This window comes from Myxococcus sp. CA051A (assembly GCF_013336705.1).
Classification (GTDB): Bacteria; Myxococcota; Myxococcia; order Myxococcales; family Myxococcaceae; genus Myxococcus; species Myxococcus llanfairpwllgwyngyllgogerychwyrndrobwllllantysiliogogogochensis.
Genome location: NZ_JABUMS010000022.1, coordinates 1 through 57,671, shown reverse-complemented (window position 1 = coordinate 57,671; position 57,671 = coordinate 1). Strand labels below are relative to the sequence as shown.

43 protein-coding genes are annotated in these 57,671 nt (G+C 67.3%); 24 read left to right on the top strand and 19 right to left on the bottom strand.

Annotated elements, in window-relative coordinates; translation table 11 throughout:
• Nucleotides 1-31: 31 nt before the first annotated feature.
• On the bottom strand, nucleotides 32-427 hold the full coding sequence (locus tag HUA74_RS39590) for a hypothetical protein (protein WP_174458687.1): 396 nt from the start codon (nucleotides 425-427) through the stop codon (nucleotides 32-34).
• Nucleotides 428-701: 274 nt separating this feature from the next.
• On the opposite strand from HUA74_RS39590, the gene HUA74_RS39585 reads away from it, so the two are divergent.
• The 4 genes from HUA74_RS39585 to HUA74_RS39570 all read left to right on the top strand — a co-directional run bounded on the left by HUA74_RS39585 (nucleotide 702) and on the right by HUA74_RS39570 (nucleotide 3,733).
• Entirely contained in the window at nucleotides 702-1,331 is a 630-nt protein-coding gene (locus HUA74_RS39585) for a DUF2306 domain-containing protein (RefSeq protein WP_254625461.1), read from the top strand.
• 206 nt (nucleotides 1,332-1,537) lie between these two features.
• Nucleotides 1,538-1,867, top strand: coding sequence for a PadR family transcriptional regulator (locus HUA74_RS39580; RefSeq protein ID WP_174458722.1), 330 nt, complete (start codon nucleotides 1,538-1,540; stop codon nucleotides 1,865-1,867).
• A 1-nt stretch (nucleotide 1,868) separates the two neighbouring features.
• On the top strand, nucleotides 1,869-2,228 hold the full coding sequence (locus HUA74_RS39575) for a DUF1048 domain-containing protein (protein ID WP_141642113.1): 360 nt from the start codon (nucleotides 1,869-1,871) through the stop codon (nucleotides 2,226-2,228).
• Between the two features lie 251 nt (nucleotides 2,229-2,479).
• Nucleotides 2,480-3,733 (top strand): serine hydrolase, encoded by a 1,254-nt coding sequence (locus tag HUA74_RS39570; protein ID WP_174458721.1) that lies wholly within the window; start codon nucleotides 2,480-2,482, stop codon nucleotides 3,731-3,733.
• Between the two features lie 133 nt (nucleotides 3,734-3,866).
• On the opposite strand, the gene ppk2 is transcribed toward HUA74_RS39570, so the two are convergent.
• The 3 genes from ppk2 to HUA74_RS39555 form a co-directional block, all read right to left on the bottom strand.
• Complete coding sequence (ppk2, locus tag HUA74_RS39565; RefSeq protein WP_217440897.1) at nucleotides 3,867-4,640, bottom strand: polyphosphate kinase 2; 774 nt, start codon at nucleotides 4,638-4,640, stop codon at nucleotides 3,867-3,869.
• Nucleotides 4,641-4,781: 141 nt separating this feature from the next.
• Nucleotides 4,782-5,999, bottom strand: a complete 1,218-nt coding sequence (locus HUA74_RS39560; protein WP_174458719.1) for an acetate/propionate family kinase — start codon at nucleotides 5,997-5,999, stop codon at nucleotides 4,782-4,784.
• 9 nt (nucleotides 6,000-6,008) lie between these two features.
• Nucleotides 6,009-8,456 carry a phosphoketolase gene (locus HUA74_RS39555; RefSeq protein ID WP_217443688.1) on the bottom strand — a complete coding sequence of 816 codons (2,448 nt, stop codon included), beginning with the start codon at nucleotides 8,454-8,456 and terminating at the stop codon, nucleotides 6,009-6,011.
• 333 nt (nucleotides 8,457-8,789) lie between these two features.
• On the opposite strand from HUA74_RS39555, the gene HUA74_RS39550 reads away from it, so the two are divergent.
• The 7 genes from HUA74_RS39550 to HUA74_RS39520 all read left to right on the top strand — a co-directional run bounded on the left by HUA74_RS39550 (nucleotide 8,790) and on the right by HUA74_RS39520 (nucleotide 21,743).
• The gene (locus HUA74_RS39550) at nucleotides 8,790-10,337 is read left to right on the top strand and encodes a Cof-type HAD-IIB family hydrolase (RefSeq protein ID WP_174458718.1); all 1,548 of its coding nucleotides are present in this window, start codon (nucleotides 8,790-8,792) and stop codon (nucleotides 10,335-10,337) included.
• A gap of 100 nt (nucleotides 10,338-10,437) precedes the next feature.
• Nucleotides 10,438-12,069, top strand: coding sequence for an efflux transporter outer membrane subunit (locus tag HUA74_RS39545; protein WP_371817382.1), 1,632 nt, complete (start codon nucleotides 10,438-10,440; stop codon nucleotides 12,067-12,069).
• Nucleotides 12,070-12,079: 10 nt separating this feature from the next.
• The gene (locus HUA74_RS39540; RefSeq protein WP_174458716.1) at nucleotides 12,080-13,093 is read left to right on the top strand and encodes an HlyD family secretion protein; all 1,014 of its coding nucleotides are present in this window, start codon (nucleotides 12,080-12,082) and stop codon (nucleotides 13,091-13,093) included.
• A 25-nt stretch (nucleotides 13,094-13,118) separates the two neighbouring features.
• Nucleotides 13,119-15,914 (top strand): ribosome-associated ATPase/putative transporter RbbA, encoded by a 2,796-nt coding sequence (rbbA, locus tag HUA74_RS39535; protein ID WP_174458715.1) that lies wholly within the window; start codon nucleotides 13,119-13,121, stop codon nucleotides 15,912-15,914.
• Between the two features lie 2 nt (nucleotides 15,915-15,916).
• On the top strand, nucleotides 15,917-17,041 hold the full coding sequence (locus HUA74_RS39530) for an ABC transporter permease (protein WP_174458714.1): 1,125 nt from the start codon (nucleotides 15,917-15,919) through the stop codon (nucleotides 17,039-17,041).
• Nucleotides 17,042-17,364: 323 nt separating this feature from the next.
• Nucleotides 17,365-21,396 (top strand): PPC domain-containing protein, encoded by a 4,032-nt coding sequence (locus HUA74_RS39525; protein WP_174458713.1) that lies wholly within the window; start codon nucleotides 17,365-17,367, stop codon nucleotides 21,394-21,396.
• A 98-nt stretch (nucleotides 21,397-21,494) separates the two neighbouring features.
• On the top strand, nucleotides 21,495-21,743 hold the full coding sequence (locus HUA74_RS39520) for a hypothetical protein (protein WP_174458712.1): 249 nt from the start codon (nucleotides 21,495-21,497) through the stop codon (nucleotides 21,741-21,743).
• 515 nt (nucleotides 21,744-22,258) lie between these two features.
• On the opposite strand, the gene HUA74_RS39515 is transcribed toward HUA74_RS39520, so the two are convergent.
• Nucleotides 22,259-23,128: an aldo/keto reductase family oxidoreductase gene (locus HUA74_RS39515; RefSeq protein ID WP_174458711.1), complete on the bottom strand. Its 870-nt coding sequence runs from the start codon at nucleotides 23,126-23,128 to the stop codon at nucleotides 22,259-22,261.
• Nucleotides 23,129-23,176: 48 nt separating this feature from the next.
• Between HUA74_RS39515 and HUA74_RS39510 the strand changes: the two genes are divergently transcribed.
• Complete coding sequence (locus HUA74_RS39510) at nucleotides 23,177-24,106, top strand: LysR family transcriptional regulator (RefSeq protein ID WP_246137109.1); 930 nt, start codon at nucleotides 23,177-23,179, stop codon at nucleotides 24,104-24,106.
• A gap of 61 nt (nucleotides 24,107-24,167) precedes the next feature.
• The gene (locus HUA74_RS39505) at nucleotides 24,168-24,746 is read left to right on the top strand and encodes a DapH/DapD/GlmU-related protein (RefSeq protein WP_174458710.1); all 579 of its coding nucleotides are present in this window, start codon (nucleotides 24,168-24,170) and stop codon (nucleotides 24,744-24,746) included.
• Nucleotides 24,747-24,843: 97 nt separating this feature from the next.
• On the opposite strand, the gene HUA74_RS39500 is transcribed toward HUA74_RS39505, so the two are convergent.
• From HUA74_RS39500 to HUA74_RS39485, 4 genes are all read right to left on the bottom strand, one after another.
• Nucleotides 24,844-25,101, bottom strand: a complete 258-nt coding sequence (locus HUA74_RS39500) for a hypothetical protein (RefSeq protein WP_174458709.1) — start codon at nucleotides 25,099-25,101, stop codon at nucleotides 24,844-24,846.
• A gap of 183 nt (nucleotides 25,102-25,284) precedes the next feature.
• Complete coding sequence (locus HUA74_RS39495) at nucleotides 25,285-26,391, bottom strand: acyltransferase (RefSeq protein ID WP_174458781.1); 1,107 nt, start codon at nucleotides 26,389-26,391, stop codon at nucleotides 25,285-25,287.
• 602 nt (nucleotides 26,392-26,993) lie between these two features.
• Entirely contained in the window at nucleotides 26,994-27,476 is a 483-nt protein-coding gene (locus HUA74_RS39490) for a GNAT family N-acetyltransferase (protein ID WP_174458708.1), read from the bottom strand.
• 141 nt (nucleotides 27,477-27,617) lie between these two features.
• On the bottom strand, nucleotides 27,618-27,977 hold the full coding sequence (locus tag HUA74_RS39485) for a YciI family protein (RefSeq protein ID WP_174458707.1): 360 nt from the start codon (nucleotides 27,975-27,977) through the stop codon (nucleotides 27,618-27,620).
• A gap of 449 nt (nucleotides 27,978-28,426) precedes the next feature.
• Here HUA74_RS39485 and HUA74_RS39480 point away from each other — a divergent pair, with 449 nt between their 5' ends.
• A complete protein-coding gene (locus HUA74_RS39480; RefSeq protein ID WP_174458706.1) occupies nucleotides 28,427-30,691 on the top strand; it encodes a hypothetical protein in 2,265 nt (754 codons plus the stop codon).
• A gap of 250 nt (nucleotides 30,692-30,941) precedes the next feature.
• Here HUA74_RS39480 and HUA74_RS39475 read toward each other — a convergent pair whose 3' ends face one another.
• Both HUA74_RS39475 and HUA74_RS39470 read right to left on the bottom strand, forming a co-directional pair.
• A complete protein-coding gene (locus HUA74_RS39475; protein ID WP_174458705.1) occupies nucleotides 30,942-31,901 on the bottom strand; it encodes a hypothetical protein in 960 nt (319 codons plus the stop codon).
• 231 nt (nucleotides 31,902-32,132) lie between these two features.
• Entirely contained in the window at nucleotides 32,133-34,496 is a 2,364-nt protein-coding gene (locus tag HUA74_RS39470; RefSeq protein ID WP_371817381.1) for a tandem-95 repeat protein, read from the bottom strand.
• Between the two features lie 350 nt (nucleotides 34,497-34,846).
• Between HUA74_RS39470 and HUA74_RS39465 the strand changes: the two genes are divergently transcribed.
• Together HUA74_RS39465 and HUA74_RS39460 are read left to right on the top strand one after the other, a co-directional pair.
• Nucleotides 34,847-36,019: a serine hydrolase gene (locus HUA74_RS39465; RefSeq protein ID WP_174458703.1), complete on the top strand. Its 1,173-nt coding sequence runs from the start codon at nucleotides 34,847-34,849 to the stop codon at nucleotides 36,017-36,019.
• Between the two features lie 228 nt (nucleotides 36,020-36,247).
• Nucleotides 36,248-37,870, top strand: coding sequence for a DUF4082 domain-containing protein (locus HUA74_RS39460; RefSeq protein ID WP_174458702.1), 1,623 nt, complete (start codon nucleotides 36,248-36,250; stop codon nucleotides 37,868-37,870).
• Between the two features lie 31 nt (nucleotides 37,871-37,901).
• On the opposite strand, the gene HUA74_RS39455 is transcribed toward HUA74_RS39460, so the two are convergent.
• The 5 genes from HUA74_RS39455 to HUA74_RS46180 form a co-directional block, all read right to left on the bottom strand.
• Nucleotides 37,902-39,182 (bottom strand): hypothetical protein, encoded by a 1,281-nt coding sequence (locus HUA74_RS39455; RefSeq protein ID WP_174458701.1) that lies wholly within the window; start codon nucleotides 39,180-39,182, stop codon nucleotides 37,902-37,904.
• Nucleotides 39,182-40,726, bottom strand: a complete 1,545-nt coding sequence (locus HUA74_RS39450; protein ID WP_174458700.1) for a caspase family protein — start codon at nucleotides 40,724-40,726, stop codon at nucleotides 39,182-39,184. Before HUA74_RS39450 ends, HUA74_RS39455 begins: the two co-directional genes overlap by 1 nt.
• Nucleotides 40,723-41,427, bottom strand: coding sequence for a DUF4384 domain-containing protein (locus HUA74_RS39445; RefSeq protein ID WP_174458699.1), 705 nt, complete (start codon nucleotides 41,425-41,427; stop codon nucleotides 40,723-40,725). Before HUA74_RS39445 ends, HUA74_RS39450 begins: the two co-directional genes overlap by 4 nt.
• Nucleotides 41,424-41,909 carry an RNA polymerase sigma factor gene (locus tag HUA74_RS39440; protein WP_174458698.1) on the bottom strand — a complete coding sequence of 162 codons (486 nt, stop codon included), beginning with the start codon at nucleotides 41,907-41,909 and terminating at the stop codon, nucleotides 41,424-41,426. The genes HUA74_RS39445 and HUA74_RS39440 overlap by 4 nt, the downstream gene beginning before the upstream one ends.
• A 325-nt stretch (nucleotides 41,910-42,234) precedes the next feature.
• Nucleotides 42,235-42,732: a hypothetical protein gene (locus tag HUA74_RS46180; protein WP_254614836.1), complete on the bottom strand. Its 498-nt coding sequence runs from the start codon at nucleotides 42,730-42,732 to the stop codon at nucleotides 42,235-42,237.
• Between the two features lie 237 nt (nucleotides 42,733-42,969).
• On the opposite strand from HUA74_RS46180, the gene HUA74_RS39430 reads away from it, so the two are divergent.
• From HUA74_RS39430 to HUA74_RS39415, 4 genes are all read left to right on the top strand, one after another.
• Nucleotides 42,970-43,998: a hypothetical protein gene (locus HUA74_RS39430; RefSeq protein ID WP_174458697.1), complete on the top strand. Its 1,029-nt coding sequence runs from the start codon at nucleotides 42,970-42,972 to the stop codon at nucleotides 43,996-43,998.
• 205 nt (nucleotides 43,999-44,203) lie between these two features.
• Nucleotides 44,204-46,408, top strand: a complete 2,205-nt coding sequence (locus HUA74_RS39425) for a di-heme oxidoredictase family protein (protein ID WP_174458696.1) — start codon at nucleotides 44,204-44,206, stop codon at nucleotides 46,406-46,408.
• 34 nt (nucleotides 46,409-46,442) lie between these two features.
• Nucleotides 46,443-47,096 carry a glutathione S-transferase family protein gene (locus tag HUA74_RS39420; protein WP_174458695.1) on the top strand — a complete coding sequence of 218 codons (654 nt, stop codon included), beginning with the start codon at nucleotides 46,443-46,445 and terminating at the stop codon, nucleotides 47,094-47,096.
• A gap of 322 nt (nucleotides 47,097-47,418) precedes the next feature.
• Entirely contained in the window at nucleotides 47,419-48,846 is a 1,428-nt protein-coding gene (locus HUA74_RS39415; protein WP_174458694.1) for a tetratricopeptide repeat protein, read from the top strand.
• A 27-nt stretch (nucleotides 48,847-48,873) separates the two neighbouring features.
• Here HUA74_RS39415 and HUA74_RS39410 read toward each other — a convergent pair whose 3' ends face one another.
• Nucleotides 48,874-50,481 carry a DUF1552 domain-containing protein gene (locus HUA74_RS39410; protein WP_174458693.1) on the bottom strand — a complete coding sequence of 536 codons (1,608 nt, stop codon included), beginning with the start codon at nucleotides 50,479-50,481 and terminating at the stop codon, nucleotides 48,874-48,876.
• Entirely contained in the window at nucleotides 50,478-52,043 is a 1,566-nt protein-coding gene (locus HUA74_RS39405; protein WP_254625460.1) for a DUF1592 domain-containing protein, read from the bottom strand. Before HUA74_RS39405 ends, HUA74_RS39410 begins: the two co-directional genes overlap by 4 nt.
• Nucleotides 52,044-52,339: 296 nt before the next feature.
• On the opposite strand from HUA74_RS39405, the gene HUA74_RS39400 reads away from it, so the two are divergent.
• Genes HUA74_RS39400 through HUA74_RS39385 form a run of 4 tightly spaced genes read left to right on the top strand, consistent with a single transcriptional unit; the run spans nucleotide 52,340 to nucleotide 55,442 of the window.
• Entirely contained in the window at nucleotides 52,340-53,263 is a 924-nt protein-coding gene (locus HUA74_RS39400) for a hypothetical protein (RefSeq protein ID WP_174458691.1), read from the top strand.
• Nucleotides 53,264-53,312: 49 nt separating this feature from the next.
• Nucleotides 53,313-53,873, top strand: coding sequence for an RNA polymerase sigma factor (locus HUA74_RS39395; protein WP_174458690.1), 561 nt, complete (start codon nucleotides 53,313-53,315; stop codon nucleotides 53,871-53,873).
• Nucleotides 53,874-53,922: 49 nt separating this feature from the next.
• A complete protein-coding gene (locus HUA74_RS39390) occupies nucleotides 53,923-54,894 on the top strand; it encodes a FecR domain-containing protein (RefSeq protein WP_254625459.1) in 972 nt (323 codons plus the stop codon).
• On the top strand, nucleotides 54,891-55,442 hold the full coding sequence (locus HUA74_RS39385) for a hypothetical protein (protein WP_174458689.1): 552 nt from the start codon (nucleotides 54,891-54,893) through the stop codon (nucleotides 55,440-55,442). The genes HUA74_RS39390 and HUA74_RS39385 overlap by 4 nt, the downstream gene beginning before the upstream one ends.
• Nucleotides 55,443-56,068: 626 nt before the next feature.
• Here HUA74_RS39385 and HUA74_RS39380 read toward each other — a convergent pair.
• Complete coding sequence (locus HUA74_RS39380) at nucleotides 56,069-57,517, bottom strand: FAD-binding protein (protein WP_174458688.1); 1,449 nt, start codon at nucleotides 57,515-57,517, stop codon at nucleotides 56,069-56,071.
• Between the last annotated feature and the right edge of the window lie 154 nt (nucleotides 57,518-57,671).

Here is a 57,671-nt window from a genome sequence, read left to right as displayed (position 1 = left end):
GGCCTCTTCCCTGTTTATCGGTCTGATGCTTTCAGCGGGCGCGTACGGTGCAGGAGGTCTTGATGTAGTCCACATCATCGTAATAGGCACAGGAGAAGTACACATCGAGCCGGGCGGTCGCGGTGCAGTCCTGGCGCCCGGTCTGGGCGGTGAGGTCTGTGTCCAGGTTCACGCAGTCGCAGCCCTTGCAGCTCTCCTTCTTGTTCAGACACATGTGGGTCGTCTCAGCGGTGACGATGGTCGCGCAGTATTGAGTGGCGCGCTTGCAACTGGTGTCGCCACACTCCAGGGTCTCTGGGAATGACTGGGTGTCATCGTCCCCATCGTCTTGGTTCGAGCCGCCACAGCCCACCACCAGCATGGAGAGAAGCACCAGGTACCGCGTCGTCGCCTTCATGTCGTCGCCCCGAGGAGTCATGGGGGGCATGAACGCCCCCTCCTGACGGGAAGAGACAGGCCGGGCGACACCGTTGCATGAAAACGACCGTGCCCCTCCCGGCGAGAGGTGCCAGAGGGGCATACCAAGGGCGTAGGTGGAACCGGGGGCCAAGGAAAAGCCCAGCAACTCCTTGAGGTTGCGGGGCTTGCCAGGTTGCCCCGACGGGATTCGAACCGGAGGAGCCGGTCCGAGGAGCACGGCACGGGGGTTCTGGTGTTTCATCTCCCGCGCCGTGCCTCCCCACTCCGAACCCCGAGCCTCCATGATGGCAAGCAAGGCATGCTGGGTCCTCTTCGCCGCCCTCTGTCTGGCTGTGGGCCTCTATCCCGGCAGCTACTTCCTCGCGGCCTCGAACTTCGGAATCCTTGGCTTGAAGAGCAGCGCGCTCCTGGCCGACCCCGTCTGGAACGCGGCCTTCTACACGCACATCGCCCTGGGAGGACTCGCGCTGGCCATCGGCTGGGCCCAGTTCGTCGAAAGACTGCGACTCAATCGCCCAGGCGCACACCGGCTCCTTGGAAAGCTCTACGTCGGAGCGGTCCTCCTGAGCGGGCTCTCCGGGGTCTACGTCGGCTTCTTCGCCACGGGTGGCGTCATCGCCGCGTCGGGCTTCGTCAGCCTGGGCCTCGTCTGGCTCTATACGACGGTCTCCGCCTATCGACTCATCAAGAGCCGGCGCATCGAGGAACACCGGCTCATGATGACCTACAGCTATGCCGCCTGCTTCGGGGCGGTCACGCTGAGGCTCTGGATGCCCATCCTGCTTCCCACCCTGGGCGACTTCATGTCGGCCTACAGAACCGTCGCCTGGCTCTGCTGGGTCCCCAACCTCGGCGTGGCCTACCTCATCTCGCGCAGACGGCTCCAGGCGCGCGAACTCGTGGCTTCGTGAAGTGACCTCCGTTCAGACGGTGCGCGGCGGGCGACGACGCAGCAGGTCGAAACTGGCAAGGCCATCCATCTGAAGCTTGAGCTTCATGAGCGGGCCCTCGCATGAAGGCGTGGGGCGACCGGTCAGGAAGGTGGGCTTGCGTTCCCGCTATTCTGTGGTACTAAGTACTGGTAGTCAGTACCACTGAGTAGTTCGAGGAGCGGTTCGTGGGCAAGCAGATGACGGAGATGCTCAAGGGCACGCTGGAGGGCATCGTCCTGGCAATCCTGTCCGCGCGGGCGGCGTACGGGTACGAAATCACGGTGCGGTTGCGGGAGATGGGCTTCTCCGACATCGCCGAGGGCACCGTCTATGCGCTGCTCGTCCGGTTCGAGCTGCGCGGCCTGGTGGACGTGGAGAAGGTCCCGTCCGAGAAGGGGCCGCCGCGGAAGGTGTATTCACTCAACGAGCAGGGACAGGCCTACCTCGAGGAGTTCTGGCGGACGTGGAGCTTCCTCACCGAACGGCTCGAACAACTCCATAAAGGAGGCGGATGACATGTTCATCTCAATGCTTATCTCGAAGGTGATCGGCGACAAAAGGCAATGGCGACAGTACAAGGCGCGCGCGAAGCAACTTCCCCCGAGCTATCGCACGGCGGTCGAAGCCCTGGAGCGCTACCTGATGTACTTTGGAACGGGGGGTGACGGGACCGCGATTTATGTGGACCTCGTCGACCTGTTTGAACAGAGCGCGGCGAACCGGACTCCCGTCCGCCAGATTGTCGGGGAAGACCCCGTGGAGTTCATCGAGACCTTCGTCCTGAACTATCCAAGGGGACAGTGGATTGTCCGGGAGCGGGAACGGCTGACCGACGCCATCGCGCGCGCCGCGGAAGAAGAGGCGAAGGGCGCTTGATGGCAATACAGCACGTCATCCACGTGCTGCGTTTGTAACGATTTCCTCGCCGCTGCCAGCGCACCCGCGCCGAGCGAGAAGGCCGTCGAGCCCGTGCTCGGACAGGCATTGGCGTCATCACGACTCACCGCGCGCTCGAAACACAAGCAGCAACGGATTTGCGACGTCAGCTCGCGAAGCACGACTCCATGCGTCGTGTCGCGGCGCTGCGCAAGCAATGCGTTTCAGACCCTCTCGAAAGGAAGTGCGTCATGTTGGACACGACAAGCGGAACCGTAGTGCAGGGGCACGTCGAGGATGGCTGGGGGAAAGTGGCTGATGTCTTCCGGGCGAACTTCGAGGGGACCCCTGGCGAGGTCGGTGCGGCATGCTGCGTCTACGTGGACGGCCGTCCCGTCGTCGACCTGTGGGGCGGCCTCGCCGAGCGCGAGGCGAAGCGTCCGTGGAACAGGGACACCATCTCGTTGGTCGCATCCACGACCAAGGGGGCTACGGCGATCTGCGCCCATCTGCTGGCACAGCGCGGCGAGCTCGATCTGGACGCTCCGGTGGTCAAGTACTGGCCGGAGTTCGGCGCCGCCGGCAAGGAGCATATCCCGGTGCGCTGGCTGCTCTCACACCAGGCCGGTCTGCCGGTCGTCGATGGTCCGCTGACGTTCGAGGACGCCTGCGCCTGGCATCCGGTCATCCGGGCGCTCGAGGCGCAGAAGCCGGAGTGGCCTCCGGGCACCGAGCACGTCTACCACGGCATGACCTTCGGGTTCCTGGTCGGGGAGGTCGTGCGGAGGATCACCGGCAAGTCGCTCGGCACCTTCTTCGCGGACGAGGTCGCCGCCCCGCTCGGGCTGAGCGCGTGGATTGGGCTGCCCGAGGCGCAAGAGGGAAGGGTGGCGCGGGTCGAGTACGCCGCTCCGTTCACGATGGAGGAGTTGACCGCCGGGATGATCGAGACCACCGGCCTCGATAGAGACACGGTCATCGCCTGGATGAGCGCAGTGTGGGGGCCGGGCTCCGTGCAAGAACGGGCTGGGCAGCTCGGCGGCGCTTTCGACCACACCAGCGGCTACATGAACACGCGTGCCTTCCGCGCTGCTGAGTTCCCGTTCGGGAACATGTTCTCGGACGCTCACTCGCTGGCGCGGATGTATGCGGCCACGGTGAGCGAGGTCGACGGCGTGCGGCTGCTGACTCCGGCGACGGTCGAGAAGATGACTGTCGTCCACACCGACAAGACGAAGATGAACGGGCTGCCGCCAGGACTGGACGTCCCGGCCAACCGCTCCTTCTACATGTCGCTCGGGTTCTGGCGGGCCTGCCCGCCGATGCCCCTTGTCGGGCCCGGGTCGTTCGGCCACCCCGGTTCCGGTGGCTCGGTGGGCTTCGCCGACCCTGATGCGGGTGTCGGCTTCGGCTACGTCATGAACCACTGGTCATTCCGGATAGGCGAGCCGCGAGCGTCGAACCTGGCCGCGGCGGTCACGGCCTGCCTCGGGTCTCGACGTTGAAGCGCTGCTCGACCCGCTAGGACATAGAGCAGGTCATGACCGACGCGGAATGACCTACGACGACTGCCCGATGGCCGGGGTCGGCATCAGCAGCGGGTCATCGCCCATCGGGTGCGGTACATCTGGGTCTTGCTCAGAAGTGTTCCGGGATGAAGTTCCTGCCCTGGAGCGTAGCCTCGTCGTCATAGCTCCCTTGAAGGGTGCGCTTGGGCAATCTCACCTTGGGGCGCTTCACCCTCTTGTGAGGAATCTGCTCCAGCAGGAAGCGGATGCAGTTGAGCCGTGCCTTCTTCTTGTCGTCAGACCGTAGGATGTGCCACGGCGCATACGAGAGGTCCGTGACCTCGAACATCTTGTCGCGCGCATGGGAGTAGTCGTACCAGCGTTTCCACGACTTGAGGTCCATGGGGCTCAGCTTCCACTGTCGGAGCGGGTCTTCGATCCGCGCCTCGAAGCGCCGCTGCTGTTCCTCCATGCCGACCTCGAGCCAGATCTTCACCAGGACGATTCCGCTGTCGACCATGTACTTCTCGAAGACGGGGCACCCCTCAAGGAAGCGCTCGTGCTCCTCGGTGGTGCAGAAGCCCATCACGAACTCGACTCCGGCCCGATTGTACCAACTGCGATCGAAGATGATGATCTCCCCTGCCGCGGGGAAATGAGACACATACCGCTGGAGGTACATCTGCGTCTTCTCCCGGCTCGAGGGCGTGGGGAGGGCCACCACCCGGAAGACGCGGGGACTCACCCGCTCGGTGATGGCGCGAATCGTGCCACCCTTGCCCGCGGCATCCCGCCCCTCGAAGACCACGACGACGCGCAGCCCCTCCTGTTTGACCCAATCCTGAAGCAGGCAGAGCCGGGTCTGGAGCTTTTGCAGCTCCTTCTCATAGGCCTTGCGCTTCATGGGCTCCATTCGAGTCGTATGTGCCATGACATCATGATTGTGAGTCCGTGCGACGCGTGCAATGGCAGTCATTCGCGGGCGGGGCAGCCAGCCGTGCGCCGCCAAGGCCGCGGCTTCACCATTCCACCCTCGTCAACGCGGCTACCGACGTGCCGAGCCCAGCACCCGCCGGGTGTGGAGGGCGATCATCGCCTCCTCATTCGTGGGAATGACCCAGGCGGATACACGGCTCCCTGGCCTGGTGATGCAGGGCCCACCGCGAGCATTCGCCTCATCATCGAGCTCCAGGCCGAGCCAGCGCGCATCGCGACAGGCCCGTGCGCGAATCGGCGCGGCATTCTCGCCAATGCCGCCCGTGAAGACCATGGCGTCGAGCCCGTGCAGTGCCGCCGCGAGCGACCCGAGCTCGCGATTGATACGGTAGACGAACAGCTCCAGCGCCTCCGCCGCGCTGGCACTGGAGCGGCCGAGCAGGTCTCGCATGTCGCTGGACTCGCCGGAGACGCCCAGCAAGCCGGATTGCTCGTAGAGAAGCCGCTCCAGGGCGCTCGCGTCCATGCCGTGCTGCTTCATCAGGTAGAGCAGGACTCCGGGATCAATCGCGCCGCAGCGGGTGCCCATCATGAGGCCATCCAATGGGGTGAGGCTCATGGTCGTCGCCACGCTTCGCCCTCCGAGCAGGGCGCACATGCTCGCGCCATTGCCGAGGTGCGCGACGACCGTGCGCCCGGCCGCGGCCTGGGGGGCCACGCTCGGGAGCGTGGAGGCGATGTATTCGTAGGAGAGCCCATGAAACCCGTATCGGCGAACTCCCTCTTCGGTATGACGGCGGGGCAGGGCAAAGGACTGGGCCACTGGAGGCTGGGTCCGGTGAAACGCGGTATCGAAGCATGCGACCTGCGCCACCGATGGCGCCGTCCCCGTGACGGCCTTGATTGCCTCCACGCAGTGGGGCTGGTGCAACGGCGCGAGCGGAATGAGCGTTTCCAGGGCTGCCAGCGTCGCGGCGTCAATGAGCGCAGGCCCGAAGAAATGCGAACCGCCATGAACCACACGATGGCCCACGGCCGTGACGTGACGCCCCCCGAGTACACCCCCTCGCCCCCAGGCGAACAGATGGTCGAGGGCGCCCTCGTAGCCGAGCTGCGTTCCTGGGGCCCAGTCCTCCTCGCCGATGATGGAGCCGCCCGCGCGCGCGAGGAACCGAGGCTGCGTCGACAATGCCTCGAACGCCCCCCGCAGCAGGAGGCGGGGCGGGTCCTCATCGAGGAAGAGCGAGAACTTCAGGCTCGACGAGCCGGCGTTGAGCACCAGCAGTGCGCCCTCCGCGTCTCCTGCTTCAAAGGCTCGTCGCTCCATCCGGGAACCTCAGTCCTGCCAGGTCCAATTGGCGATCTCAGGACGATCCCTGCCATGCTCGTGCGCGTAGGCCGTATTGTCGACGATCGCGGTCCTCATCTCCTCCTTCAGGTGCCCCGCCTTCGCGCTCAGCTTCGGCACGCGGTCGATGACGTCGATGACCAGATGGAAACGAGATGTCTCGTTCAGCATCGCCAGTTCGAACGGCGTGTTGATGTTGCCTCTCTCCTTGTAGCCGTGAACGTGAAGGTTCTCCTGATTCTTGAAGCGATAGGCGAGCTTGTGGATGAGGGACGCATACCCGTGGAAGCTGAAGATGATGGGCTTGTCCGGTGTGAAGAGTCCCTCGAGTTCTCGCTCGGTCGACCCGTGCGGATGGTCCGCCGCCGACTGGAGCTTGAACAGGTCGACGACGTTGATGAACCGCAGCTTCAAGTCCGGCACGCGCTGGCGCAGGATGGCGGTGGCGGCCAGCGCCTCCTGCGTGGCGACGTCGCCGCAGCTAGCCATGACGACGTCCGGCTCCATGTCGGCGTCCGTGCTGGCCCTCCGCCAGATGCCCAGGCCCTTGGCGCAATGGGCGATGGCCTCCTCCATGGTGGTGAACTGCAGGTGCTTCTGCTTGTCGGCGACGATGACGTTGATGCAGTCGGTGCTGCGCAGACACTGGTCCGCCACCACCAGCAACGTGTTGGCGTCCGGAGGCAGATAGATGCGTGTGACTGATGCGGACTTGTTGGTCACCAGGTCGATGAACCCCGGGTCCTGATGTGAGAACCCGTTGTGGTCCTGGCGCCATACAGTCGAAGACAGCAGGATGTTCTCCGAGGCGACGGGCGCCCTCCACCTCACGTGGTTCTTGCTGACGTCCAACCACTTGGCGTGCTGGTTGAACATGGAATCGATGACGTGGGCGAACGCCTCGTACGTGTGGAAGAGGCCGTGGCGTCCCGTGAGCAGATACCCCTCGAGCCAGCCGAGCAACGTGTGCTCCGACAGCATCTCCATGACACGGCCGTCACGCGCGAGCTCGCCGCCGTCGGCGTCCTCTGGCAACAGGTCGGCCATCCAGGTCTTCTTGCTCGCCTCGTAGAGGGCCTGGAGCCGGTTCGACGCCGTCTCGTCCGGACCGAAGACGCGGAAGTTCGTCGGGTTGCCTCGCATCACGTCGCGCAGGAACTCGCCCAGGGGCTTCGTGTTCTCATGCAACGACGTGCCCCGCGACTCCACCTTCACCGCATAGTCACGGAAGTCGGGGAGCTTGAGGTCCTTGCGAAGCACACCGCCATTGGCGTGTGGGTTCGCGCCCATTCGCCGGGGCCCCTTGGGTGAGAGTGCCTGGAGCTCTGGAATCAGGGTTCCGCGCGCATCAAACAGCTCCTCGGGCCGGTAGCTGCGCATCCAATCCTCGAGGACCTTCAAGTGCGCCGGGTTCTGCCGCGCGTCGGAGAATGGGACCTGGTGTGAGCGCCAGGACCCTTCCAGCTTGTGCCCGCCGAGCTCCTTCGGGCCGGTCCATCCCTTGGGCGCGCGCAGGATGATCATGGGCCAGCGTGGACGTGTCGGGGTGTTCGACCGCCGTGCCGCTCTTTGAGCGTCTCGAATCTCCTCGACGGCGTGCTCCAGGGTCTCCGCCATCTTCTGGTGCATCCGGGTCGGGTCGCTGCCTTCGACGAAATAGGGCTTGTAGCCGTAGCCCACGAACAGGGCCTCGAGCTCTTCCCGGCTGATGCGGGCGAGGATGGTCGGGTTGGCGATCTTGTACCCGTTGAGGTTCAGGATCGGCAGCACGGCGCCGTCGCGCACGGGATTGAGGAACTTGTTCGAGTGCCAGGCCGTCGCGAGGGGGCCCGTCTCTGCTTCACCGTCACCCACGACGCAGGCGACGACGAGGTCGGGATTGTCGAAGGCCATGCCGTATGCGTGAGAGAGGCTGTAGCCAAGCTCGCCGCCTTCATGGATGGACCCTGGCGTCTCCGGAGTGACGTGGCTGCCGATGGCACCCGGGAAGGAGAATTGCTTGAAGAACCTCCGCATCCCCTCCTCGTTCATGCTCTTGTCCGGGTACACCTCGGAGTAGGTCCCCTCGAGATACGTCGGCCCGAGCACGCCAGGGGCGCCATGGCCCGGCCCGGCCACGAAGAGCACGTCCAGGTCGTGTTTGACGATGAGCCGGTTCAGATGGACCCATGCGAACGAGAGCGCGGGGCTTGCTCCCCAATGGCCGAGGAGTCGATGTTTCACGTCCTCCGGCACCAGGGGCCTCCGCAGCAGCGGGTTGTCCTGGAGGTAGATCATCCCCACCGAGAGGTAGTTGCACGCACGCCAGTACGCGTTCATCAACTCCACCTCGCTGGCGGCGAGTGGGCCATCCCTGGACTGCTCCCTGGCGGCTGCTCCCCTGGCGGACAACGGCATCTGCGTCCCCGCCCCCTTGGTCGTCACTGGATGTGCCATGACACGTCACTCCTCAATGCAGAAATGCAGAATCTGATCTCAGGTCTGGTTTGCCTTGATGTCGGCTGGCGGCACCGCTGTCCGGGCGGTGCCCGCTTCGCCTTTGACGTCACTTCGAGAACTCCCCTCGGTCCGAAGTAGCCTGAGCGCGCCCCGAGGCACCAGCAATCGGCGGGTCACCGGTCGGCAATGGGCCGGCCCGCAGAGCCACCGAGGAGGGGAGAGCCGGAGAGCTACCCGCGAGGCAGCGGATGTGCCGCGGGACTACCTTCTTCTGGTGGCCCCCCCTGCCCGCGGTTGCGTCGGGGAGCGGGTCGAGCACGGGAGACGGCCATGGCGATCAGGTTGCTCATCGCGGACATCGACGGAACGATGGTGACACAGGACAAGGTCCTCACCGAGCGGACCCGCGAGGCTGTCGCCCGACTGCGTTCCAGGGGCATCCAGTTCACCGTCACGAGCGGACGGCCGCCGCGTGGGATGGCGGAGGTGGTCGCGGCACTGAAGCTCACCGCCCCCCTGGCTGCCTTCAACGGCGGTGTGTACGTCCAGCCCGACCTGACGACCACGTTGGCGCAGCGAACGCTTCCCCTCGCCGTCGCCAGGCAGGCCATCGACCACCTGTTGCGAGCGGGCCTCGATGTCTGGGTGTATCAAGGCGCCGATTGGTTCCTCCGCGATGCCGAGGCGTTCCGCGTGGCGCGCGAGAGGAACAACCTCGGGTTCGACCCGACCGTCGTCCAGGACCTGTCCGCCGTGCTCGACGAGCCCATCAAGATCGTCGGAGTGAGTGAGGACCGGGCACGCGTCGAGCGCTGCGAGGCGGAGCTCGCCGGTCGACTGGGCACCGAGGCGTCCGCCATGCGCTCGACGCCCTATTACCTCGACGTCACGCACCCCGAAGCGAACAAGGGCATGGTCGTACGCGAGGCCGCACGCATTCTCCAGCTTCCCCTGGACCAGATCGCGGCCATCGGCGACATGCCCAATGACCTCCCCATGCTGAAGGCCGCCGGGCTTGGCATCGCCATGGGCAACGCCAGCGACGACGTCCGACGCTCCGCACGCCACGTGACTCGCACCAACGACGAGGAGGGCTTCGCCCATGCGGTCGAGACCTTCATCCTGGGCCAGCCGCCCCTCGCACGGACGCGGCTGGGGCTGCCTCCCCGCGCGCGCGCCTGCCTCTTCGGCCTCGATGATGTCCTCACCCAGACCGCGAGCCTCCAGGCGAGGGCCTGGAAGAACCTGTGTGACTACTACCTGCGGAGACGGGCGCGAGCGTCGGGGCAACCCTTCATCCCCTTCGACCTGATCCGCGACTACAGCCGTCACTTCGACGGCATGTTGCCCCTGGATGGCATCCGCGCGTTCCTCGCCGCTCGTGACATCGAGCTGCCGGAGAATACGGTGCGCGCGCTGACCGACCGTCATGGCGAGCTCCTGGTCGAGATGCTCCAGCACGAGCACGTGGAACCGTATGAGGGCGCGGTCCGCTACGTCCAGGCGGCGCGCGCTGACCGCCTGCGGCTCGCGGTCGTCTCCGAACTCGGGCACTCCACCGAGGTGCTCCAGTCCTCCGGCCTCGCGGACCTCTTCGATGCGCGGGTCGAGGGCACGCCGCCCGGCGATGTCTATCTCACGGCGGTCCAGGCCCTCGGTGTCGGCTCCGGGGAAGTGGTTGTCTTCGCGGACGCACCCGCGGGCGTCTCAGCGGCGCGTGCGGGCCATTTCGGCTATGTCGTAGGCGTCGACCGCCGGGGGCGGGCCGCCGAGCTTCGCCGCTGCGGCGCGGACATCGTCGTGACGGACCCAGCCGCCCTCCTCGAGCAAGACGGCTCCGACGGCACGCCACCTGGGAAACCGACCGCGGGCGTCTGAGGACACCGGGTCAACCATTCCCGCCGCGCCGAAGATGGACCGGTGTCGCGACAACGACACCCACATCGCGCTCAAGTCCCGCTCACGCTTGCCCTGGACCATGGCGATTCTTCCTCGTCACGGGGTGCTCGGAATGCGGGAATTGGGCAGTACCAGACAGGGGGTACCCCGAGGGCTTTCACCCATGGGCAGCGCGTTACCGCTGCTCTGCGTCCTTTCGGCGCTCTCCGGCTGCTCGGTGGGCCCCGAATTCACGAGGCCTGTCGCCGCGGTTCCTCAAGAGTGGAACACCCAAGGCGAACCGCGAATCACGACGCAGCCCGTGGTTGACGCCGAGTGGTGGAAGGCGTTCGGCGATCCGACACTCGATCGCCTGGTCGAGCAGGCCTACCAGCAGAACTTGCCGCTGCAGGTCGCGGGGCTGCGCATCGTGGAAGCCCGCGCCCAGTTGGGCATCCTCACGGGCCAGCAGTATCCACAGGTGCAGGTGGCCACCGGCAACGTCACCGGGGTGGGGCTCAGCGAGAACGCGGCCAATCTCTCCAGGCTCGGGTTCGACCGCGACTTCCTGAACTATGCCGTGGGTTTCGACGCCCTCTGGGAGCTGGATTTCTGGGGAAAGTACCGGCGGGGCGTGGAGTCGGGAACCGCGGGCCTGCTCGCATCGGCCGCGGACTACCAATCCGCCATCGTCGCGCTCACCGCGGAGGTCGCGCGGACGTATGTCTCGATTCGCACCTTCGAGGTGCTCATGGCTCAGGCCGAGCAGAACATCAGGATTCAGGAGGAAGGGCTGAACATCGCCCAGTCGCGCTTCAGCAACGGCGCGACCTCGGAGCTGGACGTGGTCCAGGCGGCGACGCTGTTGGAGAGCACCCGGGCCTCCCTCCCTCAGCTGGAGATTGGGTTGGAACAGTCCTTCAATGCCTTGAGCGCGCTCCTGGGCCGGCCCCCGGGGGCCCTGGAGGCGTTGCTGGTGGGGCCCAAGCAGATTCCGGTGGCGCCCGCGACGGTGGCTGTCGGCATGCCGGCGGAGATTCTGCGGCGGCGTCCGGACGTCCGCAGCGCGGAGCTGTCCGCCGCCGCGCAGTGCTCCCGCATCGGCATCGCCAAGGCGGAACTCTATCCGAGCTTCACGCTCGTGGGCTCCGTCGGGCTCGAGGCGAGCAGCGCCGGCGGCACCTTCGGCAACCTCGCCTCCATCCACAGCCTGGCCTACAGCTTCGGCCCGCGCATCGTCTGGCCCTTCCTCAACTATGGCCGCCTGAAGAACGGGGTGCGTGTCCAGGATGCGCGGTTCCAGCAACTGCTCATCAACTATCAGAACACGGTGCTCAAGGCGGCCCAGGAGGTCACGGACGCCCTGGTGGGCTTCGTTCAGTCTCATAAAGCCCTGGCATTCGAGGAGGCCGCCGTGAAGGCGGCCCAGCGGTCGGTGGAGCTCTCCATGGTGCAGTACCGGGAAGGCGCCGTGGACTTCCAGCGCGTGCTGGACGCGCAACGCTCGCTCCTCGTGCAGCAGAACAACCGGGCCCAGGCGAGCTCCGCCATCGCCACGAATCTGGTCTCCCTCTACAAGGCGCTGGGCGGAGGCTGGGAGGTGCGACAGGGGGTGCCGGTGGTCCCCGAGCGCGTCCGGAGCGAAATGGAGAAGCGGACCGACTGGGGCAACGTGGTGTCCACGCCCCGGAAGCCCGAGGTCTCGGAGAACCCTCCCCAGGGGAAGCAATAGAAAGCCCGCCATGCCCAAGACTGTCCCGAAGGGAAAGGCCAAGTGGATCATCGGGCTGGTCGCCATTGCGATCGCCGCATTCATTGGCTTCCGATATTGGAAGGGAAAGAAATCCGAGCTGCCGGAAGGGATTGTCTCGGGCAACGGACGCATCGAGGCGAAGCTCGTCGACGTCGCCGCCAAGGAGCCCCTTCGGGTGGGGCAGATCCGCGTGAACGAGGGTGACCTCGTCAGGCCGGGCCAGGTGCTGGTGCAGTTGGACACCTCCACGCTGGAGGCCAACCTCGCGGAGGCCAACGCGAACATCGCCGCCACGGAAGAACACCTGGCGGTGGCCAAGGCGGGCATCGTCAAGCAGCGGAGTGAAATCGAGCTCGCCACCATCGAGGTCGAGCGCGCGAGGCGGCTGGTGAAGGATGGCGCTGGCTCGCAGCGAGACCTGGACGTCCGCGAGAGCAAGCTGGAGACGACCCGGGCTGGTTTGTTGGAAGCGGAGGCCATGCTGAAGACCTCCATGGATGAGATTGAAGTCGCGCGCGCCAACGCGGCGACGATTCAGACGCGCATCACCGACGCGACGCTCACGTCTCCGGTGACGGGAAGAGTCCTCTATCGCCTCGCCGAGCCGGGCGAGGTGCTCGCGCCCGGAGGACCGGCGCTGACCCTGGTCAACCTGGAAGACGTCTATATGGAGATCTTCCTCCCCGCCAACGAGGCCGCCCGCGTGAAGATCGGCTCCGAGGCGCGCATCCAGGTCGACACCGAGCCCGAACGTGCCGTCGCCGGGTATGTCAGCTTCGTGTCCCCGGAGGCGCAGTTCACGCCCAAGCAGGTGGAGACGAAGAGCGAGCGGGAGAAGCTGATGTTCCGGGTGAAGATTCAAATCCCCAAGGAGCTGGCCGCCCGCTATGTCGAGCGCATCAAGACGGGAATTCGCGGCGTCGGTTACGTCAAGCTGACTCCTTCCGCATCGTGGCCGGCCCCACTGCAGAAGGTCATCGGGGCAGGCGCCGTCATTCCCTAGCCAGGCGACCGGTGAGGGCTCCGCCATGAACTCATCCGCGTCGCCAGATTCGCCGGGCGGGCTCTCGAGCGGCCCCGTCGTCTCGCTCCAGGACGTGACACACCGCTACGGCAAGGTCGTCGCGCTCGACGGCATCTCGCTCGACTTTCCCTCCGGCATCATGGTGGGCATCATCGGGCCCGATGGCGTGGGCAAGTCGACGCTGATGGCCCTGGTCGCCGGCTCCAAGAAGCTGCAGGAGGGGAGGGTGACGGTGCTGGGCGGCGACATCGCCGACGCCCGGCACCGCCGCGAGGTGGGGCCGCGCATCGCCTACATGCCTCAGGGGCTGGGCAAGAACCTCTACCTGGAGCTCAGCGTCTACGACAACGTCGACTTCATGGCCCGGCTCTTCGGCCTGTCACCGGAGGAGCGCAAGGTCCGTGTCCCGCAGCTCCTGGCGGCGACGGGGCTGGGAAAGTTCGCGGCGCGCCCGGCCGGCAAGCTCTCCGGCGGCATGAAGCAGAAGGTGGGGCTCTGCGGCGCGCTGGTGCATGACCCGGACCTGCTCATCCTCGACGAGCCCACCACCGGCGTCGACCCGCTCTCCCGACGGCAGTTCTGGAAGCTCATCGACGAGATTCGCGCCGGGCGCTCGGGGATGAGCGTCATCATCTCCACGGCCTACATGGACGAGGCACAGCAGTGGGACTGGCTCGTCGCCATGGACGAGGGCCGCGTGCTGGCGACCGGGACGCCCGCGGAGCTGATGGAGCGCTCGGGCACGAGCAACCTCGAGCAGTGCTTCATCGCGCTGCTGCCCGAGGAGAAGCGCAAGGGCCACGTGGTGCTCACCATCCCGCCCCGGCCTCCGGGCAACGCGGAGCTGGCCATCGAGGCGCACGGGCTCACGCGGCGCTTCGGCACCTTCACCGCCGTCGACCACGTCACGTTGTCGATTGAGCGCGGAGAGATTTTCGGCTTCCTGGGCTCCAACGGCTGCGGCAAGTCCACCACCATGAAGATGCTGACCGGGCTGCTGCCTCCCACGGAAGGGACGGCGAAGCTCTTCGGCGGCTCCGTCGAGGCCGGGAGCATGGAGGTGCGCAAGCGTCTTGGCTACATGACGCAGGCCTTCTCGCTCTATGGCGAGCTCACCGTGCAGCAGAACCTGGTCCTGCATGCCCGCCTCTATCACCTGCCACCAGAGCAGGCGAAGGCGCGCATCCAGGAACTCGTCGAGCGCTTCGACCTCGGCGCGCACGTGGATTCGCTGGCCGAGGCGCTGCCGATGGGGTTGCGCCAGCGGCTCTCGCTGGCGGTCGCCGTCCTGCACGGGCCGCAGATCCTCATCCTGGACGAGCCCACGTCGGGTGTGGACCCGGTCGCCCGGGACAGCTTCTGGGAGCTGCTCATCGACCTCTCGCGGAAGCAGGGCGTCACCATCTTCGTGACGACGCACTTCATGAACGAGGGGATGCGCTGCGACCGCATCTCGCTCATGAACGCGGGGAGGGTGCTGGCGTGTGACACGCCCCAGAAGCTCATCGAGGCCCAGAAGGCCGACAGCCTGGAGACGGCCTTCATCGCCTACATGGAGGACGCCATCGCCGACGCGGCCCGCGCCGAAGGCAAGGGCGCGGCCGCGGCCCCCGCTCCCGAGGCGCCCGCGCCCGCGCCCCCTCCGGCCCCATCCAAGCAGAGCGCCTTCCAACTGGGGCTCGGCCGGCTGCTTGCGTACGCCCACAACGAGGCGGTGCAGATTCGCCGCGACCGTATCCGCCTGGCCTTTGCCTTCATCGGCTCGGCGCTGTTGATGCTCGTCTTCGGCTTCGGCATCACCACCGACGTCGAGAACATCCGCTTCGCCGCGCTGGACCTCGACCAGTCGACTGAAAGCCGTGCGTACCTGGAGCAGTTCTCGGGGGCGAAGCCCTATTTCACGCCGACTCCGCCCGCCGAATCCGCGGACGAGGCCCTGCGGCGGCTGCAATCGGATGACATCTCGGTGTTGCTGGAGATACCGCCCGACTTCAGCCGGGACCTCCGCCGGGGCTCCGGGCCCGAGGTCCTGGCCCAGGTGGATGGCGCCATGACCTTCCGCGGCGACACCGTCCAGCAATACGTCCAGGGAGTGCACAACCGGCTGCTGGTGGACCCCGCGAGCGGTCTCAATCCCGCGGGGCCCCCGAAGTACACGGCCAACATCGAAGAGCGCTTCATGTACAACCCGACGTTCAAGAGCATCTACTCCATCGTTCCGAGCGTCCCGGCGCTTCTGCTGCTGCTGATACCCGCCATCCTCATGACGGTCAGCATCGTGCGCGAGAAGGAGCTGGGGTCGATCATCAACTTCTACGTCACGCCCACCGGGCGGCTGGAGTACCTGCTCGGCAAGCAGTTGCCCTACGTCGTCATCGGCATGGCCAACTTCCTCATCCTCACCGCCCTGACACTGGTGGTCTTCCGCGTGCCCATCAAGGGCAGCTTCCTGATGCTGATGCTCTGCACGCTGTTCTACGTCATGGCGACGACAGGCCTCGGGATGGTGACCTCGACGTTCACCAACAGCCAGGTCGCGGCCGTCTTCGTCACGGCCATCCTGACCATTGTTCCGACCATCCAGTTCTCCGGCCTGCTGCAGCCCGTCTCCACGCTGCAGGGCGGCGCGGGCGTCATCGGGTCCATCTGGCCGGCGACCTATTACATGCACGCCAGCCTGGGCGCCTACACGAAGGGACTGGGAGCCGGCCTCATGCTGCGCGACGTCCTCTTCCTGGCCGCCTGCATCCCCGTCCTCCTGGCCATCAGCTTCATCGGCCTGCGGAAGCAGGAGAAATAGGGATGAACTCGCTGCTCAACATCCTGTGGCTCGGGCTCAAGGAGATTCGCAGCCTGCTGAGCGACGCGGTGATGGTCATCTTCGTCATCTATGCATTCACCCTGGCCATCTATGTCCAGGCGACGGGCACCTCGAGCGAGGTGAACAACGCCTCGATTGCCTTCGTGGATGAAGACGGCTCATTGCTGTCCAAGGAGCTGTTCAACGCCTTCTATCCCCCCCGCTTCATGTTGCCCGAGCTCATCTCCGCCGACGACATCCAGCCGGCCATGGACCGGGGCCGGTTCCTGTTCGTCGTCGTGATTCCGCCGCGCTTCGAGCACGACCTGCGCGCGGGCCGCACCCCGGACATCCAGGTGAACATCGACGCGACCGCCATGCAGCAGGCGGGCATCGGCGCCGGCTACATCCAGAACATCCTCACGGACCGCATCCACTCCTTCCTCCAGCGCACGGAGGAGACGGGGCCCAAGCCCATCAACCTGGTCATCCGAAAGCTCTTCAACCCCAACGGGGTGTCGTCGTGGTTCAAGAGCGTGGTGGCCATCATCAATCAAATCACCCTGCTGACCGTCGTGCTCACGGGCGCCGCGGTCATCCGCGAGCGCGAGCACGGGACGCTGGAGCACCTGCTGGTGATGCCGCTGACCGCGTTCGAAATCGCCATGGCGAAGATCTGGGCGAACGGCCTCGTGATTCTCGTGGCGACGGCGGCCTCGCTCCTCTTCGTGGTGCACCTGGTGCTGAAGGTGCCGTTCGCCGGTTCGGTGACGCTCTGGTTCTGCGGTGTCGTGCTCTACCTCTTCTTCGCCACCGCGCTCGGCATCTTCCTGGGGACTATCTCACGGTCCATGGCGCAGTTCGCGCTGCTGATCATCCTCGTGGTCCTCGTGCTGATGCTGCTGTCGGGCGGAAGCACGCCCGTCGAGAGCCAGCCGAAGTGGCTCCAGTACATCACGTACCTCCTGCCGGCCCGGCACTTCGTCAGCTTCTCGCAGGTCATCATCTACCGCGGCGGAGGGCTGGATGCCGTCTGGCGCCAGTTCCTGATGGTGGCCGGGGTGGGCATCGGCTTCTTCGTCTACAGCCTGTCGCTCTTCCGGAAGTCCATCGCGGTGAGCAAGTAGGAACAAGAGAACGTGGGGCGGAGGAACAGGTCCTGCGCGCCCCCATCGTTTTCAGCGATTGACGCGGCCAGGAGGCCCGAACAGGCACTCGGAGGAGGTCTACCTCGGAGCGCTCCTGCTGAGCGGGCTCGCCGGAGTCCACGTCGGCGTTTGGCAGGCACAGCCGTCGCGCCCGGGCATGCCACCCTACGTCTTGCGTCGCGCGCGTCGCGGAGCGCCATGCGCACTCGATGCGACAAATGACACAGGGTTGCGTTTGAAGGTTGGCATCGAGCGACAGGCCGGCGTCGCGGCGAGCCCTTCATTCACGACACGAGGATTCCGTGCATCGTCGCCATCTCTTCTCCTTGCTCGCGGGAGCGCTGCTCCTGCTGGGCGCCTGTGCGCCCGAACCGGTCGACGCACCGACCGCGGATATCCCTTCCCCCACCGAGCGTGCGGCCCAGGCCCTGGTCAACGGCACGCTGGTCAACGGCCAGCCCGTCACCGGCCTCTCCGCCGCCACCGGCGCGGAGCTCCTCTACACGCTGGACGTCCCGGCCAACCAGAACGTGGTGACGTTCACCATGTCCGGAGCGAGCGGCAACGCGGACATGTACGTCTACTTTGGGAGCACCCCCACGCCCGCCAATGCCCAATGCAGCTCGACGACCTCGGGCAGCACGGGAAGCTGCACCGTGGCCAGCCGGCTGTCTTCGGGCACGTGGTACGTCCTCCTCAAGGCCACCAGCGCCTTCTCCGGGCTGAGCCTCACCGGAACCTATTCTCCCCTTGGCACGGGCACCGGCGTCGCCAAGGTGCTCGCGGACAATCAGGTGGTGAAGGTCGCAGGGGGCGTGGGCGACTGGCTCCTCTACACGATGGAGGTCCCCGCCCAGCAGTCCTCCCTGGAGGTGACCACCTCTGGCGGCACGGGCGACGTGGACCTCTACCTGCGCCACGGCAGCGCGCCGACGCTGGCCACCTACGACTGCCGCTCCCGCGTCGTCGGCACCACGGAGGGCTGCTCGGTGAGCTACCCCAAGGTGGGCACGTGGTACCTCCTGGTTCGCGGCGCCGCGACCTTCAGCAACGTGAGCCTGCTGGGCGCGGCCGTCGCGGTCCCCACGCTGATTTCCGTCGGCCAGCCCCAGGCCAACATCACCGGGGCCAAGGGGGGCTCGCTCTACTTCACGGTGAAGGTCCCCACCGGACAGAGCCTCCTCAAGGTCGACCTCGCGGGCGGCACGGGGGACGCGGACCTCTACCTGAAGCGCGCGAGCGCCCCGTCGACCGCGACCTACGCCTGCGTCTCCCGGGGGGGCACGAACACGGAGAGCTGCTCGGTGACGAACCCGCAGGCCGGCACCTACCACATCCTCCTCTACGGCTATTCGGCGTTCAGCGGCGCCACGCTGCTCGTGACGACGACGGGAGGTGGCCCCATCGGGCTGCCGCTCACCAATGCCGTGCCCGTCGAGCTCAACAGCCGCGATGGCGGTCCGTTCGTCTACCGCCTCGACGTACCCCCCGACACGGGCAGCCTCACCATCGAGGCCTCCTACATCTTCAGCGGCCGGTACTGGATGTATGTCCGCCATGGCAGTGAGCCCGCGGGCGGTGTGTACGACTGCTCCGAGTTCGGCACGGGCCCGGAGCAATGCCAGTTCGACAAGCCCCAGGCGGGCCCGTGGTACGTCCACATCATCCCCGACTCCTCCTTCACGGGGCTGGACCTCGTGGGCACCTACGGCGGTCGCATCGAGACCACGGCCCTGCAGAACGGCCAGCCGACAGGCCCCGTCACCGCGGGAGCCCGGGACTACCTCTACTACTCGCTGGAAGTCCCCCCGGGGCAGAAGCGCCTGGCCTTCTGGGGCACCGGCGGCACGGGCTTCCCCCACGCCTACGCGAGGCTGGGCGGCATCCCGACGACCACGACCGCCGAGTGCGCGAGCTTGTTCAACTGGCCCTGCATCATCGAGAACCCGCAGCCGGGCACGTGGTTCTTCTGGCCCGAGTCCGGCTCCTACTACCAGGGCGTCTCGTTCACCGCCGAGTACACCGCGGCCGAGCCACCTCCGCCCGAGGAGCTGCGCAAGGGCGAGCCCCGGACGGGCATCGCGGGCCGCCCCACCGAGGACCGGATGTTCGTGTTCCAGGTTCCGCCCAACCAGACGCGGCTCAGGGTCTCGACCACGGTCGGCACGGGCAAGACGTGGCTCCACGCGAAGCGGGGCTCCGCGCCCACGTCCACCAGCTACGACTGCTCGGGCTACTGCGACATCGAGCGTCCGGAGGGCGGCACCTGGTACATCCGGCTGGAGGGAAGCTCGACGTACTCGGACGCCACGCTGACCGCGGACTACACCGCGCCCGAGACGACGCAGGACCTGGGCTACGGCGCCACCGTCAACAACTGGCCGCCCCGGCGCTACTTCAAGCTGGAGGTCCCCGTCGGAAGCACGGGCCTCAACGCCTACACGGGTGGCAACTCCGAGGCGAAGCTGTACGTGCGCCAGGGCCGCCTGCCGACGTCCTCTGACTACGACTGCGCATCCGTGAAGCCGGGCCATGTCCGGCAGGAATGCAGCATCCCCTCGCCCCAGCCCGGGGACTGGTTCGCCCTGCTGGAGTTCCCGTCGGACTACCCCCAGACGACCGAGTCGTTCTACTGGCAGCACCTGGAGCGGGGGCTCACCTCCGACCTCGTGGATGGCGTCCCCGTGCCCGTCGCCGGCGCGTCCAGGTCCTTCCAGACGTTCCGCATCCAGGTGCCAGAGGGCCAGGCCTACCTGCTCACGGAGCTGCTCAATGCCCGCCGCACGCCCAAGTCGGCGTATGCCTATCAGTGGCTGCGGCACGAGGCCTCCCCGGCCAGCGTCTTCTTCGACTGCGGGCCCGCCTCCGTCTGCGACATCCCCAACCCCGCCCCCGGCACCTGGTACCTCACCGTTCAGGGCGGCATCTACGGCTCCACCGGCCCGACGACGGAGGGCTTCGAAGGCGCGGTCCGCTTCACGACGACGGGACGAGACGTGCGGCCCCTGGCCAATGACATCCAGGAGTGGCCGTTCAACGGCGCGAAGGGCGCGACGAGGCACTGGCGGCTCGAAGTGCCCGTGGGCGCGACGGACCTGCTCTTCCAGTTGTCGGGCGCTCCCTACTCGGGCACCGGCAACGCGGACCTGTATGTGAAACACGGCGCGCTGGCCGACCCGAGTGCCTACGACTGCGCCTCCACGAACAGTCCTGGCAACGAGGAGACCTGCGCCATCACCAACCCGCAGCCCGGCACCTGGTACGTGGCGGTGCGGGACCAGGTGGGCGCATCGGTGCCCGTCCTGCGCGCTTCCTACGCGATGACGCCGGGCGAGCATCTTCCCGCGCTGACCTCCCATGTCTCTCTGTCGGGACAGAAGGGGCCGAAGTATTCGCAGAAGCAGTGGAAGCTGGAGGTGCCTCCCGGCCAGGCCACGCTGTGGTTCGCCACCGAGAATGGGACGGGGAGCGTGAACCTGAAGGTGAAGCGGGGTGGCCGCGCCGTGGACGGCGCCACGCTGGACTGCGCGACGACGGGCCCGGGCAACCTGAAGCAGTGCACGTTCGCCAATCCGCAGCCGGGGACGTGGTTCGTCACGTTGACGGGGACGGAGGCGTACGAGTTCGTCACCCTCACGGGCGGCTACTTCCAGACGGACACGGTGACGCCGCTCGCCAATGGCATCCCCGCGACCAACCTCCAGTTCGACGCAGGCAAGACGCAATACTTCCACCTGGACGTGCCCGCCAACGCGGCCATGTATTCGTTCGAGCTGCGCTATGACACGACGTCGACGTATGAGCATTTCGATGTCCGCGTCGAGCGTGGCACCCTGCCCACCGCCGCGAGCCCGCGCTGCGCCTACCTGGCCAAGGGCTCCGTGCGCTGCACCCTCGAAAATCCCGCCGAGGGTCCCTGGTATGCCCGCGTGCTGAGCGCCACCACGTCCTTCAGCCACGTCCGTGTCGGGGCCTTCCATGGCCCCCGTCTGGACCAGGCCCCGCTGCTGCTCAACCAGGACTACTTCTACGGAGTCGGCGGCTCCGAGGGCGTGGTGCGCACCTACAAGATTGTCGTTCCCGAGGGCGTCGACTACTTCACGGTGACGACAGGCTATCGGACCACGGGCGAGTCGGGCTCCTACTACGGGAATCTGAGCCTCGCGGTGCGCAAGGATGCGCCGCCGACGGCGACGGAGCGGGACTGCGCATATCCCTTCCCGAGTCCGAACTCGACCTGCACCATCATCGACCCCGAACCGGGGACGTACTTCGTCAGCCTCACCCTCACCGCCAACAGCTACAACCTGTGGGTGCTGCCCAACTTCCGGTAGCGGCCCCACATCCCGGGCTTCCGTGAGCGCTGTCTCTCGGAAGCCTCGGGGTGGCGCCGGCTTCCCATCCAGGGGGGGCTCTGGGTTGAATGGGAGTCATGGCTCCTGAATGTCAGACGTGGGGCGTGGCGCTCCGTGGAGTCCTGGGCCTGCTGGCCATCACCGCGGGGATGCTGTTGGCTCCGGGATGTGACCGGGCGCCGGAGCCGGTCCCCGGCGATGAGGTCGAGGAATCGGCGGTGATGAAGGCCGTCTCCTCCAGGGACGCGGCGGCGCTCACGTCTCTGCTCGTTCGGGGCGAACCGCGCAGCCTCCCGGGCACCACCTCCTCGTGGTCGTGCTCATGATGCTCGTGTGGAGCGCCGTTGGCGCCGTGGTGCTCTGGGGCGGTGTGCCGGCCGCGCTGACGGAGTGGCTGCCTTGGGAGTCGCGCCCGGATGTGTGGTGTGAGGGATTGCCCGTGGAGCGATGCGGGGAGTTTCCCCAGCACTGCCGGGAGGCGGCCTACTGTGATGGCACCCGCTTCTGCTCTGCGTGGAGCGGCGAGGAGGCGTGTGCCGGAGAAGGAGCCATCGCGGGCCCCCTGGCCTGCTGTCCCGGGTTGCTCCCTCGCTGCGGTGTCGTGTCGAAGGAGGGGACGTGTGACTCGCGGCTCGGCACAGCGGCCCAGCCCGTCTGTCGCCGCTGTGGCGACGGCGTATGTGACGCGCGGGAGACCCGCTGCGACTGTCCCGAGGACTGCGACCTCTCCCGGAGGGCAGGTGGACCCCCTCCCGGAGACGCGCTTCCGCCGGGTCGACGCTGAGCCGACGCTTCTTCACGGCCTGCCCCCGGGGGTGGCCGGAGCCGGCGCAGGTCACTGTCAACGCGCGATTCCGTCGAGCGCGGTGATGCTCTTCTCCGGCAGCACGAGTGATGCGGCGGCCACGTTCTCGCGCAGATGCGCGACCGACGACGTGCCCGGGATGAGCAGGATGTTCGGCGCGCGGTGCAGCAGCCACGCGAGTGCGACCTGCATCGGCGTCGCGCCCAGTTCGTTCGACACTTCCGACAGCGTCGAGGACTGGAGCGGCGTGAAGCCGCCGAGCGGGAAGAACGGCACGTAGGCGATGCCCTGCTTCGCCAGCGCGTCGATGAGCGCGTCGTCTCCTCGATGCGCCAGGTTGTAGTGGTTCTGCACGCACACGATTTCGGTGAGCGCTTGCGCCTGCTCGACCTGGCGCGCCGTCACGTTGCTGAGGCCGATGTGTCGAACGAGCCCCTCTCGCTTGAGCTCGATGAGGACGGCGAGTTCCTTGTCGAGAGGGCCCTCCGTGGGCGTCATGCTCATCATGCGCAGGTTCACGACGTCAATTGCGTCGAGCCCGAGGTTGCGCAGGTTGTCCTGGAGGCCCGAGCGGAGCTCCGCGGGCGATAGCGCCGGGAGCCACGACCTGTCCGCGCCACGCCGCCCACCCACCTTCGACACGAGCACGACGTTCTTGGGATACGGATGCAACGTGGCGTGAATGAGCTGATTCGTGACGTGGGGCCCGTAGGCGTCGCTCGTGTCGATGTGGTCAATGCCGAGCGCGATCGCCTCGCGGAGTACCGCCGCGGCCGCTTCGGGATGGCTCGGCGGTCCCCAGACGTGCGGGCCCGCGAGCTGCATGGCGCCGTAGCCCATGCGGTGCACCGTGAGCGATGTGCCGGGGAACGTGAATCGACCGCCGAGTCTGTCTGTGTTCGTCATGGGCGTAAATCTAACGCTGGCCCCGATTCACACTAGCAAATAGCATGCATGCCAATCATGAACGTTGTTCGTGCCAGGAATCTCGACCTCAACCTGCTGCGCGTGCTCGTCGCCGTCGCCGACGCGGGCTCCGTCACGAAGGCTGCCGCGCGGCTCTACCTCACGCAGTCGGCGGTGAGTGCGGCGCTCTCCCGGCTCAGCGAGTCGCTGGAAACGCCGATGCTCGTGCGCCACGGTCGCGGCGCGATTCTGACCAGCCGTGCCGCACGTCTCGTGACCGAGGTCCGTCCTCTGCTCGAGGCGATGCTCCAGGCCTCGCTCGCACCGGCGCGCTTTGACCCACGCAAGAGCGAGAGGATCATCCGCGTCGGACTCGCCGATTACGCGGACGAATGGCTGTTGCCGCCGCTGCTGCGCCGGCTCGGTCGCGACGCGCCCAACATGCGGCTCGTCTGCACGCCGGTCCAGTTCCGCACGGTGGTCGAGGCGCTGGCGACCCGTCGCGTCGACCTCGCGGCCACGGTCATCGACAAGCTGCCGCAAGCCATTCTGCGCACGCCGCTCATCCGCGGCCATTTCGTCTGCCTGTTCGACCCGCGCCACGTGAACCTCGGCGCGCGACCTGGCAAGCGCGCGTATCTCGCGCAGGAGCACGTCATTGTCTCCTTCAACGGCGACCTGCGCGGCACGGTCGAGGACCGGTTCGGCGTGGAGCGACGCGTCCGCTGCTCGGTCGCGAGCTTCAGCGCGATAGGCGCCATCGTTGACGGCAGCCCGTTGGTCGCGACCCTGCCCGATGTCTTCGCGGCGCATGTCCTGCGGCAGCGGCCGCACCTTCGCAGCGCGCGCTTCCCCTTCGCGCACCCCGCTGGTGGCATGGACCTGCTGTGGCCCGCGGCGCTGGATGAGGACGAGGCGTGCGCCTTCGTGCGCGCCGCGATCATCGATATCGCCAGGCAGGTGCCCGCGCCTTCTTGACGCACTCCCAAGGAATGTTTCAGCGCTGGACCTGGGTGTGGGGTCGAGAGAAGCTCCTGGGATGCCCATTGACCGTCTCATGCGCATCCACAGCCGTGAGTCCCTGGCGAAGGGGGAGAGGGCTCTCGGACCTGAGTTCACGGCGATGAGCGAGCGGGTGCGACGGGTCACCGAGCTGACGTCGCGCCTCAACGTCCTGCCTTTCGAGGACGAGGCGGGCAAGGCCGCGCTGTTCGAGCAGATCCTGGGCCGGCCGCTCCCGGGGAGGGTGACAATCTATCCGCCCTTCTACACGGACCACGGCCTGCGTCTGGAGCTTGCCGAGCGCGTGTTCATCAATCAGGGCTGCACGTTCCTCGACTACGCAGGCATCCGGCTGGGTGAAGGTGTGATGGTCGGCCCGAAGGCCACGTTCATCACCGTCAGCCATCCGGTCGACCCGGGCGAGCGGCGGCTGTACCTCACGGGCGCACCCATCGACGTCGCGGAGAACGTGTGGATTGGCGCGGGCGCGACCATCATGCCCGGGGTCCGTATCGGGCGCGACGCGGTGGTCGCGGCCGGGGCGGTCGTCGTCGACGACGTGCCCGCGGCGAGCCTGGTGACCGGCCCCAAGGCGACCGTTCGCCGACGGTGGTGAGTCACGAGCGTGCTCCGGGCGCTCGGACCGGCCGGTGGGCGCCGCCTCATGAAGCAGCGCCTGTCAGCGCTCCAACGCAGGCTGCTTCAGCGGCTTGCTAGCAGTTGTCGCGGACATTGTAGTACTTCGACGTCCGCCCCCAGTTGACATAGCTGCCGCAGGAGCACCCGCGCTCACCGATGACCGCCGTGAGGGAGGCGTTGTAGTAGCGGGTGACGCTGGTTGGGAGGTTGGTGCAGTTCGGGAGCGGCGACTCCTCCGAGGCCAGGGTCGACTCCTCCTCTTGCTCCTGCTCCATGGGACCGCCACAGCCCACCGCCATCGCCAACAGACCGCCAATCAGGAACGTGCGCATGCGCCCTCCGTGAGGGGTTGCAGCCACGTCATCCATCAATACATCTGTCTCTTGAATCCCCGACAAACTCGTGACTCGGCGCGCAATGCCAGAGCACTCCACCGCTGACGCCCGAGGCTCGGCACTCCAGGAGAGGCTCCCGGAGTCCACGTGTAATGGGCGCCCTCTTGCCAGGTTGTTGGGCTAGCGGGCGGCGGGTTGAGGCGAAGGCTCACCGACGAGCCGTGTCTCCAGCCGCGAACGCCACTTGAGCGCGGGCCGTTCCACGCCGTGGTGCAGCGCGAGCGACGCGAGCAGCACCGCCACGGCGCCTCCCAGCAGTGTGATGGGGTGGAAGGCGTCCATGCCATGGGGCTCCAGCGCGACACGGACTGCGTGCTGCACGGCCTTGTGGGTGAGGTAGACGGTGAAGCTCAGCACCGCGAAGGTCCTCGCGCCGGGGATGCGGGCGCACACGCGCGAGGCGGTGGGGCCCGCCAGGGCCACGAGCAGCGCCGCGTAGCCCACCGAGGTCAGGGGGAACGCGAGCATCGTGTGGGCGAGATACCGGAAGTGTTCCTCGTTCAGCCAAAGCACGACGCCCAGGCACGCGAGCCCCACGAACGCCAGGCCTGCCGCGCGGGCCCCTCGTGTCCAGCGCTCCCATGCCGCGGGTCGGAAGACGCGCAGCGCCGCGAGCAACACGCCGCACGCCAGCCCGTCGAGCCGCGCGTACGTCGGGTAGTACAGGAGCGTGTCGTAACCGCGCCACCCGGCTTCACCCGGCCCGAGCATCGAGAAGTGGCGTTGCCACAGGCCGCCGCGCAAGAGCATTCCGGCCACCAACAACCCTGCCGCGCCCGCGAGGAGGTGCGGCGCCCGGACGCGTCCGCGCAGCGCGAGCACGGTGAGGGGCAGCACCAGGTAGAAGTGCTCCTCCACGCACAGCGACCACGCGTGGGAGAATCCGTTCCGGCGCAGTCCGAAGTTCTGCGTGAAGGTGAGGAAGCGCCACGCGGGCGTCTCCACGGGGCGTTCACTCCACGCGGGAATGAAGAGGTACAGGGCCACGACGATGAGATAGGGCGGCAGGATGCGCAGCGAGCGCCGCAGGTAGAAGCGCTTCAGGGACGGTGTCTCGCCCCGGGACACCGGCTCCAGGAGCTGTGAGCCGATGAGGAAGCCGCTCAGCACGAAGAACAGCTCCACGCCCGTCCATCCGAAGTTGGCGAGCACCTGGTAGGTCTCGTGGCCGTCGGGGCGCGGGTAGTGGAAGAGGACGACGATGAGGATGGCCAGGCACCGGAGCAGGTCCAGGCCGGCGAGGTGGCGCGGTTCGGTGGCGTTCAGCGGAGTCGGCTCTCAGCGGGGGGAGGCGCTGGATGCTAGGGGACATCGCCCGACGTGCGGCATCCATTTCCGCGCCCCGATGTTTTTCGTCACGCCGCGTCTTGAGGAAAGAGGGGAGAGCCGGGACGCCGTGTTTCCGATGAAGGCCAGGGCAGGTCCCCCGGGCAGGGCCCTCGGGCAGGGCCCTCGTCGCCATCCGTCACGGATGCTCCGCCTACTCGGAAGCGCGTTCGAAGACAGCTTGAGTCCGAGGAGAATCCCAGCAGGACCCGGTGCCGAGGCTCCACCGCCGGGAGATCTCCCGAAGCACGCAGCCACAGCTTCTTGTCGGGATAATCAAAGGTCCAGACGCGCCCCGCGAACCAGACCTGGCCCAGTATCCCATCCTCGTACGTTGACCGGTCCTGTACCTCCGCGGCCACGGGGAGCTGGTCCTGGGTCCAGTGGGGCAAGGGGAGCGCCGTGGGGGCTGGGAGTCGAGGCACAGGACACCAATACTCCCAAGAGCATCAACCAGAGTCGTTGCGGCATGAGTTCGGTTCCTTTCTCCGAGAGAGCGTGCGTCAGAGCGGCTGGTGCATCACGAACGCATCGACTTCGCCCGCGGTGGGGTGCTGGAACGCGAGGGGGAGACGCCCGACGATTTCGAACCCGAGTGCCTGCCAGAGCTTCACGGCCCGTTCGTTCGTGCTGACGACGAAGTTGAACTGCATGGCGCGGTACCCACGCGAGCGTGCGTACTCCATCGAGTGCGCGCACATGCGCCGCGCGATGCCTCGGCCCGTCGCGGCTGCGCTCGTCATGTAGCCGCAATTACAGACGTGTCGTCCGCCGCCTGCCTGGTTTGGTCGGATGAAGTAGGTGCCGAGAATGACACCGTCCTCCTCCGCGACGAACGTTTCCTTGTCCGGACCCATCCAGTACGCCAGCGCGTCCGCTTCGCTCATGTTCGCGTCGAGCGCGTACGTCGTGCCTTCGCGGATGGTGGGGATGATGATGGCCGCGATGGCCGTGGCATCGGCGGCTTCGGCTCTCCTGAGGCGCATGGCGGAAGCTTACTTGACCCAAGCAGACAGGCAACGCGGGCGCGGGGCCCCGGCTGGAGACGTGACCCCGAGCCCGGCGCCTCCCTTGGATGACGTGGACCCGGAGCTCGGCGTTCCCCCTGCAATGGGGCATGTCCGCAGTCAGTCTCCCTCGTAGCAGACGCCGACTTCACGCAGCTCGACCGTCGACCACTCGGCCGCGGGACACTTGCGGGCGATCTCGAGCGCCTCCGCACGGGTAGGGCAGTCGAAGAGGACGTAGCCCCCGACAATCTCCTTGGATTCGGCGAACGGGCCATCGCGCAGGGTGTGCTGACCGCCTCGGACCTCGACCCGCACCCCTTCCGAAACGGAGCGGAGCGAGTCGCTCGCCTTCCATACCCCTCGGGCCTTGAGGTCCTCGACGAAGCCCACCATCCGCTCCATCTCGCGCCCTCCCTCCTCGGGTGTCCGGCTCCGCTTGCGGGTGCTCTCTTCCAGAATCAACAACATGTACGCCATCACACGCTCCGTTCGTGGGTGGCTTCGGAGCGTCCCCCATCCGCCCTTCGAGCAGAAGCGTTTCCTGCGCGTACCCCGGGCCGCTGGCAATCCATTGCCCCGGTCCGTCACGGACGTACGCGGCGTTGTGGAAATTCGGTGGAAATGCGCCGCCCAATTCCGTGGGGACTCCCCTGGTGGAGCGCCCCCATGCCCACCCGCTTCCCTCATCCCCCATTCCCCCGCGGGTTCCACGCCGGGTCACCCTCGTCCGCCGCGTGGCGGCGTGGCCCCGGAGTGGCGTGGGCGCGCTCTTCCTGACCAGTCCCCACCCGGAGCGTCTCGCCATGGCCTTTATCGACAAGCTGTTTCGCAGTCCCCCGCCGCCACCTGCCCCTGCGCCAGCCCCGGCTGCGCCCCCTCCGGAAGCGGCGCCTGTCAATCAGGCCACCCCTCCGGCCGGCGCGACCGTGGGGACCCCCTTCAAGGACGAGTTCACGCCGCCGGCGCAAGACACGACGCACGTGGCACCGCCTCCTCCTCCACCGCCTCCCGTCGAAGCGCAGGCGCAGCAGGATGCCGCTTCAGTCGCGGACGTCTACCGGTCCAGTAACGCTGGCGAGGCTGCGAAGAAGCTGGAGTCCCTGGTGGCGAGCCGCCCGGGGGACAAGGCCTACGCGGACGCGCTCCTCAAGGCGTCGGACGCGACGCTCCAGAAAATCGGAGGGGACCTGGGGTACATCGCCGACAAGGAGAAGAAGGACGACAAGTCCAAGGCCACCGTGCGCGACAGCCTGTCCGCGCTGGGCCGTGTGGCGGATGCCGCGGGGCCGGATGGAGTGAAGGTCATCTCCCAGCGCCTCGCTGAGGGGCTGCCGAACGAGAAGGACCTGGGCCAGTTCGACGACACCCTGAAGTCACTCACGAATGATTGCCAGTGCAGGGTGCTCACCGATGGTCTGGTCCAGGCGCTCGCGCCCATCAAGCCCAAGGCGGTCGAGGGGTTGAGCGAGCTGACCCAGCAGGCCAAGGACGGGGTCTCCCAGGCCCGAGGGGACTACGACAAGGCACTCGAGAAGAAGACCCAGGCGGAGGCGAGGCTGAACGAGGACCTCGCCCGGTTCGGCGCGGCGCTGGCGCCCGAGCAACTGGAGGCCTACAAGAACGAGTACCGCGCGAAGCACAAGGACGTCTACGACGCGGAGACGCAGGCTGCCGACAAGCTCGCCTCGACGTTGGAGTCGTCCCGGGGCTCGTTGGAGACGCTCGCCGTCGCCGGAGACGAGAAGGCCATCAAGGAGCTGTACGACGGCTACCAGTCACTGGCGAAGAGCGGCCAGCACGCGGATGACGCCATCCGCTGGGTGGGCAACATCAGCCAGCTCCCCCTGGATCAGAACCCCGTCATGAGGACGCTCCAGTCCGCGAAGGGCAAGGACTTCGAGACCAAGCTCCAAGATGACATCCTCACTCCCGCCCTCCCCAACGCCCAGGCCGAAATCCTGGGCAAGGATCGCCCCGCCGCGCCGGGGACGAAGGACGACGACCCCGCCGCCATCGAGGCGGATAGCAAGGCCGCGTCGGAGGAGCTGACCTCGCTCCTCGTCCCTCTGCGGGACGCGAAGGCGCTCGCCGCGATTCCCGGCGCCGTCAAGGATTTCCAGACCGCGTTGGGCACGGCCGTCAACCACCGCAACTACGACACGCTGGCCAACAACTTCCTCACCAACTGGAAGGACCAGAACGGCTTCATGAAGGCTCTGGGAATCGCGGGCGTGGTGCAGTCGGGCTTCGGCGCAGTGAGCGCCTTCCAGGATGGGAAGTATCCGGACGCCATCATCAAGTCCGCCGCGTTCGCCAATAGCGGCCTGGAGGTGACGGCGGGCGTCCTGAACACCATGAGCAGCGCCAGGCCCTTTGCCCACAACGCGGCCAAGTTCGCGGCGCGCATGGCGCCGGGTGTGGGGCTCGCGCTCAATGGTCTCCAGATGAGCAAGGACGTGGAGAAGCTCAAGGACAACAAGGGCGACCCTGGCGCGTGGATGCAGGTGATGGGAACGGGAATCTCGCTGGCGGGCAATGCCCTCCAGTTCGTCCCCGTGCTGGGCACCGCGGCGGGAGCCGTCATCAGTGGCGTTGGCGCGGGAATCCACCTCCTCGGTGGCATGGTCAGCGGGCTCTTCTCCGGGGATGACTCGAAGAAGGAACTGAAGGAGGAGCGGACCGCGCTGGTCCAGAAGGCCGCCCAGATCGATGAGAGCGCCGCGAAGAACATCGTCGAGGCGGGCAGCGAGGACCACGAGCGGTTGATCAACGCGGGACTGACGCCGAAGGACATCCAGAACCTGGCGGGGTCGACCGACCCCAAGGTGGACCTCAATTCCACCGCCACGGCCGCATACGCGAAGGCCGCCCAGGCGTTCGGACTCAAGGACCCTCAGGCGCTCACGCAGCTCATCAAGCAGGCCCAGGGCAACCCCCAGGACCCGCTCACGATGATCGTGACGAACACGATGAACGATACCTCCCTTGAGTTCCCGCGGATGAGCGACGGCAAGGACTGGTACAACCAGCAGGACTGGAAGGACCTGGGGCAGAAGTTCCGCGACGACCTGCTCAAGAAGCTGGACGGGACAAAAGTGAAGGGAGGCAAGGAACTCGCGGACCTCCTCCGGAAGGGGGACCCCTCCCAGGCGGACGTCCGCGTCATGTTCTCGAACTTCTCGGTCGTTTGAGCGGTCGAGGCGTCACCCCGCCAGGGTGAGGATGACCGACGCGGCCGTGCGCCGTGTCGGTCCGTGGTTCACGACCTCGATGTTGTTTCCATCCGGGACCAATACGAAGGCCGCATAGGAGCCCGGGTGGGCGCTGTGTTCGCCCGGGCCGCCCTGGTCCCTGCTCCTGAATGATGTCTCCTGACGGTGACCGCGCTGGTCCCTCCGAGCCCCGTTGTCCGGATGCCGTGCTCACCCGCCTTGACGCGCTTCATAAGAACTGTTGCACGCCCTGCGGCACGATGGTGTGTACGGCGCGCTGCATCGGTGCTCCTAGCGCGGTGAAGCCACCGGGGTGCTTTTGAACCGCGAAGTGCCAGTGGTCATTGTCGTCCCTCCATCCCGCGATGAAGGCGATGCCTGGATTGGGGACGAGCGCGGGGTTGTCGCCGTAGCAGTACCGGCCATGCATCGCGGGGAGTGGGCCGCCGAGCGCCGTGATGGGGACGGCGGCCACCGGCGGCACGCCGGCGAAACCGGGCAGCGCATCGGGGCGCAGGGCCACCGACCGCACATTCGTGCCCGCGCCCATTCGGGCCGTGTAGAAGGCGCGCTCCGCGCTGAGCCTCCGGGCATCGACGTTGACGCCGCCAGCGAGCGCTGCCCCGCCCCAGGCCGCGGGTGCGTTGACCCCAGGATCCCAGGCAATGTGTGTCACCCAGACGTTGGCCGGCCCCGCGCCGCCCGCGGGCGTGGCGACGCAGAACGTGCAGCCGCTGAACATGGCGGTGAAGAAGAACCTGACGTGCGGGTCATTCAGATGCAGTTCGTTCGCGCCCTGCGTCGCCCAGGGTAGCCAGTATGCGGTGTATTGGCGGGTCCACCGCCCCACGGGATTCGCGACGCGGGCGAGCCCGACCTTCATCACCTGCAGCGCCGCGTAATTGGCAGCCGCGTTGGTGAAGGCCAGGCCTGCCGGTGCCGCTGCTCCCAGTGCCTGTCCAAAGGTCTGTCCCGCGGGAATGTTGCCGCCAAAGGCTCCCGCGACGAAGTCAAACGTGAGCACCATCGGCTCCGGGCGGGCATAGACGTTGTCGACCGCCCAGCCCCCTTGACCCAGGTCCATCACGCAATGGCAGGTCGGGCAGGGCTGGGCCGGCAGCGTGACCATGATGAGCCGATTCATGAAAGCGAGCGGGTCTGCCTTGAATCTCTTGTTGAGTTCATGCACGCGGCTGTTCCTCCGGAGTGGGCAGGAATGCAGTGCAATGCACAGTCCAACATGGCGCAAGGCTGTGTTCGCCCGGTGAGGCGCTGCGTGGTGGAGCGATTGCGTCCTCTTGGGACGCGGTTTCGTCCCTCCTGAACGCCGCTCGAAGGCGTGGTCCCACTCACGGCGAACTGGATGCGCGCCTCCCGAAGTCCCTGGGAGGCGCGCATCCGTGACTCGGTGGCTTCAGCTTCAGTAGACCACTACCGAGGCGTAGACACTGGTGCCGTTCGTATAGGCCACCAGGGCGCCGCCGTTCGACGGGAGCGCCGCGACCGCTGGCACGGTGCCCGGCCCCACCGTCCTGGCATCCGTGGCCAGAATCAGGGTGGCTCCCACGAGCATCCGGTCCAACTGGATGTCGCCCGTCCCCCGCTGGGTGGCGATGTAGCCGTTGCCGAGCGCGTCCGAGTCAATCGTCCGGATGGGGGCGGGACTGACGTCCGTGGGGAGGCCCGGCACCTGGGTGCTCGTCCCCGGCGCGGACATGGGGATGACGTCCACGTTGTTGTCCCCGTTGGAGCCCGTGGCGTAGATGAAGCCGTTGGAGCCCGTCCAGTCCGAGAAGAAAGCCTGCCCCGGCGGGGAACTCAGCGGGCCGAAGCTGGTCCCCTGGTCGCTACTGCGGCTGATGCGGAAGGCAGGGGAGTCACTCACCGAGAAGACATCTCCGCTGATCTTGTCCACGAGGACGTCGAAGAAGGCATTGGCCTGGTCCACGTCTGTCGCGCTGAAGTCGTTCGCGCCTCGCGCGAAGTTCCGGAGGATGCGCACCCCTACGCCGCCTCGCGAGACGGAGATGTAGAGGGCGTCGCCCCTGGAATCCAGACTGACGGTGGCGTTGGCGGCCGCGCTGAGGGACCGCGGCGCCTCCCAGCTCGCTCCCGCGTCGACGGTCCGGGTGAACAGCAGAACGCCTGGGCTCGCCGTCGCCGCGACGTACGCGACTCCCGTGGGGCCGCCTTCAATCGCGACCTCCGCCGCGTTGGTGATTCCCAGGGGAGTGGGCCCCACCCAGGTGAGGCCACGGTCCACGCTCACGCTGACATGGACCTCGCCACCACACCGCATGACGACGTAGAAGCGCCCCAGTGCATCCACCGCCGCCTTGCGCCCCGTGTTCGAGTTGGCCGTGGTGCAGTTCAGCGTCCCGCTGATGAGCGTGGGGGGCACATTCGAGAAGGCATCCAGTTGGCACGTGGCGTCGCAGCCATCCCCTGGGGTCGTGCCGCCATCATCGCATTGCTCTCCCGTGGCGCTGTCGACCAGGCCGTCGCCGCACACCTCCACGCCCTGGCAGTCCGCCCGGCAGCCATCCCCCGCGACGCGGTTGCCGTCGTCACACACCTCACCTGAATCGGTGTTGCCGTCGCCGCAGAAGGGCGGAGGCCTGACGGTGATGTTGACCGTGGCGGTATTGGAGGTCAGTGCGCCGTCGCTGGCCGTGAAGGTGAACGAGTCCTCCCCATGGAAGTCCACGGCCGGCGTGTAGAGCAACTGGGCGCCCGTCCCAGACAGGGTTCCGTGCGCGGGAGGAGCGGTCACGGTGTACGTGATCGCGTCCCCGTCCACGTCCGTGGCCGCCAACGTGATGGGCGTCGACGTGTTGTAGCTCACCGTCACCGAGGCGGAGGCAGCCACGGGCGCGTCATTGACTGGCGTCACCGTCACCGAGACGGTGGCCGTTGCCTGCTCCTCGCCGTCGGAGACCGTGACCTGGAAGGTGTCCTCTCCGGCGAAGTTCGCGTTCGGGGTGTACGTCACCGTCGCGCCCGTGCCTGTGAGCGTGCCGTTGCTCGGCGAGGTGTAGGAGAACACCAGCGCGTCGCCATCCGGGTCCGCCGCGGGGATGGTGATGTTCACCGAGGTGTCCTCGGGGGTGGTCGCGTGGACGTCCTCGACCGTGGGCGCTGAGTTGTTGTCGCAGACGCTCGGCTGTCCCGTGCAGGTGTAGCCCGGCTCGACTTTGCAGACGCTGCTGCAGCCGTCTCCAGAGAGCTGATTGCCGTCGTCACAGATTTCGACCCCACCAATCACCCCATCACCACAGATGGGCCGCAGCGACGTCTCCACCGCGTCCACCAGGTAGAGCGCGAGCACCGCGCCCCTCAGTCGCACGTAGCGATAGGGCTGGTTCCCCGGGTACGTCGCCACCGCGACATGCGTCCCCAGGCCCAGCTCCACCAGGTGCAACGAACTGGAGCCAATGAACGTCCCATCCGCCTTCAGGAAGTCCACCTGGGCCACCAGCGCCAATGACAGGCCCTGGTAGTAGACGCGCAGGTCGCCGTTGCCTTCCTCTCCCTGGCCCAGGTCCAGCACGAGCGCTGAGTTGAGCAAGCCCAGCAGTGTCGCCGCCTGCCCGTCCGGAGCGCCCAGCGCCGCGCTCGCGTTGAGCACCGTCGCCGTGGTGCCCGACGCCACGGCGTCCGCATACGGGTCCCACGTCAACAAGGCGTCCAAACGCTCACGCGTCTGCGCCCCATCCTCCGGAAGACGAACCTTCTCCTCCAACGGCTCCACGCCACACGCCCCCAGCAGTAAGGCCAGCGTCACGCCCAGCCCCCACGACCACGGCATACCAGGACGGCTTCGCATCGAGTGTCTTCCCCCAGGGAGCAGGATGGAGCCCGGAATGGACCGTCCCCCCCATGGAATGAACGACACCTCTCCTTGCCCGCAACGGCTCACCGCGCAACACCTTGATGGCCGGCGTCCTCAGACCACCAGCCGACAAGCGCTCGAGGACGATGGACACAAGGTCCATGACATGCATTTGCCTGCCTCCGCGCGGCGCCGCCCCACGTGCACTCCGGCGACGCTGTGAGACGTTGGGCGACGGGCACCCCACGCTCCGCGCCGGCTACCGCATCCTCATCTCCGTACCCCCCTACGGAGGAACGCTCATGCGTGCCGTGCTCCTGCTGTCCCTCATCCTTCCGCTGTCCCTCGCCCAGGCCGAGGGCCTCCAGGCCCGGCCCGGCCCCCTCGCCGTGCCCGCCGTCGCGGCGCCGCCGTTCGCCCAGGTCATCGAGCGCGAAGTGCCGGCCCTCATGAAAGAAGCCCGTATCCCAGGCGCGGCGGTGGGGCTGATTGTCGGAGGCAAGCTGGTCTACGCCAAGGGCTTCGGCTTCGCGGACCACGCGGGCAAGGTGCCGGTGACCCCCGACACTGTGTTCAGCGCCGCCTCCCTGTCGAAGCCGGTCGCCAGCTGGGTGGCGATGCGTCTGGCCGAGCAGGGGAGCGTGCACTTGGATAAGCCCGTGGCCGATATGCTGTCGCCGTGGCCGCTGGCGCAGAGCCAGTTCGACCATCGACTCATCACAATCCGTCGCCTGCTGTCGCACACCGCGGGCACGACCTTGGGTGGGTATCAGGGGTGGCTCGATTTCAAGGAGCTGCCGAGCCTGGAGGAGTCGCTGGCCGGCAAGACGAATGGACGCGGCGCGGTGGAGCTGTTCGCACCGGTCGGTGCGAAACTCCAGTACTCCGGCGGCGGCTACACCCTGATGCAACTGGCCATCGAGCGGACCACGAAGCGCAAGTATTCAGACCTGGCGCGTGAGCTGGTGTTCCGGCCGCTGGGCATGAAGCACACCAGCGTCGCCATGACGCCGGAGGTGCTGGCCGGCGCGGCGCAGGGACACGGCGACGATGGTGCGCCGGTGCCGATGCGCTACTACGTCGAGCAGGCGCCGTCGACCCTGACCACCAACGTCCGCGACTTCGCCCGCTGGATGATTGCCGGCATGACGAACACCGCCGGCGCGCATCCTCTGAGCCAGGCGCAACTGGCCCAGCTGTACACCCCCGCGGAACTGAGCACGCCGCGCGCGCCCGATGCGCCGGCCTACGGCCTGGGCCACTTCATCGAACGCCTCGGTGACGGCAGCACCGCCGTCGGTCACGACGGACGCAACCAGGCCGGCTTCCGCGCCTTCTTCTCGATGCGTCCGCAATCCGGCGACGGCATCGTCTTCTTCAGCAACTCCCGCAGCGGCGTGGCTTTGGACCGCATCGTCTGCCTGTGGGGCGCCGACGTGGCCAAGGTCGATGCGGCGACGACCTGCAAGAAATAGCGTCGCGTTCTACCCGGTGCCTGGAGCTGCCCCGTTTTTCGCGGGGCAGCCTCAGGGCCTTTCACCGACAGAAAGGTGCCAGGGCTTTTTCGTGCGCTTCGGGTTCCCATGAATCGCGGCTCGCGCATTAGCCGCCCGAAAAGAAATCCTTCGGAGGCAGTGCCCATGAGAGTTCGGAGTCTTGCAGCGGTCCTTTTCATCGTGTTGTCCGCCTGTTCCGCAGGCACCGTGGACGATTCCCCGCGCCAGGAGTTGCTCGCCGGTGAGCACCAGGCCCTCGAGGCGGGCGAGGTTTCGCTCTTCCTCGACTCGGCGCGCCCCACCATCGCGATGGACAGCGATACCGGCGCGGTGGAGCTGGGGATGAAGTTCCGCGTGTCCGTTCCGGGCACCGTCCGTGGCGTGCGCTTCTTCAAGGGAGGGGCCCAGAATGCCGGTCCGCACCGCGTGAGTCTGTGGAACCGGGCGGGCGCGAAGCTCGCGGAGGCGACCTCCACGAGCGAGACGACGACGGGTTGGCAGACGGTGCGCTTCGCTTCCCCCATCACCGTCATCGCGGGGACCACCTATGTCGTGTCGTACTACGCGGCGGCCGGACGGTACGGCGCCACCGTGGGCGGCTTCAACACGGAGAAGTCACGCGGCCCCATCCGGGGACTCGCATCGGGCGTGGACGGGGTCAACGGCGTCTATCGCTATGGCGGCGGCTTTCCGACGCAGGGCTACCAGAACACCGACTACGCCGTGGATGTGGTCTTCCTTCCGGACAGCAGCGAGCCCTCGCCGGATACCCAGGCGCCGACCGCCCCCTCGGGACTCGTCGCGTCCGCGGCGTCCGCGAGCGCCATCAACCTGGGCTGGAATGCCTCCACGGACAATGTCGGCGTCGCGGCCTACGACGTCTTCCGCGATGGCGTGAAGATCGCCTCCACGGCGAGCCGCACCTACTCGGACACGGGCCTCACGGCGGCCACGGCCTACAGCTACCTGGTGAAGGCGCGTGATGCCGCGGGCAATCTCAGCGCCGACTCGAACGCCGTCACGGCGACGACCGGCTCCAGCCCTCCGGCCGGCGGCTTTCCGAATGCGAGCAATACAGGAGTGCCGGCGGGAACGCAGCTCACGCCCTACACCGGACCGTGCTCCATCTCCGTGGCCAACACGCTCATCGACTCCAAGACGGTGAACTGCGACCTCACCATCCGCGCGGCGGGCGTCATCATCCGCAACTCGAAGATCAACGGGAGTGTCTCCACCGACGAGAACTCCACCGGCTTCTCCTTCACGCTCACCGACTCCCACGTCGACGCGGGTGACCGCATCGTCACGGGAGTAGGAGCCGTGAACTTCACCGCCGTTCGCGTGCACGTGCAGGGTGGCAATCGCTCCATCCACTGCTGGCACGACTGCGAGATTCGCGACTCCTACGTCCATGGCCAGATGACGGACGAGACGGGGACCGCGCACGAGTCCGGCATCCGGATGGGCCGGAATGTCACGCTCCGGCACAACACCATCGTCTGCGACGCGCCGGACGTGCCGCCCGACGCGGGCTGTTCGGCGGCGCTCACCGGCTATGGCGACTTCGCTCCGGTGGAGAACAACCTGGTGGAGAACAACTTCTTCCCCGGCACGACGGGTGGCTTCTGCGCCTATGGCGGGTCGTCCCAGGGCAAGCCCTACTCGGGCGCGACGAACAACATCCGCTTCATCGGCAACGTCTTCGGTCGCGGTCAGAGCGGGCGCTGCGGCTGGTACGGGGCCATCACCAGCTTCGACACCTCGGAGCCGGGGAACGTCTGGTCCAACAACACCTGGGAGGACGGAACGGTCCTTCCTCCGTCGAACTAGCGAGCCGCCTCAGGGCGGCATCCCGGAGGTCTCAATCGTGTCGCTCGATGGGGACCTCCACGCCCGTGGCCTCCCAGACGTTGCCCTCGGCGGACAGCTGCGTCTGGGTGCTCACGAGCACGGCGCAGTCGTAGACCGTCCGGGCGCCGAAGACGTTGTTGCGCACCACCATGCCTTGAAGGCTTGTGCCGCCCGCATGTCCCAGGTTCACGATGCAACTGCCGCGGTCGAGCCGGTTGCGTTCCACCCTCACGTCTCGCGTGGGCCCCACTTGCTGGTTCACGAAGACCGCCGCGCCGATGTCTTCCCCGGGGCCATGCACGTTGCTGTCATAGATGCCGATGTCGCGCCCTTCGAAGACGCTGATGCCGTACTGGGCGCCCACCGGGTCCAATGCGTGGATCCACGAGGACTCCACCCGAGCGCCGGACCGCAGGCCCATCCCCACCACCACCCCATGCACGTCGAGCCGGCGCGCGGTGAAGCCTCCTCCCACCACGCCCCACTGGAGCGTCGAGGACTCCTCGGCGAAGACCTCGATGTCCTCCAGCAGGACGCCCGTCGCCCCTGAGACGTTGATGATGCCGTCAATCTCGCGGGGTACCGGCGCGTGCACGACACACCGGCGCACGGTGACGTCGTTCGCGCGGATGATGAGTCGACCGTGGATGTCCCGGTCCTCGAGCACGGCCCCCGGTGTGTCCAGCACGACGTCTCCCTCATGCCGGACCAGCGTCGTGCCCGGGGGGACGCCGGTGTTCCGCGGGCCGGGAAGGTCCGGGTTGGCCCGGCAGGAGACGTTGGCGGGACAGGACTTGCACGCGCCGTCCTCGCACCGGAAGCCATCCGCGCATTCGATGGGTTCGGAGCACAGGGGCTGCGCGAGCCCGAGGTCCTCGAGCGCGGAGAGCTGGCCGAAGCTCCGCGTCCCTTCGCTCCAGGAACCGGCCATCGGGGCTGGGAGGCCATCCCGGGTCATCCGGACAAGCGCGGCGGGGCCACGGTGGCCCGGGGCCGACTCGGCGCGCATCTCCACCCGCGCGGGGACGGCGAGCGTCCGCATGGAAGGCTCCAGGGCATAAGCCACCCCCACCGACCAGCTCCGCACCCCCAGCTCCCGGAGTGAGACGGTCTCCTCGCTCTCGAGTGCTCCCGGCGGAAGGGTCACCCGGAGGCGACCATCGCGGGAGGTGACGGTGCCGCCTTCGCGCCCGATGACACGCACGTCGGGCCGCCCGCGTGCATCGAAGAGGCCTTCACCACACGCGCACGCGAAGAGGCCCAGGGCCGCGACGAGGAGGACGTCACGCATCAGAGTCGGAAGCCCAGGCCGGTGACGGCTTCGACCGCGGGCCGAAGGACCACGCGGTCATTCAGCCTGAACGAGGCGAGCTGTGCCTCCACCTCCGAGAACCAGGAGACCCGGCCCCCGAGGGGCAGCGCATGGGAGAGCACCGCCCCCACGCGTCCGCGGAACGCCGTCCCTTCCGACGTGCTCGCCACCGACTGCCGGACCGCATCCGCACCCAGCCGGCCACCGGCTTCGAGCCCCCGGACAGGAAGCCTCCAGAGCCACGCGACATCCCCGCCCAGGCTCCGGAGCGCATAGGGCAGCCCGGCATCCTGGCCCCGGCCGTCCTGGTATCTCGCGCGGAGCCGCAGCGTCTGGGATGTCCCCATCGCGACGTCCCCTCCCAGCACCAGCGCGGGCGCAAGTCCCATGCCCCGAAGTGGCGGCGTGTTGAGACCGACCGCGGCGAGCAACTCCAGCTTCCGTCCGACGGCCTCGCCTCCCTTCTCTCCGCGCTCGGCGAAAGGCCGCTGCGTCAGCGTGACGGTCGTGGCCGTCCGCTCCTCCCCGCGCACGAGTGCGAAGGCGCCGGTCCGGACATCGTCCGCGGTCGTGCGAATCAGCCGGTAGCTTCCGGCACGCAGCGCGAGCTGCCGTGGCTTCACCGGGTCCTCTCGGAGCTCCAGCACCTCGCCGAGCCCCTCGTCGCGCACGACGAGCCAGCGCCTGTCGGGCTCCGTCCCCGGAGCGAAGACAAGACGCGCGTCCGCGTGGCGCAGCTCGGTGAGCACGAGCTCGCCCTTTCCCTTCAGGTCCAGGGCATACGTCGGGCGCTGGGCGACTCCGGAGACCTCGGCGGTATGGGAGACGGTCTTCGCATAGGCATAGCGATAGGCTTCCTGGAGCGTGATGCGACTGTCTCCATCGGCGTCCGCGGCGCCGCGAAGCCCGGCCGTCAGGTGGTGCGTGAAGAAGCTCCCGCGCAGCTCCGCGCTCTCGAGCGCGTTCTCCCCTGGACCCGAGGACGCGAGAATCGCGGTCCCATCCGGGGACTCGTCGCTCGTGACGTCGAGCGCGAAGCCGCCGGGAAGGGCCTTCGCCCCCTTCGGGGTGATGAGCCCTCCGGACCTGCACGCATCCACGAAAGCCAGTCGCACGTGCGCACGCGAGGCCCCGAGCAGCTTCCTCAGCTCGGTGAAGGAGAGGCTCTCGCTTCCCAGCTCCAGGCCTTGCTCCGTGGCATGCCCGGACCAGTAGAGGAGCAGCAGGTTTCGCCGCGAGGAGTGGCGGGCCGCTTCGGCGATGCGCTGTTCGAGCGCTCGCACCTCCGCGAGCAGCCGCGCGCGAGTGGGCTGATGAAGCACGCGCACGTCCTCGCCGTGAAAGCCCCCGAGCTCCTTCAGCGTGTCCGCGAAGCGCGAGGCATCCGCCTCCGCGAAGCGGAGCCGCGCGTGGCCCGGTGCGCCCACGTTGCCGCCGACCGCGAGAGCGAAGCGCCGTTCGGGCAACTGGGCCTCCGCGGAAGCCGCGAAGAAGAACACGAGGATCAACGCAAGCCGGCTCATGGCGCGCCGCGCTCGAGCAACACCGTGGCGGTCCGAGCGCCGGGGATTTGAACCGCCGTGGAGTCTCGCACCGGGCTCCCTTGGAGGGCCTGCTCCACGACGGCCCAGCTCAGGGGCTCCCGCGACATCACCGCCCAGATCCGCTCCGGTCCTTCAGTCGCATCGAGCACCGCGCTGCCCGGAAGCAGTTGTGTCCCGTCCACCGCGAGTGGTGTCGTCCCTTCCGCGGGCACGAGGCGGGAGACGGAGCCCGTCGAGTCGACGGAGGCAATCCAGACAAAGGCCGCCGAGCCCGGGGCCACCTGGAAGCGGAGCGCCTCTCCTGGTCGCACCCGCTCGCCCTGGGTCGCGGCTCGCGGCGCTCCCTGCCCTCCGATGTAGACGGTGAGCTCCTCGCCCTTGGTCGCATAGAGCGGGGACTCCGGGGGAGGGGAGCGGAGGAAGAACAGGGCGGCCGCGGCGAGGGCGGCCGCCGGCAGAAGCGGCGCCCATCGCGGCAGAGGCCGGGACCTGGCCTGGGTCTTCGCCATCCAGCGAGGGTTCTCGAGGGCGAACGCGCGCGAGGCCTCCGCGGCGGACCGTTCCCAGGTCTGGCAATGGGCACACCCGGCGATGTGCCGGGCAGTGGCGGGATTCGCGTGGAGCAGGTGCTCCTCGAGCGCGAGGTCGCTCGGGCACTGCGCCGTCCGTGCCGCGTTCATTCGAAGACCCCTCGGCGGGCGTTCGCCAGGAAGAGCTGGATGCGCTTGCCGACCGTCTTGCGCGAGAGGCTGAGAAGCTCGGCGGCCTCATCCTGGGAGTGGCCATCGACGAGCACGAGCCACGCGACCATGCGCTCGTGCTCCGTGGCGCAGGAGAGCGCCTTGAGCGCCATCTGCCGGTCGGCCACCTCCGCGAAGCTGTCCGTGGGCGCGGGCGCGTCGTGGTTCAGCTCCGCCCCGCTCGCCGTCTCCCAGGCATCGTCGCGCAGTTGGGCGAAACACACCCGTGTCGCGACGACGTAGACCCAGCGCAGCTGTTCGGGCTCCGGAGGAAGCCGGGAGCGATGACGCACCAACTGCATGTAGACCTTCTGACAGGCGTCCGCGGCCTCATCTGGGTTGCGCAGGATCTTCAGACACCGGCGGTAGATGGCCGGTCCCAGTCTGCGGCAGACCTCACTGAGGGCATCACCGTCGCGCATCAGGGAAATCCGATGAGGGGGAGGACATCTACCGCTGCGACACCGAGCGTACACCCAGCCTCCGAACGGCGGAAGACGGAGCGGCAGGGGCGGTTCAGCGCGCCGCGGTGCCGCCATCCGGGTTGGAGCCGGGGAGGTTGATGCCGAGCGCGTTCGCGAGGAGTGAGGGCGTCGCATCCCCCGGCAAGACGGAGGTGAGCCTCCCTCCCGCCCGGCGCTGACTCGCGCTCCTTCAGTGGGGGGAAGGCGGCTCGCCGTGAGCATCGATCACCGTCGTGATGCGCGTTTTGACGCACTCATGCAGGGTGGCCGAGCTTCTCCCTCTTCATGGGACGGTCCATCGTCCACGTTCGCCACGAAGATGGGCCTTTGCCGTTTCTACCGTGTCGCCGCGAGAGGCCCTGCTTCTCAGCTTGAGTTTATCGCTTTTGCTCAGGTCTCTCCAAGGCTCGAACATGTGTGAGGTTCGCGACTGCCAGAGAACAACGCCCCTCCAGCCACCTCTCAGCGACTGCTCGTGAAGAAATGAATCAAGCTTCTGAGTGAGTGATATGGGTTTCAGCTCTTTGCTGAGAAGAAAGTCGAGGATCGCAGGTTGTCTTGATTGAACGGCTCTGACGATGGAGGTCGCGACGACGACTGTGCGCTGGTTTGGAAAGGCATGCTTTGAGAGCATGGACTTGACGTCACTCAGCCGGCCTTCGTCCACGGCCTGGTATACTTTCTTGGCGACTTGCTTTTCGCGTGCGTTCGTGACGAGCCAGAGCGAGACCAATCCCGCGAAGGGTAGAAGAATCAAGAGCCAGTTAGTCCGCGTCTCCATGAGTTCAGCATATCGTTCGGCTGAGAGGGGCTGACAGAAAATGGGGGCACACCACGCCCTCCGGGCCCACGCCGGCGCTCGACCGACCACATGTGCCGACAAGGCCTGGACGCCCCGAGGGGACAGGCCCAGGGCGTAGCCACCAGCGGAGCAAACTTTCATGATGGACCAGGCAGGCCACATGGCCCCGCGACTCATCGCGGGGGCGCGGGCCTGGCGCCTGAACGAGGACAGACCGTGGAATCCCGAGACCTCTCCGCACCCGCCTGGTCGGCGTTCAAATCCTGGCTGCTCAAGCTGCCCGGCGTCCCCATCTCCCGCCTCCGGCTCCTGACTGGCGGCTGTCCGGCGGAAGAGCTGCCCGCGCTCGCGAAGGAACTCAAGCGCGTGCGGACCGACTTCAAGAAGCGCCCCAATGAGGTCTCTGCCCCCGCGGATGAGGGACTCCGGAAGGACTACGCGGCGCTGGGTGTGCCCTGGTCCGCGTGGAGCGAGGTGGCGAGCGAGGTCCAGCGCGACCTGAAGCGCAAACGGTACGCGCGCTGGACGGGGGCTGATGCGCTCGAGTTCCCGGAGGGGCCTTGCACCGCGGACCTGGTGACCGTCTTGTTGTTCGGAGGCGTGGAGCAGGCACGACCCCATCTGCTGCGCCGCGCTTCGCTCGCCGCGGGCTCGCTGGAGGCGCTGTGGTGCCGGTGGCTCGCGGGTGAGCCGCTCGAACCCGAGACGCTGCGCGCGTTCGCGGGGGCTCCGGAGCAACTCGCCGAACCCCTCTACACCCCAGGCATCGAAGAAGTGCTGCCGCTGTTCTTCGTCGAGCCGGACATCGCACGCGCCGAGCGGGCGCTGGAGGTTGCCTCGGCGAAGTTGGGCTCGTCCCGGGCGCAACCGTTGATGGACTTCCTGCGCTCCCTTCTCGGACTGTGGCGTCAGGACACTTCGGTGGAGGAGGTGGGGGCGCGCTTCGATACGAGTGTCGCGACCCTCTCGCCCTCCGAGGTCGCCCAGCTGAGCGCGCCCGCCTATCTGTATGGCCGATACATCGAGGCACTCCCTCCGCACGTGCTGCTGGAGCGGGTGGGCTCGCGTCTGGAACGCATCGCCGTGCCTGCCCGGGTCGCGGATGTCCAGCCCGTCATGGAGGCCCTCGCCGCGCTTGAGGAGTTGACGGCCCTGGGCCTGGGCCTCCGCGTGGAGCAGCGGCCCGGGAATGTTCTGCTCTCCGCGCAGGAGCCGGAGGCTGGGGGAGGGGACGAGTTCCTGTAGCGCTGGTGTATGGGCGATGTGCGTCATCCAGACGGATGACGCCAGGGCGCGCCCGAGCAAGCCGCTCGATTATCTCATTCCACACAGACGCCAAATACATGGCGAGTTAAGCTCGAAATCAGTCTATTCCCGCTTTTGATGCGATAGACTTCATGGCATGAGAGAACCTTCCAGCACACGAGCGGCGGCTTGGAGTCTGGCCATCATGGGGGTGTTCATCGGCGCCTGCGGGAACGCGCCCCAGGCCGAGCGCGATGAAGCGCAGCCCGCGCCTTCCTCGATGCCGGCGTCCATGCTCTCGGTGGTCCCGCTCTTCGACTCCAGCACCCCGCTGGAGCCCGCGGTCGTGGTGGATACGCCGACGGCGCTCATCACCCGCCTCGCGGACCGGTCGCGTGATCGCCACGCCCGTGAATCTCAGTTCCAAAGCTACGAGCACTACCTGCCGCTGTACTTCGAATACCGCACCCACGGCATTGAGATCATCGACAGGGTCGCCAAGGGTGGCGGCGACATCACCGTCAACATCACCACGCTCTGGCCCTTGGACACGCCGGACTTCCGCGCGTTCTACCAGGGGCAGGCGGTGCTCTCTCAGTATTGGTTCAACGTGGACATGACGCAGGTGGATCCACTGCGCTACACGGCCACCATCAATTACAATGCGAAGGAGAACCGGCGAATCCAGGTGGGCGACCGCATGGAGATTGAAATCAGCCCGTTCCTGCTCCCTCCCGTCGTGGGACGCGCCAACTATTACGGGACGGCGTTCCTCTACATCGTGGGCCAGGGCGGCATGGTGCCCTGGGAAGGAAGGGGCTCGAACCTGGACTCGTTTCCCCTGCCGGAGACAGCCTGGCTGGGGGGGCGCACGACGCTTGGCTACAGCTACTCGAACGAGCCGGCGCACCTGTTCAAGCAGATGGCGACGAACACGGCGCCAGGGAACGCCCAGCCATTCGTCGAGGGGCGGCGCCTGCATCACACCGACTTCAGCGATGGCTCCCACTCGGAGGCTGGCAACCCAAGCCTCACCGCGCAGCAGAACAAGCTCGGGCCCTCCTATATCGGTCGCAGCTGCGTGGCCTGCCACACCAACAATGGCCGCGGGCTTCCTCCCGACCCGGCGACGGCCGCGTATACCTTGCGCTTCTATGTGAATGACGCGCCCTGGGCGGACCTTCACTACAAGCTCAACGGAGGCGCCCAGCAGAGCTTCCGGATGGCGCATGACAGCTCCAACGCGAACACCCATCTCCTCAAGAACATCCCGGCGGGCACGGCCGTCCAGTACCACTTCACCATCGGCAACACCTCGGGGGGGCTGAGCACGACGTCCCCGGTGAGCTTCACGGTGAACGGCGGTGGTGCCAGTGGAGGGAATCCTGGCCACGTCGTCCTCGCGCCTCCTCTCCTCTATACCGTCAGAGTGGGAGCGGTCGGCACCACCGTGACGGCGCATCCTGCACTGGGGTGGGTCCTGCAACCGCAGAGCACCAACGGGAGCCCCGAGGGCAACGTGAGCATCTCGGGCTGGGCGGTGACGGGCGGCACGTTCGGTGATGGCACGGGCTATCAGTTGCGGCGCCCCCTCTACAGCTTCACGGGGCCCGTTCCCACGTACCATTCGGCCCGAATCACTCCGCCCCTGGTCGGGATGGGACTCTTGGAGGCGCTCGATGAGACCATGATTGCCAGCCTCGCCGACCCCAACGACGCCAATGCCGACGGCATCTCGGGTCGCATGCAGACCGTGGTTGATCCACAGACGGGTCAGCCGCGCATGGGGCGCTTCGGTTGGAAGGCGGGCAAAGCGAGGCTCAGGCATCAGATCGCGAGCGCGCTCAATGTCGATCTTGGCGTCACCACGTCTGTCTTCCCGGTTCCGGATTGCGGCTCGGGACAGACCTGTGCCGGAGCAAGCACCGAGTTGGCTGACGCGGACCTGGATAGGATGGTTCGCTACGTCGCCCTGCTCGGGGTCCCCGCGCGCCGCAATCTCAATGACGCTGTGGCGCTTCAAGGGGAGGGCCTCTTCGGCAGCGTGGGCTGTGCCCGGTGCCACGTCGCGACGTTGGCGACCAGCCCGTATCACCCCCACACCGAGCTGCGCAGCCAGGTGATTCGTCCCTACACCGACATGCTGTTGCATGACATGGGACCGGGGCTGGCGGACAACCTCCCCGAGGAGGGGGCCACGGGAGCGGAGTGGCGCACGCCACCCCTTTGGGGCATTGGCTTGACGGCTGGCGTCAGCGGCGGGGAGGCCTATCTGCATGACGGCCGTGCTCGCAGCCTCTCCGAGGCCATCCTGTGGCACGGTGGAGAGGCTGAGTCCTCCAAGGAGGCCTTCCGCACCCTGGGCGGCTCCCAGAGGGCGGCCCTGCTCAAGTTCATCCAGTCACTCTGACGGGAGTGATATTGGTGAGGGCAAGGAGCAGGACATGACCATCACCATCACCGCCTTTGAACGCTCACCTGATCGCGGCAACGGATTGGCGCGGGACATGCGGGTGCGCTGGGCGCTGGAAGAGGTGGGCCAGCCCTACGACGTCCGTCTGCTGTCGTTCGAGGCGATGAAGGAGCCCGCGCACAAGTCGCTGCATCCGTTCGGTCAGATTCCGACCTATGAGGAGGGCGATCTCGCCTTGTTCGAGTCCGGCGCGATTGTCTTCCACATCGCGGAGCGCCATGCCGGCCTGCTGCCGGAAGACGCGAATGGCCGGGCGGGCGTGATTGCGTGGATGTTCGCGGCGCTCAATACGGTCGAGCCGCCCATCTTCGACCGCAGTCTGGTGATGATTCTCGAGCGCGACCAGCCCTGGTACGAGCATCGCCTGCGCGCGCTGGACACCCTCATCCGGAAACGGCTGGACGACCTCTCCGCGTTTCTCGGCGACGCGGACTGGCTCGGGGGCGCCTTCAGCGCGGCCGATATCCTCATGGTGACGGTCCTGCGCAGACTGCAGACGTCGGGCATTCTCGAGGCGTATCCGAACCTCGCCGCCTATATCGCCCGCGCCGAAGCGCGGCCCGCCTACAAGCGTGCGTTCGCCGCGCAACGAGCGGTGTTCAACGCCGCCCCGCGGACCGCGTGACGGCACGGGCCCGCGCCGGGTCAGGGCTGCAGCGCCAGTCGAAGCGCGTCGATGAACCCGGGCCTGGGGTCGTTGACGGGACGGTTCTGGTCGTCCTCCGGCTCCTGCGCCCACTTCCTTCTGCGTCTTGAATAATCCCTCGCCCTTGTCGTCCAGGACGGCGCGCAGGTCGCTGTAGCCGTACTTGCCCTCTTGCTTGAGCTTCTCCATCGCGGTGACCACCTGGTCGCCCGAGACGCCGTGGCTCAACCTCAGCGACACGAACCGCTGCGTTCCGGACTTCGCGCGAAGGCAGTGCGAGAACTACAGTCACAGACGGCCCATGCTTTCATTCCTCCTGCCACTCCTTGTCGCCATCGCGCCCGCGACCTCCCCGGAGATTTCGTCGGCGAACCTCAAGAAGACCCCCGCCTTCCAGGACTGGCGCGGCGGACGCTTCCTCTTGGAGGAACTCTGGGTCGAACTCCCGGAGGCCGGACTTCGCGTGGGCTACTTCGTCGTCCCCAGCCCACGGACCCGCGAGTCCTCGGATACTCCTCCGTTCCATGACGCCTTCTTCGTGGTGGACCCACGCACGGGGCAGCCCGTTGCCCCGGCCGTGGTACGAACGAGTCAGCCCCTCAATGGCTGTCCGGAGATGGGCAAGGTCTCTCGGCTTACCCCCGAGCCCGAGAGCGCGACCTCCGCCGCGGTCCGTTTTGGCAATGGTGCTCAGCGGTGTCTGCTCCGGCTACGGCGCGTGAAGGAGGCCTGGGTCGTCTCCCTCTTCCCGGATGAGGCCCGCTCCCCCGTGGAGACCTTCCCAGCGGCGGCTGCCGCCCTGGAGAAGGTGCTGGGTCCCCGGGACGGAGGGGCTCATAAGCTCAATTGGTCCTACCTTCCCAACTCCCGCTGGCTGCTCGCCGCGTCCCAGAAGGAGTGCGGCCTGTGGGTCGTCGACAGCCTCACCTCCGAGGTGAACGCCACTGCCAGCGAGGCGATGACCCGGGAGCTCTGCGGGTGTCTCGATGAGACCATCTCCTTCGGAGAAACGGAGTTCGAACTCCCCCAGACGGTGTACTCCATGAGCTGGACGGGCGGAGGCACCGCGCTTCCGACCTGTGATTGCACGTTCGCGCAGACGGGCGAGGCTGGCGTCAAGTGCTCGGCGTACATGGGGCGCGAATACTCCCTCCCGGAGTTCGAGGAGATGGCAGAGGACGGAAGGCTGACGAAGAAGTGGGAGGACGAGAACCTGAATGAGTTGGAGGATTTCCGTCGCACCCACCAGGGCCTGCTCGCCGCGAACGAGGAGGCACTCACTCAGTGGAGAGCGGGGCAGCAGAAGGCGGCGCTCGCGGCGTGGACCACGCTGTACCGGACATGGCTCGAGAGCGGCCGGCTCACCATTGAGGGCACCCTGGCCGCGATCACCGTGGAGGACGCCAGCCTGAGGAAGCAGATGAACCAGCAGTTGAATGCGACCATCGACCTCCGGGCGGAGATCCTCAACAACCTCGGCTTCGCGCTGTGGTCCCAGAAGGAGTGGTCACAGGCCGAGGCCGTCCTCGACGAATGCCTGGCGCTGCTCACCGAGACGGGCCACGAGCGCAACGTGCTCCACCTGAATCGGGGCGATTTGTTTCGGGACATGGGGAAGGGACCTGAGGCCATCAAGGCCTATCGGTCCTTCCTGCAGCGCAAGGGCACCGCGGCTCAACGCAAGCACGCGGAGCGAGAATTGCGGAAGCTGGAGCCGGGTTCGAAATGACAGTCTGGATGCCGGGACTCACGTCTGTCAGGGCGAGAGGAACGGCAGCAGCTCTCCTGCCTTCTGCCACATCACCGCTGGATAGGCCTGTGCCGAGCTGAAGCCCTTGTTCGTGAAGAGGTACTCGTAGGTGGACTGGTACGACGCCTTCCAGCCGTAGCCGGAGTGGTCGGTTTCGTTCCACTCCGCCTGCGGGATGCCCATTGCCTGGAGCGCCGTGCCGAGCCACTGGTTGTAGAGGAGGCCCGACCACAGGAAGCTGCCCTCGCTGCCCGTGCTCGAGTCGCCGCTCACCTTGCGAGTGATGTTCCGGTAGTCGCAGTAGTTGCCCGTCTTGAGGGCGCCCCCCGCGCTCCCGGCCGTCACCACAGGGACGGAGAAGGAGAAATGGGGCGTGTTGCCGTTCTCCTGCCCCCACGCGAGCAGCGAATCATCCAGCAGGGTTCCGCCCGCGCCGTTCGAGAACCGCTCGAAGCGAGAGACGAGGTCGAGGAACACTTGCGAGAAGAAGACCTGGTTGAACTGGACCACCAGGTCCTGGTTCGCCCCGGGCACGGTCGAGGGATGAACAACGTTGTTGTGCCAGTCCTCGCCTTGGGGCGCGCGAGGGGTGAAGGTCAGGTTCTGGTTGTGCTCGTCGATGCTGATGGTGGCGACGCGACAGACGCCGCAGTTCATCGCCACGGCGAGCACTTCGTTGATGAGCCGGAAGTACTCGACGTTCTTCGCCGGGTCTCCCGCGAAGGAGCTGGAGTTTCGCAGCGACAGGTTGTCGGTGGTGGGACGGGCCGGCACCTGGCAGCCGGTGCCGGTGGTCTCCAGCCGGCGCTGCAGCTCCGCGACCGCGTCGATGTGCTGGTCCAGTCGCCCCCTGTCCTCGGCCGAGAGCCGACCGTTGCCGTTGCGCAGCCGCCGGTAGCTTTCGAGGACCTTGTCCACCACGGGAGTCCGGGCGGTGCCGGGACTGCTGCTACCGGCCAGCAAGGTGTCGAAGAGGGCGAGCGAGCTCTCGGTGCCGCCGATGGAGCTGGAGGCGACTCCGGAGGAGCGAACCCCGGGGGTGTTGTATCCCCAACTGCCGGTCGAGGTGCTTGCGCCGGCGATGGCGACGCTTCGCTTCCGGACGGAGGCGACGCTCGGGTAGAAGGCCGGTGAGTAGGCCATCACCTGGTCGATGGTCGCTCGAGGTGAGCCGGGCCTCTGCTTGTCGAAGTCGTAGTAGCCCAGCGGGGCGCCGAAGTTGTGACCCATGTACAGGGGGAAATCGAGTCCCCGCAGGATGTTCATCTTCGAGATGAGCGTGGGCGTGAGCACGGACGACTTCGCGGTCAGCACCCGGCTGATGACCGCATCACCGTTCGCCTGGGCCGTCGCGGCCAGGTCTCCCCGCCGGACGTCGTGGTCCGCGTAGAACAGGGACTGCGTCAGCGCCGGGTCCCCCGGCCACATGCTCGCGCCAAAGATGGCGCCGTGGGGGGTGCGGAAATGCACGAAGGACTTCGGGCGCCCGGCGGCCTGGGCCTTCGCTTCGCGCGGGCTCAAGAGCGATGGGAGCAGCGGCAACGCCAGCACGGCTCCGCCCGCGCCGCGCAGGAACATGCGGCGGTCCCACCGGAAGACAGGTGTGTTGCTCATTGGAAGCTCCTCTGCTTGAACGTGGGATGCTGGACGACGGTCTTCAGCAGGTCGGCCATCGGTGCGCCGCTGCGCGCGACCGTCTCCATCTCTGAAAGAAGGCACCCATCGCGGGAAGTGGACTCCACGCGAGCGTGCGCGAAGCGGAAGTAGTGTTGCGCGACGCAGGACTCGAAGAGCTGGCTGTCGTCAATCATCCGCGACAGCTCCGAGGCGCTGGAGATGACGCGTTGCTCGGAGTCGTAGAGCAACACGTCCGCCGAGGTGTCCACGGAGGGTGTTGCCGTCTCGTGGCCCTGAGGGTTGAACAGCCGCTCCACGTCGCGCTCCCGTCCGAGCGCGTCGAACCCTTCCAGCACGAAGCCCGGTGGATTGATGGTGTTGTTATGACATCCCCCACAACTGCCTCCGGAGGTGAGCTGGCTCACCACCTGTCGCGTCGTCATGCGCTCCGTCGGCGCGGGCGGCCTGGTGCTGGCATTGGGCGGAGGGGCCCCGACTTGCTGGCAGAGCAGGGCGTTTCGCACCAGGTAGCCCCTGTGGATGGGACGCGTCGACGGGGTCCCCGTGGCCAGCAACGCCGCGCGGGTCAGCAGTCCGCCGCGGTTCTGGGACGGCATGACCGGCGCCGGACCAGAGCCACTCCAGACGGGGACACCGTAGATGCCGGCCAGGAAGGGGTCCGCCGTGTAGGACCTCTTGTCATGAAGGAAGTCGCTCACCGTGCCACCGGACACGACGGTGTTCCAGGCGGAGAGTTGGACGTCCTCGAACATCGCGGTGCGCGTGGCGTCCAAGGGCATCTGCGCTCCGACGAAGGACCGGTAGACCGGGTCGTTGCGGAGCGCCTCCAGCGACGGCAGCTCCTCGAGCCGCAGCCACTCGCTGACGAACTCGTCCAGGGAGCCTCGCAGTTGGGGGCTCTTCATCATCCGGTCGAGCTGGGCGCTGAAGCCGCTCTCGGTCAGGAGCGAGCCATCGGTCGCCGCGGCCCAGAGCGCGTCGTCCGGAGGCGCCTGCCAGAGCTGGTAGGACAGCTTCGCGGCCAGCTCGAACGCGGAGAGGGGGCTCACCGGCTGGCCGGCGGCGGTGCCGTGCTCGACGCGGTAGAGGAGCCAGGGCGAGTTCAGGACGGTGGTGATGACGTCCGCCACCGCCGCCCTGTTCACCGGCGTGGCCCCGGCGATGTCCGCGAAGGCGGTGACCTCCGCCGTCGGCAGCGGGTAGCGCAGGACGCGGGAGCCCCATCCCCGGATGAAGGTCTCCAGGCAGGCCCGGTCGTTGGCGGTCTGGCTGTCGCTCGCGCAGCTTCCCAGGAGCGCGTTGCGGCGCGCGTCGGTGCTGGTGAGTTCCTGGGCCACGGCGTTGCCCAGGTCATACATGACGTCAATCTGGGTCTGCTGGATGGACTGGTCCAGCCGGCTGAAGCCACCCTTCAAGTCACCAGGCGCGGGAGTGCGCTGGTCCGTGGGGTAGCGGGCAAGGAGGGGTGTGAGGTTCTCCCAGACAGCGTCGGCCTCGTTCGGCAGCGCACGGGCAATAGAGAAGCGAAGCGAGTTCATCACCTGCGTCCGGGACAGCCGTGGAAACGGAAGGTCCGAGGGGACGGCGCTCGCGTCACAGGAGAACTTCGCTGGCGCCGGACGGACGGAATCGGACGTGGCCGGCGGAGGCGGATCCGGTTCGTTTCCGCCGGGGTGATGGGTGTGCTGGGCGGAGCCCTCACAGGCGACCACGCCAGCGCAAAGAAGCAGGATGCCCACGGAGCGAGGAAGCGTCATGTCCCTGGCTACGCGTGGAGCCGAAAATACTTTCCTGCCCGGTGGGCCACGGGCGACGGTACTCTCGCCATCACCGCATGCTTGCTCTGCTCTGCGCGTTCTCCCTCGTCGCCCTGACCCAGTCCCCGGTGGTGTCGGTGTCGTTCGACCTGCGCGCGCTTCCCGAGCAGGACTATCGGCGGTGGGACGCGGTGGAGTTGGAGCGCAAGGTGGCCCTGCGGCTGATTCAGGAGGGCTTCGCGGTCGTCTCCCCACAGAGTCCGGCCCAGCTTCGACTGCGTGCGAGCCGCACTCCCGAAGGGCTGTTGCTCGAGGCCGTCGGGCCGCGGCAACGAGTGGAACAGGGCGTTCGAGTGGGCCGGGGGTCCATCGCGGAGCTTCATCTGGAAGTCGCACAGAAGCTCTCCGAGATGACGCGGGCGGTGCAGCCCGAGCCGGAGCCGCCTCTGCCCGATCCGGAGCCGCCTGTGCCCGAGTTCGTGCTCCAGCCTCCCGTGGAGGTGGCTGCCGCCCCAGAGCGCCCCGAGCTGGACCTGGGCCTGGGGCTGGGGACGCTCTGGCACGGAGCTGGAGTCGATCCACACCTCCTGCTCTCCGTCAGGCGGAGCCTGGGGGCCTTCGGCCTGGAGGCGGAGGCGGGGCTCGGGGTGTCCCGCGATGCGGCGCTGACCGTGTTCGAGGCGCAAGGTGGCGCCTTCTTCAGTTATCGGCTCCCCGTGGCGGAGCGCCTGCAGCTCGAACCGGGTGTGGGCGCGGGCCTCGTCCTCCACACCTTCCGACTCGAGGACGCCTGGGCGTCGGGCCGGACCGGTACCCAGGTGTCTCCCGCGGGGTGGGCCCGGATGAAGCTTCGGTGGCGGTTCACCGAGCGTCTCGCGGCGGAGTTGCGCGTGGCGCTGGGGGTGCTGCGGCCCGTGACGCATGTGCGCGAGGGCGAGACACTGTGGTCTCGGGGAGGCGTAAGGCTCGAAACCGGCGCCCAGCTTTCTTGGGGGCAGTAGCCTCCGAGGAAAGTTTCTCCCGCTTCAATCGTAGGTTCGCAGGTGATGGATGTCGCGTGCTCCGCACTCAAAGGCCCCGCTCGCCCTGCCTGCTCGGCCTGTGTCATTCGACACGCTCTACGAGGAGCACGCCGAGGCCGTCTACGTCTGGGCCATGCGGTATGCGGCGGGTCGGTCGGGCTGGGCTGAAGACGTCGCACATGACGTCTTCCTCAAGGCGTGGGAGCACCAGGCCTGGCTGCGCGAGGAGGATGTGAGGGGCTGGCTTTTTCGAGTCACGCAGAACGTGGCGTTCTCCTCCCTGCGGCGCGAGAAGACGTTCCGACAGCGCATCGCCGAGCTCTTGTTTCCTGTGCACCCCGCGGAGACGGAGTCCACGCCGGAGGCGGCCCTCGTGCGGCGCGAGGCGTTGCGCAGCGCCACGGCGACGTTGGACCGCTTGCCGGGGCAGGAGCGGGTGGTGATGACCTTGAAGCTTCTGGACGACCTGAGCCAGCGCGAGATTGCCCAGCTCCTCTCGTTGTCAGAGGGCTACGTGTCGAAGTTGATCAGCCGCGCCCAGGGCCGTCTGACGGCCTGGGGATGGAAGGTGGATGATGGCTCCCCGTGACTTCCGTGCAGAGCTCCGGCGTGAAGACCCGCTCCGCCGCGAGCAAGGGATGCCACCCGCCGTCCGGGCCCGACTGTGGTCGCGGCTGCGGGACTCACGCGCGCCGAAGTCCGCATGGCACAGGCGTCCCGTGTTCTGGGGACTCGCCGCGTCGGCGGTGGCGCTGGCCTTCGTGGTGTTCTTCATGCGGGCTCCCTCCACACGCTCTCTCGGGGGACTCGAGGTCGCGCGGGCCAGTGCGGACCTCGTGGCGCGGGAAGATGCCGCGGGTGTGGTGATTCAAGGAGGCGAGGCCGCCCTGATGGACGTGGCCCGAGGCATCACCCTCCGGAACCAGGGGCCGCTCGTCGTTCGCCGTGAACCCTCCGGCGTGCGACTGGTCCACGGTCGCGCGGAGTTCTCGGTGAATCACCGCCAGCCAGGCGCGCCTCCTGCCGTCGTGCTCGTGTCGGGCGGCGCCATCGAGGTGATGGGCACGCGCTTCACGGTGGAGGAGCGGGGAGGGGAAGGCACCGTTACCCTGCACGAAGGTGCCATTGCCTTTCGTGGGCTCAGTGGCGCGGTGGTTCCCGTGGGGGTGGGGCAGACGTTGGCGTGGCCGGTGGCCGTGCCCTCCGAGCCAGCCCTTCCGGAGCCTGCGCCTCCCGAGTCGGGAAGGCCCGCACCGCTGGCGGCGCCCAGCCCGAAGCTTGCTCCCACGCGCGTTCCCTCCACACCGGTTCGTACTCCGAGCGCGGAGGACGTCTTGCGAGAGCTGGAGGTCCTTCGCGGTCGGCGCGAGTTCGAGCAAGCGGCGAGGTACCTCGAGGAGGCGATGCGCAAGCAGCCGGTGGCGACGCGGGAGCGCCTGAGCTTCGAGCTGGGCTCGTTGCTGACGTACCAGCTCAAGGACGCGCGGCGTGCCTGCTCCCACTGGGCTCGGCACGAACAGCAGTTCCAGCGCGGGCACTACGCGGAGGCGGTCCAGCGTGCCCGTGGGACGCTGGCCTGCGAGGGCCGAGACCGCGAGAGCGCGCGATGAAACGGGGAGGCTGGAGCCTGCTGTGGCTGGCAGCGGCGCTGACCGCGTGCGAGCCCGCCATCATCGACCATTCGGCGACGTCCAATCTGCTCGATGCCGAGTCGGCTTCCCTGGAGACGGGGCCTGGCGCCTGGATTGCGTGGTACGGCGTCACCGCTTCGAGAGCGTCCACCGACGCGAGAGAAGGTGAAGCAGTCCTGCGCGTGGAGGTGACCGAGCCGTATGGCTGGGGCGTGCACCTCGACAACTGGCCCGGGTTCGCCGCATCCCCGGGGGCGCACCGCGCTTCGTTCTGGGTGCGCGGGACGTCGGAGCGCTCCCCGGTCGCCGAGATGCGGGTCAGCTGGCGGGATGCAAGCGGCCGGGAGCTGCAGTCGGACCTGCTCTCCAGCCCGGTGCTTTCCTCCAAGTGGGTCCGGACCGCGCGCGAGCTGACGGCTCCAGCGGGAACGGAACGGATGTCCGTGGCAGTGACTGGCGCCGAGGGCGTCCTTGGCGAGGTCATCGAGCTGGATGTGCTGGTCGTTCAGGCATTGAGCGCACCTTGAGCAGCTCCTGAGCCTCCACTCTTGGCTTGGGTGGTGTGTCAGTGAACACAAACTTGCCCCGCATGTTTAGCGTGGTATTCGTGTTTGTGGGTTCTTGAGAGGAGCGCGCCGCTATGATGCAGCGACGATGGGTGTCTTTTGGATTCATTGGGGCAATCTTGCTTCTTGCCGCGGCTCCAGCATATGCGGCGGGGTGGGTGGTCTGCGGCACGCTGAGTCAGTTCGAGACCGACAAATGCACGCTCCCGGGTTATCCGCCCGCTCAGTATGAGTACGCGATTGTTGATCTCACGGACGAGCCTATCCGGGTCATGTGCAGTTATTGGAACCATGGGGCGCGCGTCTACAATGTGTCGCCATTTTTCGTGAATGCCGATAACCCAACCGTCGACCAGTATTGGGGCGGGTTTGCCTATTATCGGGGGACCCAATCGCCCGGAGACAATTGCCCGGGCGGAGGGTGGGTTCATAAGTATTGGTTCTTTTATGACGGCGGCAAGATTGGCATGCCGGGTGGGCGCGGCTGCCTGAATCCTCAAGTCTGGTGCCGCGCGCGGTAATGCGGAGAGGGCCTCCTCGCCAATGGGGCGTGGCCCCGAGCACGAGGAGGCCCCTGAAGGCGTCGATTAGAAGATGCCCTGTCCCGGCGTGAGGATGCGGTCCGGGTCGTAGCGTCCCTTCGCGTGCTCGAACCGCTCCCAGGCGGGGTGGAAGTGGCGGCGCCAGTCGCCGGAACTCATAGGCACGGCATCCACGGGATAGATCTTCCCGCCGATGGCCGTGAGCCGGTCGAAGATGGCGCGGTTCTTCCGCACGAGGGAGGCGACGTTCTCCGGCGTCGGTGGAATGGCGGTGCGCAGCAGCGAGAAGAGGAAGACGTGTCTGTCGTTGGGCGTGCGCAGGAAGGGCGCGGTCAGCTCCGAGGCGCGGAAGGGGTAGAGCAGGATGGGCCCCTGTCCCATGTCGGCCTCGGTGGTCTGTGAGAGGACCTCCTGGACGAAGGACTCGGCGGCCCGGGCGGGGACGAACATGTCCAGCCACGGATGGGGGAAACCCCAAACGCCGAGTTGCTTGAGCAGCTCGACGAGCGGCGCGAGCCGGTTGGCGAAGTCGAAGTAGCTGCCATCGCTCACCTGGAGCGTTCCCGGCTGGAAGCCCAGGCCCGCGAGCAGTCTCGCATCGTGCGGCTCCGAGCCCGGGGTGAAGTACTTCACCACCTCGAGCTGATACGCCCGGCCCCCGTTGGAGCCGACGGCGGAGCCCTCGACGTAGTCGAAGCGACCGTCCTCGATGAGCCGCCGCTGGTCCTCCATGAAGCGGTGGAGGTCGCTGTACAGCGCGGTGTACGTCCGGGCGCGGGGCGGCACTTCGACGAGCCGCACCCTTGCTCGCACGATGATGCCGAACTGGCCCAGGCCCGAGCGCACGGCGTCGAACAGGGGCCGCTCACGCCAGCGCGAGCACCGCACGAGCTCACCCCGCCCCGTGACGACGTCCATTTCCAGGACGTTGTCCACCTGGAGGCCCCAGCGAAACGCCTGCCCGCCGATGCCCCCCGCCGACAGCGTCCCACCGATGCTCAGCTCAATGTAGTCGGTCAGCACCGGCGGACTCTTGCCGCACGGAAGCGAGGCCTGGAGCAGTTCGTGCCACCGGACGCCCGCATCCACCCAGGCGCTGTCCTCGTCAATCTCGTGGATGGTCGACAGCGTGGACATGTCGATGACGATGCCCGCCGCCACCTGGGACTGGCCGAAGGTGCTGTGACTCTCACCGAGGCCCCGAGCGGCGGCTATTTTCAGGCCCTGGCGCCGCGCGAAGCGGACCATGGCCACGATGTCCTTCACCGAGCCCGGAACGAGCACCGCCCACGGCGTGCGGTGGAGGATGTGGCCGAAGTCCTCCGAGGCCGCGGTCCGCGACGCCGTGTCCATCAGCAACTCGCCATCGAGTGGCGGCAGCGGGGCCGAGCCCGCCTCCAGCGTGGAGGCCCAGCTTCGGCTCAGGGGATTGAATGCCACGGCCACCAACGCACCTTGGAGCAACGTCCTCCGGGAGACGGTTCGACTCGACATTCACTCCTCCTTCTTCGTCGGAGACTTCTAAACCAACGATCTCGATTCCCGCACGACGTCAGGAGGCACGCCTGAGGTCGGCTCGACGCAGGGATGGACAGGCAGAGCGCTGTGCATTCCGCGCGTTGAGGTAGGCATGCACTCGCACCATGAG

Coding starts and splice junctions, on each gene's coding strand:
- HUA74_RS39590 (WP_174458687.1), bottom strand. CDS start 427: ATGCCCCCCATGACTCCTCGGGGCGACGACATGAAGGCGACGACGCGG.
- HUA74_RS39585 (WP_254625461.1), top strand. CDS start 702: ATGATGGCAAGCAAGGCATGCTGGGTCCTCTTCGCCGCCCTCTGTCTG.
- HUA74_RS39575 (WP_141642113.1), top strand. CDS start 1,869: ATGTTCATCTCAATGCTTATCTCGAAGGTGATCGGCGACAAAAGGCAA.
- HUA74_RS39570 (WP_174458721.1), top strand. CDS start 2,480: ATGTTGGACACGACAAGCGGAACCGTAGTGCAGGGGCACGTCGAGGAT.
- ppk2 (WP_217440897.1), bottom strand. CDS start 4,640: ATGAAGCGCAAGGCCTATGAGAAGGAGCTGCAAAAGCTCCAGACCCGG.
- HUA74_RS39560 (WP_174458719.1), bottom strand. CDS start 5,999: ATGGAGCGACGAGCCTTTGAAGCAGGAGACGCGGAGGGCGCACTGCTG.
- HUA74_RS39555 (WP_217443688.1), bottom strand. CDS start 8,456: ATGGCACATCCAGTGACGACCAAGGGGGCGGGGACGCAGATGCCGTTG.
- HUA74_RS39550 (WP_174458718.1), top strand. CDS start 8,790: ATGGCGATCAGGTTGCTCATCGCGGACATCGACGGAACGATGGTGACA.
- HUA74_RS39545 (WP_371817382.1), top strand. CDS start 10,438: ATGGCGATTCTTCCTCGTCACGGGGTGCTCGGAATGCGGGAATTGGGC.
- HUA74_RS39540 (WP_174458716.1), top strand. CDS start 12,080: ATGCCCAAGACTGTCCCGAAGGGAAAGGCCAAGTGGATCATCGGGCTG.
- rbbA (WP_174458715.1), top strand. CDS start 13,119: ATGAACTCATCCGCGTCGCCAGATTCGCCGGGCGGGCTCTCGAGCGGC.
- HUA74_RS39530 (WP_174458714.1), top strand. CDS start 15,917: ATGAACTCGCTGCTCAACATCCTGTGGCTCGGGCTCAAGGAGATTCGC.
- HUA74_RS39520 (WP_174458712.1), top strand. CDS start 21,495: ATGGCTCCTGAATGTCAGACGTGGGGCGTGGCGCTCCGTGGAGTCCTG.
- HUA74_RS39515 (WP_174458711.1), bottom strand. CDS start 23,128: ATGACGAACACAGACAGACTCGGCGGTCGATTCACGTTCCCCGGCACA.
- HUA74_RS39510 (WP_246137109.1), top strand. CDS start 23,177: ATGCCAATCATGAACGTTGTTCGTGCCAGGAATCTCGACCTCAACCTG.
- HUA74_RS39505 (WP_174458710.1), top strand. CDS start 24,168: ATGCCCATTGACCGTCTCATGCGCATCCACAGCCGTGAGTCCCTGGCG.
- HUA74_RS39500 (WP_174458709.1), bottom strand. CDS start 25,101: ATGCGCACGTTCCTGATTGGCGGTCTGTTGGCGATGGCGGTGGGCTGT.
- HUA74_RS39490 (WP_174458708.1), bottom strand. CDS start 27,476: ATGCGCCTCAGGAGAGCCGAAGCCGCCGATGCCACGGCCATCGCGGCC.
- HUA74_RS39485 (WP_174458707.1), bottom strand. CDS start 27,977: ATGGCGTACATGTTGTTGATTCTGGAAGAGAGCACCCGCAAGCGGAGC.
- HUA74_RS39465 (WP_174458703.1), top strand. CDS start 34,847: ATGCGTGCCGTGCTCCTGCTGTCCCTCATCCTTCCGCTGTCCCTCGCC.
- HUA74_RS39455 (WP_174458701.1), bottom strand. CDS start 39,182: ATGCGTGACGTCCTCCTCGTCGCGGCCCTGGGCCTCTTCGCGTGCGCG.
- HUA74_RS39450 (WP_174458700.1), bottom strand. CDS start 40,726: ATGAGCCGGCTTGCGTTGATCCTCGTGTTCTTCTTCGCGGCTTCCGCG.
- HUA74_RS39445 (WP_174458699.1), bottom strand. CDS start 41,427: ATGAACGCGGCACGGACGGCGCAGTGCCCGAGCGACCTCGCGCTCGAG.
- HUA74_RS39440 (WP_174458698.1), bottom strand. CDS start 41,909: ATGCGCGACGGTGATGCCCTCAGTGAGGTCTGCCGCAGACTGGGACCG.
- HUA74_RS46180 (WP_254614836.1), bottom strand. CDS start 42,732: ATGGAGACGCGGACTAACTGGCTCTTGATTCTTCTACCCTTCGCGGGA.
- HUA74_RS39425 (WP_174458696.1), top strand. CDS start 44,204: ATGGGGGTGTTCATCGGCGCCTGCGGGAACGCGCCCCAGGCCGAGCGC.
- HUA74_RS39420 (WP_174458695.1), top strand. CDS start 46,443: ATGACCATCACCATCACCGCCTTTGAACGCTCACCTGATCGCGGCAAC.
- HUA74_RS39415 (WP_174458694.1), top strand. CDS start 47,419: ATGCTTTCATTCCTCCTGCCACTCCTTGTCGCCATCGCGCCCGCGACC.
- HUA74_RS39410 (WP_174458693.1), bottom strand. CDS start 50,481: ATGAGCAACACACCTGTCTTCCGGTGGGACCGCCGCATGTTCCTGCGC.
- HUA74_RS39405 (WP_254625460.1), bottom strand. CDS start 52,043: ATGAACTCGCTTCGCTTCTCTATTGCCCGTGCGCTGCCGAACGAGGCC.
- HUA74_RS39400 (WP_174458691.1), top strand. CDS start 52,340: ATGCTTGCTCTGCTCTGCGCGTTCTCCCTCGTCGCCCTGACCCAGTCC.
- HUA74_RS39395 (WP_174458690.1), top strand. CDS start 53,313: ATGTCGCGTGCTCCGCACTCAAAGGCCCCGCTCGCCCTGCCTGCTCGG.
- HUA74_RS39390 (WP_254625459.1), top strand. CDS start 53,923: ATGCCACCCGCCGTCCGGGCCCGACTGTGGTCGCGGCTGCGGGACTCA.
- HUA74_RS39385 (WP_174458689.1), top strand. CDS start 54,891: ATGAAACGGGGAGGCTGGAGCCTGCTGTGGCTGGCAGCGGCGCTGACC.
- HUA74_RS39380 (WP_174458688.1), bottom strand. CDS start 57,517: ATGTCGAGTCGAACCGTCTCCCGGAGGACGTTGCTCCAAGGTGCGTTG.